Raw genomic sequence first — 55,830 nt, 5'->3', positions numbered from 1 at the left:
TCAGTTGGTTCTTCGTTTGAATGCCCCGTAGATTCTAACGTGAGCGTATAGGCGTTGGACCTCAGAGCATTGACGATATGGTCTAGGATTTCAACTGGTACATCAATGACCGTCGGACCACCGTGCCCAGAGTTGCTGACTAAGCCGATCTTTTTGTTTTGGAAGTAGACCTTGCACGACCAAGCAAGACCGCGACCAGTTTCGGTTTCGGAGTAACCCTTCAGTGTCAGACCAATAGTTTGAATTGCTTTGATGTTTACGTAGTTTTCCATGATCACCTCCTTGGATGTGTGATCAAGTATATCAACCATTTCGTATTGTAGCCATTATACAGAATGATAGGGCCAAAAAAAATTGGCCCTATTCAGTTCATAATACGGAATGAACGCAAAATATTGAGAATGCCGCCATTAAGACTAGGCTGATGATGACTGGGCGCTTAATCGGTAGTTGCCGGTTACTCGCTAAGGTCACTACAACAACCGCTGTACCAATTAGCGGCACTAACCAGCCTACTGGCGCTCTCATCAAGATCGACATCACAATAGAGAATGGACTCTCTTTCTGTGGAGTCAAAGCCCAGAACGGCATATTACCACTGCCAAGAATATATCCAGCGGTGAGGCACAAGGACCCAAATAAAATGAGTCCAACGCAGACCCATCCCCATGCTTGCCATCGCGCAGTATCAGCCACTCTACTCGCGACAAGCTGACTGGTTCGTGCGACTGCGGAAGAGAGTGTGCTCAGAGCTTTCTTGCTTTCCGCATCGACAATGTCGGCAATCAATTCCCTTTGCTTCTCAATTACCACATCGACCTGGCCAGCGATTAACCCTGGATATTTGCTGTATAAGGTGTCGTAGGATTCAAGTGCCATCAAAATCATCCAAATGGCATCGTTGTCTCTGATGTTTAGAGCATTCTTTACACGGTACAGTCGCTCAACCTCTTTCTCAGATGGTTGACGGCCTAGCAATTCTTTAAAACTGCTTTCGATGTCATCCATCAATCACCTCACCGATCATCCGATTTGCATCGCGGCGCCATCTGGACAGTTCCGCACGGTTTCCAATTGGGAGTTCCGTCATAGCTTTTGAGACTGACAAGCGTTTGCTGTAAAGATCGTCACTAACTCTGTCTGCTAAATCGGGTAGCAACAGCGATTTCCCGCCTTCGCTTTCAATCATTTCCCGGGTTTTTGAGGAGTTGTAGAGTTCAAACTTCTGCTCATCGCCAAAATATCCGTTTCTGATGACATGCACCTTCGTTCCTGGCAGTGCGTCGCGGTACTCTTTTAGCAATTCTAAACTGTCTCTCTGACGGTTGATCACCCACAGTGTCGTAAGCTCACGGCCCAGTTCCACCAGCGTGCTGTTAAGAGTTTCACCGTAAGCAACTACACCTTTGTTATTGCGTGCCGCGGTGTTGATCACTACGACGTGTTCTTTGAATTCATCGCAGGCGTTTACCAGATCAATCCACCCATTTGCATCATCAAGGTCAATCAACCTTGTTTCAATCTGATCTTTGTACATCTTCCAGACGTCAGGGTTTGACGTGTCCGATTCAATCACGAGCACCTTCACGCCTGCTTGTTCGAAGAAGTCAACCAGGGCAACCGTTGTGAAGCTTTTTCCTACGCCCCCCTTACCTCCTCCGACGACATAGATATCACCTTTTTTCGCGTCTTTAGATTTCATCAGAATCTTCCTTTGGAGTGAAACTACCAGGTGGAACCGGTGTTACACCGGCTGAATTTTTTGAGCTTGCCGTCGGTTTCGTAGCGACCGACGCAGCAGGCTTTTCGGATGCTTTTTTCTTTACCTCGCGACTGGTGCTGGATGATGGCCGACGCGGTTTGCCGCTCGACCTAGAATTCGACTTCCCCGGCGATCCCTTCACCTTCGTTAGATAGCTTTTTAACGTTGTTGGAGCGATCTCCAATCCACTTTCCCTGAGGATTTCCGCGATTTTCTCGATGCTGTATCCCCGAGACTGCAAGTCTCGGATAGACGAAGCCATCATCCTTATTGCCTCCAGATTTGAAATCTTCCGATCTGGATTTTCAACCTCCGGCATTTCCTCAAGCTTGCCTCTGAGTATCTCAATCTGCGAAACGCTGATCGCCATCCGCCTTTCCTCAAAACGTGTATTTACCCCGATTGTATGGGCATCTCTTGCGCAGTCAAGGTCCGTACGATAGCCTGCATACGAAATGCGGTCTAGAATTTAGGACAGGGTAGGGTTTGTACTCCCGCCATAAATGGCCTCCGTACAACCGGCCTCGCTACAGTCGTTTCACTCCCTTGCGAGGCCTACCTCCCTGCTCAGGGCTACGCCCCGAGACCCCTTGAACAGCGAAGGACCTATTTATGAGCACGAGTGAACAGCGGCGCCGAACCGGCCGCCTGCCACCTATCAGGTGTTTTGAGGACGAGGAAGAAATCGTTAGGCAGAAAGCCTATGACTGCGGCCAAAGCGTGGGTCAGTTCATGCTTGCCACTGCGCTGAATCGGCGCACTCGTAGCAAGGTTGAGGGCCACATCCTCAACGAGTTGCGGCGGCTTGGTGGTCTTCAAAAGCACCTCTACAACGAAGGTGGGGGCAGGCTTTCAAAGGAGTTGGCAGAGATACTTGTTGAGCTGAAGGCAGCCATCATGAGGATAGGATCTTAATGCTTGCCAAAGTCCCACCCCGCAGGGCTGACGGTAAGTCTAGCTTCGCCGATTTGGTCGAGTACGCGACACAACGCGATGATGAAAAAGAGGAAATGACTGATGAGCTCGATCCAGGCTACAGCCGAAGAGACAACGCAATTCTTGAGTCTGCTAGAGCGCATCTCGAAAGAGCAGCAGACAATCTGCGAGCGACTGGACGAATTAGCCTTACAGATGCAGATGCCATCCGAGGGCGTCTTGGAAGTGCTCGAAGGGCTCTTGGTACCGATGGGCGTCGATATGTCACGTCTGAATACGAAGTTTCTGGAGACGTTGACCGAAGTGGGCAACAACAATCCGAAGAGGTAGATTCCGATGAACATGAAAGAAGCATTACCGCTGCTCGAAACTATCTTGCAACAGCAGCAAGTTATCTCAGACAAGCTACAAGAAATCATCCTGACTTTGCGGCACGAGCCCGAGCCCGTCGAGCCTCAATTACGTTTCATGCTTCAGCCGTTGAGCGACGGGATCGAAAACATGAACAAGCAGCTTTAGCCGACCTCGAATCAGGCTCACTGCTAGGTGACTCGATTAACGAGAAATCGACTTCCGGCGTTTCGTGTCAGCACAACTGTTTGAGCCTGGAAACCGCGGCCGCTGAGATGAGAGCCGTTGCTGCTCAGAATGCTAGAGTTAAAGACCCGGTTTACCATGTCATTTTGAGCTGGCCTACTGGTGAGTCCCCAACTGATGAGCAGGCGTTTGCGTCTGGCTTGCATGCCATGGAATCGGTAGGCATGAACGATCATCAATACGTGTTCGCGATCCACCACGATACAGATAACGTTCATCTCCATATGACTGTAAATCGTGTTCATCCTGAATCGTTCAATGCTGTATACCCGGACCGAGATTATTTTCGGTTAGACTACGCAATGCGGGAGCTGGAACTGCTTTATGGCTTTCAGCACGACAATGGGCCTAATGTCGTCGTCCAGGAAAATGGCAGACCCGTTATTCAATGGGCATCCAGTAAGGCAAAACAACAGGGGAAGATACCAACAAAAGCAGCTGATATGGAGCGCCATACAGATCAGCAAAGTCTTTACTCCTACGCTCGTGGTGAACCGCGCAAGCAGATAGCGAAGTTGCTCAAGTCCGATAAGGCAAATTGGCAAACGCTTCATTCCACGTTGGCTAAATTTGGATTGGGTATTCGCCCTAAGGGTCGAGGGCTTGCGATTTATGATTTTAATGATGTCTCAGCGACAGGAATCAAAGCGAGCGACATGCACGAGCAGTTGTCGTTAGGACGGTTAGTAAAATCTCTCGGAGAATATCAAGAGCGCGAACTCCCCAAAGGCTTTACTAGCGCGACCACCTACGATAAGTACGCGAGTCCTAAGCGAGATCCTCTTGAGCGTCAAACGCGCCGTGAAGAGCGCGCACAACTTCGTAAAGCGACACGGGCACGTTATGATGCTTACCGCGTTGCTTTTGTAAATCGTCGAATTGATAAAGAGTGGGTCAAGCGACAATTTATGATTATCCGCGATCAGGCCCGCCAGCAACGAGCGGATATAAAATCTCGGATCAAACATCCTCTTGATAGGAAAGCATTCTACAGTATTCTAGCGTTTGAAACATTAAGGGCTCGTGAGGAACTTAAGACAAAGATTCAAACGCTAAGGCATGAATTGAAAAGTGATCCAGCAAACAAGAAGCTTACATTTCGCGAGTGGGTTGAGCGGGAGGCTGCTAACGGCGATCCTGGTGCAATTAGTCAATTGCGTGGATTTTCCTACGGGGATAGACGCAAAGAGAACGCCCAGGGCAACGCGATCATCTTTGCAGGGGATATTGACCCAACGGCAAGTTCTAATCTTTTTTCTGTCGGCACTGTTCGTCGTGACGGGTCAGTGGTTTTTCGTAGGGCTGAAGGGGATCCGGGATTTGTGGATCACGGTGGAAAGGTTTCATTCCCTGGAGGTCTTCTCGACGATGAGCTGCTCGCCCACGCACTTGATGACACTCGGGCTCGATGGGAGCGCCCCATCGAGATAAAAGGTTCGCCCGATTTCGTTGACGCAGCCCTCAAAGCCCTTATTGAGCGCGGATACACCGGCGAACTGGCCGATCCTACCCAAAGTGGTCGCCTCAAGGCTTTGGCTGAGCAGCTGGCCCGAGCGAAGTCTCGGCCTATAAAACGCGGCCCACGTGCATAACAGTCGTTGTTATGCGCTTTTCCGTATTGTAGTATCTATACGAAATCAACGGAGATAATCCTATGGACCTGAACCGATACCCGTTTGTCGCGTTGCTTGCTGCCCTCGCTCTTACAGGCTGTGCTTCTAAACAGCCTGATGTCAGCGCCCAGGCATTGATCGATCAGCAGATTCTAGAAGCTTCCCAGAAAATTGAGGCCGCCCAGGTGGACCTGTACCAGGCCGGTGCCCTGAATAGCAGGGTTGTCATGCGCAATCCCAACGCTAATTTGGACGACAAACAGTTCGTTACCATCAGTTGGCAGGGTGACGCTGTTGAGCTGCTAACGAAGCTTGCGCAAGACCGCGGTCAGCGTTTTGAGTTTATGGGTTTGCGCATGCCTTTGCCTGTAAACATCGACGTCAAGGGTGTCCAGTACCAAGCGGTGCTATCCATGGTGCGAGCGCAGGTTGGATACCGCGCTGTTATTACTGAGGTTCCAGGCAAACTGGTGCTGCAGTACAACCGGCCCCAAGGCTGAATAGGGGACTTTTATGAATCGGTTTATTTTAGCAGTGCTACCACTGATGGTTTCCTTCGCCACGCACGCTGCCGAGGAGCCGGTGCTCGATCCATCGAATAACGATACGAAGTCCACTGTAGAAACGTCGCCGCCAGATCTGGATGCTTTGCTCAATCCGCAATCCAAGGCGACTACCAAAGTCACCGACATCCGCTCGCAACTGCTATCGGGCGTCGGTCATACGGTGGGCTTTCGTGGTGGCATGGCTGCTCGAGGACATGAGTTGGTCGACGGCCTGAATAGCCGGGAACGAGCGCTGGATGCAATGTACAAATTTGGTCCGATGATTGCGAAAAACGGGACCCTGCCTCCGGTGATTGTTGAGGCTCGCGACTTGTCTGCATTCACCCCCGATCAGATCCGTACCGCTAACCGCGTTTACAAGATTGAGCGCGAAGAGCGATTCGTCAGTGTTCCACCGACATGGAGGGATTACCTCTATGTAGGGCTCCCAGTTCGTCAGTCAGTTGAGCTGCCTGCATTCGAAGCTCGGCCGCAGGATGATGATGAAGAAAAGATCTGGAAAACAGCTGTCCGTGAAGGCTGGGCCGACGGTTACAAGCAAGCCGATGCGATTCTTGAAGCGAATTTCCATCGTCTCACGCGCGACTACACAGGCATGCACCTCTACTCAACCTTGCTGCAGGCGGACATGATCACGACGACTCGGGTAGCTGAATCCCAGCAAACCGTCACCGGCGACAGCAAACAGCTGATGTTGGGCGACAAATTGCGAAGGGTTACAGACAAGGCTCAATTCGTAACTGATCCTGGCAAGTGGCGCCCAAGCGTCAAGAAGGAAGCTGTAAAACCGACCCCGGTAACCGCACCTACCGCACCTACCGCACCGGTGCCGGCGAAATGATTCAGCCGGTATTGGAGCCCTTCAATTTTGAAGGCGATCTCGGTCCACACAGCTTTCGCAGATTCCTTAAATACTGCGCGGACCAGGGCGTATCAGATGTATTGGTACAAGGCGGTGACTATATCTGGGCGGAACTTCACGGAAGGCAGCTGCGGGCCTCCGTGTCTACGGTGAAGCAGGGGCAGCTTTCGGTCTTGATCGCTGCCTTGTGGTCTCCTGAGATTGAAAGCCTGATCAAGCAAGGCGACGAAGGCGTTGATCGCGCTCTTGAGATTACAGGCAGTGATATCGGCCTTGAGCGCGGTATGACCCTGCGCTTCCGTACCAACTTTGTTCAGGCTCGCATTGCGAACCTGGATGAAGCCTATTCGATCACCATGCGCGTGATTCCGGTCGACCTCCCTGATATCCATAAAATGGGAATCGAGCCCGATCTGTTTGAAGAGCTTTTTCCGGAATCTGGATTGGTCATCGTCTGTGGTCCAACCGGTTCAGGAAAAACGACCTTTCAAGCTGGCATATATGGGTACATCGGCGTGGTCATGCCCGATCGTAAGGTCATCACATTCGATGATCCTATTGAGTACGTCCTCGGTGGTCCCCACTGGAAGGGCCCTCAACCGGCGCAATCGCAAATTGGACGGGACATCAAAGATTTTCCCAAAGCGATGCGCAACGCTGTTCGACGGAAGCCAAGCATCATTGGGATCGGCGAAGCTCGCGACCGTGTTTCCATCGAGGCCATGGTTGAGGCCAGCTTATCTGGCCACACGTGTTACGCGACAATGCACACGGAGTCGGTAGCAGAGACGATTAACCGGGCCATCCAAACCTATCCTCCTGAGCAGCAATCCGGGATTGCATCGCGGCTTGCTGGTGCGTTGCGGGTTATCATCGTTCAAAGGCTGCTCAAAACGACCGATGGTAAACGCGCTGCAATCCGAGAGTACCTGGTGTTTGATCGAGAGTTCAGGTCGGAAATGCAGACCCTTCCATACAACGAGTGGGCAATGTTGATACGGACGAAGCTCGAAGAGGCCCAGGCGACTCTTGACGATCGTGCGTGGAAGCTGTTTCAGGACGGCAGAATCCTGCAGGACGAATTTGTTGGTGTTGCAGGCATGAAGGAATTCAGAAGGCGCTCGCTGAGTGCGCAGGAGAACTAGACCAATGCCCTCGATTTGGAGAGCTGCATCTGAACCGCTGACCGCTTTAGGCATTCCGGTTTCGGCGTACTTGCCGTTGTTCGGGTGGATGTACTTCCCTAGCTGGACGACCTTCTATGTGGCTGTTGGTGTGATCATCATGTTTGGGATCTTGGCCAAAATAGGCTGGACCTTGAGCGTTTGCTGGAACAAGTTTCTCGGTTTTTTACGGGGCGGGGTGATCTACGCCAGGCCTTGGTGGTTCCGAAAGCGCTTTCGAGATTAAAAAAAACCGCCTAATCAGGCGGTTTTTTTTGAGGTGCTTGGCGGTTTCACTTACCACTTACCGGCTTCGCGGCCCTCTATCCTTCTGAGATGGAGACCCTAGTCCGGCGGTGGCTGAATCCACCTGGCTTTGACTCGGCGGTTCCAGGGTAATGCGTATACCAGGATTGAGCCGGCAGGAAGCTTCCTTGATCGAATCCCAGTGGGAATGGGGGACGATTCCCACTGTCAGTGGCTTTTCGCTAATTGTTAGTTTAGCCGGGTATGCTATCACTTTGATATGATCCCAGCCCGGGGCTTCGATTAGCGAAGAAACCAGATCCGGTCTTTGCTGCAAAAGTAGATGAGGCTTAGCCAGCTCCAGCTTACTTGGTGTAATCCCTTCATTGGCTAGGCGTTCGTGCAGCACTGCCTGGAGGTTATCCATCATGCTCCTGGACATCCTAGCAAACGATATAAAATCGTGGTTGGGAACATCGTCAGGACGCATCATGTTTGGGTTCTGCTTCTGATCCAATTCAACCAAAAAGTCGACTACCGTGAACTGGAGTCTGTTCTTGTCCGCATAAGCTCGTGCGGCCATAAATCCATCTTGCTTGCTTTGGTAGCCATACAACGCCGGGAATGCCCCCGAAATCGGAGCGTCCGTCGGCACACCACAATCTTTGAGCGCAATTGCCCTGGGGGCAGGCCCGGAATAGAAATAGACGCTCGATAACTCAATAATATGTGAGTCTGGCTTATCAGTCGTGCTCACCTGTGCCACCTTGTTTTGACCAACCCTGAATCAAGACTTTTTCAACGTTCTGTCGATCTCCTACGTTGCTCGCTACATCCTGCATCAAGCGTTTGCATTGCTTAGGAGTCAGCGCAAGTCTCTTGAGCGCCTCGATCCATCGCATCACCGGCCTACCTGGCTTTCCATCATGCAACATTAGACGATAAACCGAGGGTGGTGACCTCCCAATAAGAGTCGCAAACGCGTCTCGATCTTGGGGTGTGTCCTGCAACCCTAAAAACTCATAAAACTCCCTGATGTCCAGCGGCGGCTGAACAGGCGACGACGCTGGGTGTTGACGATAAAGGTGAAGCAGCATTGCGATCACCGGATCACTAATTTGCTCTGCAGACAGATCTGGATTTGTCAGCTCCTCCCATTTGGCCTTCTGAAGGCCAAAGGCATCCGCTGCCGCCACCTTGGTCAGACCATTCTCGATCCGCCACCGTTCTAAATCTGTCCCACAGATCGGGTCAATCTCGTCAGTGTCGATAGACATTTGCTCCCCTCAAATGAAGCTGTAAAGCGCCTGCATCGGCCTCTGTACACGGTTCTTCCAAAACCGTGCTATTTTGAATAATATACACAATACGAAATTAGTGCAGCCACGGTCCAGCCCGAAAGCAGCTGAGGTGAAGCTCGTAACTTCACGGTCAGCCTTGCGGCGTAACGGGCAAAGGACTCCCTACCCACCTCCACAGAGGCAGGAGCGCCCATGAGCGTTGAATCAGAAGCTTTATTGCAAGAGTTTCGCCTAGCTGTTTACGAAAAACACAGCTCGCCGCAGACGGCGGTGGAATCCTCTCCAGATGGCGCCATTCGGCATCGTGCCGAGGCGTATCAGGCTTGGCTTCAAAGCAGCCAAGCTGACGGTGAAAACTCCTCAATTCCCGATACCCTACTAAGGCACTGGGTCGTTGCTGATATCACGTCCTGGCGTTCAGTAGATCCTACTTCCGCAGAAAAATCTGTTGCCGCATTACATCGTAATGTTTTTGCATACGATACATACGCAAAATTGCTAAAGGAACTGCACCAGGACGTCTACGACCAGATTATTTCGCGTTCGGAGGTGGCTGAATCGTTTAATGGCTTCAGTAACGCCGGCGCCCCTGGTGATGAACCGACCGAAACTGATCCCAGTGTGATTCTCAGTGAGCTGCTGAAGGACATCACATACCGGGAGCGATCGGATGGAAGCGTCCTTTACCTCTTGAAGGAAAAGCCGATTTTCGTGGATCACGGGCAACAGATCCTCATGGAGGCCAAAGCCCAAGATGACGAGCTGGCCATTCTCGCGGCGCTACACATGGCGAAACAAAAATTTGGCGGGTCAATTGAGTTGACCGGATCGGACGAGTTCAAGCGTCGCGCCCTTGAGGTGATGATCAAGCACGACGTGCAGGTAGTACTTAAAAACCCAGCACAAGACGCTTTACGTCGCGAAATAATGGGGTTGCCTCCTGTCGGGGACTCTGCTCAAGCGCAGGACAATTCCGCCGCTCCCGATTTACCCACTCAAAATAAATCGTCCCAACCTGGGACACCTGATTCGGCAGCATCAGCTTCTGCGCCAGATGTCAGCGCTCCCGTTGCGCCGGCAGCTGAGCCGGTGAACCACTACAAAGGTGAGGTGCTGGAGTACGGCTCGGCGCCATACCAGTTTGATATCTCAAACAGCCGCAGTTTCTTCGTTACGCTTAAAAACACTGACGGTGAATCCAGGACCACGTGGGGTGTGGATCTGGAGCGAGTAATTGATGAACAGCGCGTAGGCCGCGGCGATCAAGTGGAACTGACGAACCTCGGTCGCAAGGATGTAACCATAGAGGTGCCTGTCCGTGATAAGGCTGGGCAGGTTCTTCGATATGAAGAACGCCAGACCCACCGCAACGAGTGGGGAATTGAAGTGACCGGCAAGGCACCTGCGGATGCCACCCCACCTCCCCCGTTTGAGCCGGGTGAATCCGCTATCAAGGCTCATGACGCCAAATGGCTGGGTGATATGGGTGTGCCTGCTGACGTTTTTGATACTCATCCCAAAATGCTTTCGATGCGTGGTGAGGACCACGCTGTTTTTCTGCTAAATGGCATTGAGACCACTCCTGAGGGCTATGCCACTGTCGAAAGGCTTATGGCTGAGCAAAATTACAGAGCGGCCTTCTCGGCCTCATTCGACGCAGAATTTGGTCGATACAACGGCCACTTCCAACAGCAGTTGGCCGATTCCGAAGGGTACGCAATCGCACGAGAATTGCTCGCTGACGCTGAGACCAAATATGGTCCGATTCCATTAGCTGTGATTGACTCCGAGGCCCACATTCAAGATGCGATGGCCAAGGGGGATCTCGAAGCCGTTATCGATGCAATCGAGGCGTACGATCGACAATACCTGGCTTCACTAGATTCCCATCGACAGTCTGGCAACAGTCCGGACCAAGTGGATGGTCCCATTGGATTCGCCGCAACGGAGGCGGTGCCCGAAACTCGTATAGACGAGCGTCCTGTGGCTGAACAGGATGGGGTAGATCAAGATCTGTCTGCTGACCGCCTTGATTTCGTGCACAACGGGCAGCCGGCATACATCGATCTGGAGCAGTACCAAGTCCGACGACTACAATCGACCGACGCCGCTCCCTCATTGGCACCGGAATTACCAGTCGAGGATCAGACTCCGTCTGGTAAGTCGAACGACCAGCCTTTGGTTGAGCAAACAGATTCGGGCCGACTCACCTTCGTTCACCAGGGTGAACCAGCCTACGTGGATTTAAGCCAGTATGAGCAACAAGCACCCCTCTCCGACGAGGCCCGGGCAGAGGTTACTCAGGACGTTTCCAAAACGTTCGGAACAGACCCAATGGAGGCGTCAGTTCCGGCACTGGATCCCGCTGCTCGATCCGCCTTAGAAGCGGAATGGAACGTGTTGCAACACGAAGGTTTGAAAGATCGCGCTGACAACTTTCAGGTGATCAAAGACGCGTTGATCGCTGCATTAGGCGCGCGGAAAGAGGAGCTCGATTCTGAAGCCAGAACGGCGGAGAAATCTAAGCCATTGGGCGCGAGGCTGATTGGGGCGGTCTTCGGCGATGCAGATTCCCATGGCTTCAATCAACGAATTGCCTCAATCAACCACGCCATCCAGGAGCTCAAGACTGATAAGCCTTTCGAAATTTGGCGCTCCGTTAGTCAGTCTATGGAGGCTGATCTTAAATACGAAGAGAGGTTGATTCGAGCTGGCACACCCATGTCGGCTGCTGCGGGAGAACTGCGGCTCCCGCGTGATGAATGGGTAAAGATTCAGGCGAGCCTGCGTCTCAGCCCAACTGGCCTTGCACCAGCTGCGACTCGTTTCACTCCCTCAAGTGAGGCGTTGGCAGATGCTGCAGCTAAGCGTGACGCGGTGATCACTGACTTCGTGAAGCAAATCGCCGATACATCCTGGAAGATACACAGGCAAAACTTCCTGCCGATGGCCAAAATCGCGATCGAGCATTGCGATTTCGAATCTCGTGTGAGGCCCTACTCAGCACCCCCTCTTCAAGCTGAGCACCAATGCTCCCAACCTTTTGTAGAGTTGAAATCCGACTTGTTACTGCCCGTCCCAAGCGTTCATACCGCTGATGATTTGAATCCAGTGAATGCACGCGAATGGTGGCACGAGCAACGTGTAGCGATTGAATCATGGGGGCGATCGTTAGACGAGATGGAAAAAGATCTTCAATCACTTGGCGCTGAGCCTCAATGCGACCAGTTTTTTTGGTTTGATAAAGCCGGCCAGCAAGTGCCGCCGCCGGCGGATGAAGCCAAATGGATTAAGCGGGGCCAGGCATCGGAAGCACAAAAAGGCGAGCCTGATGGTTTTAGCAGTGGCGCGCTTTCCCAAGACAGCTCGATCGGAGAGCCAAAGCTCATCCTCCGTGGGGTTACCAAAATCGCTGACAACTCAGTTGACACGACAGTCCAGCTTTATCAGGGCAAGGGCGACTACCTGCATGGCTTTATAAAGGTCGATGGTTGCAAGCATCAGGTTCTTGCCTTCATGAACGAAAGGCATCGGGATCCCAAAACAGGTGAGATGAAACCGAATTTCATCACTCTTTCAGAACGCGCCAGCCCTGGCAATGAGGGCGGGCAATGGAACCAGATCGGTCATGGCAATGGCGTAAACCGCCGGGGTGACGGCAAGGAAGTTCATTTCGACGAAGTCCTCTTCAACGTCGGAGGTGCCATTGTCAAGGCGAAGGTTACTGACCAAGTTGACGAAGCTCTTCACACGAAGCTTGGCTTTGTTGAACCACGGAAAGATCGCGATAAGCCTCCCGTGGAAACGCTGAATCTGTCACCAAACACCGCGCCTGTGAACGAAGCAATCGCTCCAGCGCAATCTATCAAAAAAAGAGTACGAGCTTAATGTTTGCTCGCTTCCTGGTTACGAGAGGACCTGCAATGAAACCACTCACTCGCACGCTGTTGGTCGTGCTTCTTTTGTGTTCTTCCTTTGGCGTACAAGCAGCCACTTGCCGCAGCGGGGAAGCAGCCATGCGCGGTGGCGAAGCAGGTCTGTCTCGTGACCAGTCAGCGGCAGACTCAAATGAAACAGCTGAGAAAACATCATCGGATATTTTGGGAAAATGCGTAGGTGGCATCACCGGCATTTTCGGCACCACCAGCTTTCCTGATCTATCGCAGATCTGGCAGATGATCAAAGACAAGGTGTGCTCAATCGCAAGCTCACAAGTGCGTGGGGTCGTTTCTCAGGTCAATGGCCAAATCAACGGTGTCATGACACAGGTGAATGGTGCTGTTACCGACACTATCAACCAGACCGGTGTTAACAACACTGGGGCGGGGACTGTGATCAGCAGCGGTGACACACACATCGGCGGCCCATCTGTACAAAACACCAATGGATCGGGCTCAACGGACTCAGCATTTTGGAATGACATCTGGAAGTAATCACCATGGAGGTGGCCATCATGAAACAGATTGAGGATTTGGCTAGCAAGCAATCGAAAGCGGAGGGACTGGTCTTGTCGGTCCCGCCTAAAGTCATGCTCGACATCGAGCAGTATCGAAACGCACGAAACGAAGCTCTGGCATTCAACGATGACAGCAACCTATCGCTCGTGGAGGAGCTGAGTCAGCGGTGGCAAACCGAAGCAATGACTCTGGCTCGCTGGTTGTCTGCGCAGTTCCCCGATGACGAGCGGACACCGGAGTAGATTTATGAACCCACCTCAGATCATTGCAGAACCGCCGATGCTCAAGCAGACGCAAACAGAGGCCACAAAAAAATACTCATGGCCTGCTGGGGAGACCATGGACGTGGTTTGCCCAAACTGCACAGGAATTGTGGCCACGCAGATTGGTGTTGTTCGTGACGACGATCTGCCGTTAAGGCCCGAAGACTGTGAGCGTTGCAATGCCCAGTTCGAAGTTTACCCGGGCGGCAAAACCGTGCTGGTATCAGCTCCCTTGTCAGGTCCGCCAAGTGAGAGCGGGCTGAAGGCAATCAGATTTTTTGAGTCACTTACTTTCGACCCGAATGGCGCCCGTGATTGGCCATTCACCACCGAGGTTGAGGTTCTGGTGACGGTGGCCTGGCTAGAAGAATTTGAGGACGGCACTCAACAGTTCATCGATGCTGATCAGGAGCCGCCGCACATCTACAGCCCTCGCCTAGCGCCGGAAGCGCTTGAGCGCTTTTGCGAAACGAACATCGAACTATACCGAACCTTCCATGACGCTCACGAAGCTGCACTTGATCGTCGCGAGCCCGTGCCAATGACACCTTTCTGGTAACAGAAAAATCCAAGGTCACCTTCACAACCTGCTCACTCGGCAGCCACAGGAAAATCGCGGTAACGCAAAAGCCCAGCACTGCTGGGCCGAGGCCGTAAGAGTGGCGCGATTCTCGCGCCCGTGAATCTGAGAGGGAATCCCATGCTCATTCATTTGATACCCAATATCCTCGCTGACCGATCCCACGTGCCATGTTCGCTTGTAGACGTCACCTCCCCCGAGTTGGGTTTGAATTTAATTGGCGGGAAGGAGCTGACTGCCCGGCGCCCCTACCCAAACAAACACTATCTGGTGGCGTGTCGAAAGGTTGGACAAAAGGCGGTGAACGGGTTCCTTGTCGAGACACAAGGCCCTGTACGCGAATTCACCGTAGTAACGCGCTGGGCGGTTGCTGCAAGCCACATCGCAACGCACAGCGTGCGTTACATCCTCGCTGATGAGGAATTCGATACAGTCACGGAGGAGATGATGCTGTGGTCTGCAACGCATCCCAGCCAAGGCGAATATAAGTCACGTTATCCCGTCGGTGTCACTTACGGCAGCCCTTTGCAGTCGCAACCGAGAATGGAGGTGTTCAAGCGGATTGAGCGAGTCGGGGAGTTCACCGACCAACTCGACAAGCACGGTGCTTTGATCGAGCGATCGGAGGTGTTCACGCTCCCAACGGTTGAACGTGACCGGTTAAGCACGAGCGTTTTTGGTGACCGCATGCCTGCCATTGAAAACGCCTTTCGGTAACAAGCAACCCGTTCTGTACCACCGGCCCTTGATTGGGCCTTTTGCAGTACCAGGATGCGGTGTCCGCGTCCGTGAAATCGACGAGGTATCCTAATGCTCATTGCTTCCAAAAGCGGCTGTATCTCAACGTCAAAACTGGTCAGCGAAACGGGCAAGGCTTGGACGGTGGAGGTCGAAAATAGTCTGCATCTCGTCAGCAAAACGGACAGCCGACAGCGCGCATTCAACACTATGTCCGACGCCTTGAAATGGGCGGGTGCCGAGCAGGGGTTGATCGATCATTTTGTTGCTCTTGAAGCCGAGAAATCGGACGTGAGCAACCAGGTGCATGGTGAAAGGAAAACGACTCATGCAGACAGTACCTATCACCGAAATTGACGTGTACCGGGCAACGCTTGAAGCCTGCGTGCGGGCCGAAGCCAGCGACCAGTACAATCTTGCCCAGGTGCTGCGCGCATGGGTTGACGGATCGCCGTTTCATGGTTGCCCGACCTGCGACGGTCGCGCACGGTGGCGCAATGAAGCACCTTGCAAAACCTGCAACGGCGACGGCTTTGTGCCGGATTCCAACTGACACGGAAAAAGGTGGCGGACATGTTTTACCAAACCATAAAAAGCGCGTGGCTCGCTGGGAAGTTGGTACTGCGTCCAGGGGAACAAACACTCAGCGCTGCCAGCATTGAGGCGACCGGTTTGCTTGCGTTTAAGGCCATGCTTTTGTCAGGCGTCGAGCGCCGTTTGCTCGCCGAGTTTGCACAATTCGACCCTGCATTCATCGCCAAGCTTCCCAATGATTCAGACAATTGGAATCGGGAGCAGCTCAGGTTGGTTGTGAGCGCAATCCATCGAGCCGGTCTTCCAAGATTCCCGGCGTCGGTAGCGAAGCTCGAAGCAGAATTGCCCCAGCGGCGATACCTCTCTTAAGTTCACGGAAAACGCCTGGTTACGCCCAAGCCCCGCCGTCAAACGCGGGGCCGAGGCCGTAAAAAGATACCGCTTTGGCGTCAATGCAGATGGGGTTTGGGATGAAAGACGCAAATGAAAAACGAGACGCAACGGGTATGCCTGCTAACTGGGAGGTGGCCTTGATCGTCGCGGTTGAAAAAGCTCTGGTACAGCTCCGATGGCTTATCAAGAGCGAGCACCTGAAAACAGACGGAGTGGAAAAGCCGGATGTACACGCCCAGGTCACCCGACTTGCCGCGCTGACAGACCTTGCGTACCCCGGTATCGGTGGGCTCCCGATGAGCGAGGCGACAGCCACCAAACTGCACCAGCACAATGCGACCGCAATGCAGTGGATCAGAGACGGCGGCGCGAACCTATAGGAAAACAACACTGCCTCCCAGAACAAACCCCGCACCAAATGGTTACGGGGTTTTTTCTTTATGCGCGCATCTTCTTGGCTTCTGGTGCAGCGTTGCCCTGCAGCACTGTCGACTTCGGCGTCCACGTCGAGACGTAGTTGTCGTCAGCTTGCATCAGCTTGAGCTCTGTCATCACATCACGTGAGTCATCCCTCAAGTTCTCCAGGCGACTTTGCTGCTGGAACGGTTTCCCTTTCTCGATTTTGGCCTTGGCCAGCTCCTCTCTTTCCCCAATCCGGGAATTTTCAGCGTCACCTCGCCAAGCTTCAAACCGGTCTAGGAAATTATCGATTCGGCTAATGAAGCCTGGCAGGCTGAATTTGTCGTCGGTCCGATAGACCAGGTTATCTGGCTCGTACGAATCGTTGCCTGTAATCGTGAACTGAATCTTGTGCCGGCTGCAGGAGACATCAATCTCAAATCCCCTGTAGGTGCCGACACGGATGATTGCCGCACGTTGAAAGGTGTCTTCTGCTTTGCGTTCGACAGCTACCTTCATGCAACCAAGGATTGCGCCCAGGAGCTGATCTTTGTTGTCCTCGCCGTAGCTCCTCGCTGCAGTTCTGAACATAAAGCTGGAACCTGTCCCCGCATCGCGTTTGGCTATCTCGCCATTCCAACGAGCAACCGATCTGTCCGCTCGTTTGTCTGCTTCTTCAAGCCAGGTAATCCGGCTGTCCAGGGCATGCTGATTTCGTTTGAAATTGGAGAACAGCGCTTCGACCTTCTTTAAGTCCGCAGCAAGTTGCACCTGCAGGAAAATGAGAGGGTTGCCGGTCGCAGCGGCCTTCATCTCCGCAGCGTTTGCAGCTTCGCTGGCCACGTCCTCTATCACACGTTGAAGCCCATCGCCTTTACGGAACTGCTCTATGCCGGCAGCCTTGTACTCGATGGTCTGCCACATCCTGCTGTCATAGGTCTGCTTGGTCGCATAGCGCAGGATTTCGATCTCGAAACCATCTGGATCCTGCTCATAGAACAGATTTCCCTGACGCTCGATCCGGCCATCACGCTGCTCAAGATCGGCTGGACGCCAAGGTGCGTCGACGTGGTGTAGGGCGACCAGTCTGCGTTGGACGTTCGTACCCGCCCCCATCTTAGTGGTTGAGCCAAGCAGCACCCGAGCTTCACCGCGATTCATTTCGTCGAAAAGCTTGGATTTTTGCAGGTCTGTTTTGGCTTCATGGATGAATCTCACTTGGTCCGCCGGCACGCCCTTCTCGATGAGTTTCGAGCGGATCTCCTCGTATACGCTGAACGATACATTCCCAGCCAGGATTTCATCCATAGAGATGACCTCCCCTTCATCCTCATCATCAAGGGAGGCTTCAGGAGCGGCTTCCTGTCGTTTTTTTCCTTTAGGGGTGGAAAGGTCGCAGAATACCAACTGAGTGCCTTGACGAGCATCCCAAGCCTCCCAGATGCGGTAAACGTTCTCCACGCATGCATTCACCTTACTGCCAATGAAGTCCTCAGAATCAGGATCGATCAAACGGAAATCCAGACCAGCCTTCCTGGCATCGTTTGTGATCTTCAGTGGATTGTCGATCCGCGGGTCGCGAGGCAGGTGTTCCATACGGTAGATGATTGAACCCTCGTTCCAGCTCCGGATAGCTCCGCCGTCAGCACGGTGAATCGGCTTGCCGTGATCATCCAGTACCAGTGATTGAACCCCCATGTATTGGGCTTGTGCTTCGGAACGCTCCACGATGATGTTTTGAGGACGACCACCTTTAACCCGAGGGACTGGAAAACGAGTTCCACGTTCAGCGGCCTGTTGTTGCAGATCTGCCCGGGTGATGACGTCCGCAAATGTTCGGTACATCGCGTTCAGCTCTGGCACATTTTGGAATCTGGAGAACCTTGAATTGAGTCGGTAATTCACACCCGTGGCATCCAGCTCCCAGCCGGTGACAACTTGGCCGAAGGTAGACGCCCAGGCATCGAAGTGTACGATCCCGCGTTCTTTCAGTTCGTCGTACTGCATGTACCGTTGAACGGTGTAAAGCTCAGCGATCGTGTTGCTCAAAGGCGTGCCGGTCGCGAGGAATACGCCACGGCCGTCGTACTTCTGCTGCAGGTACCGGCATTTGACGAAGAGGTCGAACGCCTTTTCGGAACCGGTCAGGTTCCCCAGACCGGAAATCCGGCTCAGCGAAGTGGTGATGAACAGGTTTTTAAATTCCTGCGCCTCATCGACAACGAGCGCGTCCACGCCCAGATCTGCGAAAGTCACTGCCTGGTCTTTAGCGCCTGTATCGGCTTTTTTCTCCAGACGTTCCTTCATCCGTTCTTTGGCTTTTTCCATCTCTTTGATGGTCACGCGGTCCCCGCGATCGCTCTTGAGATCGAGGATTGCATTGCTCAGGTCGTTGATTTGCTCCTGGAGCAACTCTTCCAGGGTGTCTTGAGGCATCCCGATTTTTTTGAAAGAGCTATGGGCGACCACGACCGCATCCCAATCCCCCGTGGCTATACGGGCGAATAGGCGCTCGCGATTTTCCTTTTTAAAATCCGACTTTTCAGCTACCAGGACGTTAGCGTCTGGGTAGAGTGAGTAGATGGCGTCTTTCCACTGCAGCAGCAAATGGTTGGGCACAACCAGCATCGGCTTGTTCAGCAGGCCCATCCGTTTACTTTCCATGACGGTGCCAACGCACACTAGCGTCTTGCCGGCGCCGACGACGTGATCGAACAACGCGGTGCCGTCTTGAATGCCTCGCCAGATCCCATCCTTCTGATGAGGACGCAGCGTGATGTCGAGTGACGCACCAGGTAACTGGAGGTGAGATCCGTTGTACCGAGATGGGATATTGGTATTGAACCTGTCATTGTAAAGCCTGGCCAGCTCCACCCGCTGATCTTTGTCCTCCCATATCCAGTCTACGAACGCCTGGCGTAATTCATCCGCTTTCTGGTTCGCGGCCGCGGTTTGTGTTTCGTCCACCTGCATGATGGGCTGGCCGCGGTCATCCCGACCAACCTCGGTTTTGACCTGGATTGATCGGTTAGTCAGCACCGCTTCAATCAGTTTGTTTGCAGGGTACGCTTCAGTGCCCCAGGTGACGCGACACGTCGTGTTGTCACCCTGACCAATATCAGCGATCCATTTCCCTAGCGCTGCCTGGTAACTGATCCGTCTGTGTACGTCACCGAGGATGTGCACCACGAATTTGTCGACGACGGTATCAGGTACCCAAGTTGAACCCAGCTGGACGGAGATATCGACCGGATCGATGTCGGCAGGCTGAACCGGTCGTAGGGCGTCCACGTTGTGCGAAAAACGCGGATCTTGCTCTGCAGCTCTGATGGCACCACGAAGCTTAGCCTTCACGTTACCGGTTAAATATTGGTCCGCTGTCTCCCAGCGGTCCTTACCAGGGTTGAAGTAAATCAGTCCACGAAGGTCAGCGACGATGTCTTCTTCGGCTCGCCCACAGAGCCGCACCATGCGTTCCAGATCCACGCGGCCGACCTGGTTCATGGATACGACTAAAGCATCTTTCGCTGTGCCGACGTGCCGTACTTCCTGGCGCGGTGTCATCACGCGCCGGCTGAAGATGGAAGCTTTGTCAGCTTTTGGAGGCCTTGCGGCTACATCGTGTTTGCGGGCCATGTCCGCAGAAATGCCCCGGTCGTAATTGCTTTCTAGCGCATTCAACAAGGGGTATTCAGGATCTTCGCACATGGCCAAACGGTTAGCCTGGCTGCTGATATGGCCATGCTTGCGAATGAACCGGTCGTACACGGTGTTTAGTCGGGCCCGGTGCAGATCAAGACCGGCATCAAGACCTTCAGATTGCTCTGCCGCCATGAGAGCTCGCAGAACATCCCTGACCTCAATCATGCCTTTGATTCGGTCGCCGGCGCGTTCGGTTTTGGGTGTGATCAGTTGGTAATCAGTCTGGGCCAGCTGATCGGGAAGGCGTCGAGCGATTTGGCCAGCTTCCGTGACGAAGTACGAGCCCACCTTCAGGTTTTCAGGGAGGACCAGCGCAGGCAGTTCGTCCGCAGCGTCACTGGCGGCCGCTGTGGAACCAGCTCTGTAAATACCACGAGGTAATACTTCCAATCGTGTGGATATTTCGGAGGCAAGATCCCGACCGGGCTCTGCGATCAAGTCCGCGGTATCGCGGTGCATGTTCCGAGTAATGGCCATGCGACCGGCCATTTGCTGCGGGTTGTCGATGAAATACTGGTTGATCGTGATTGTGGCGCCGGTTTCACGGTCTCGTATATCGCCGACATTTACCCAGTGCTTGTCAGTTTCCTCACCTGGTTGCGCTTTCTGGAAAAACACAATGTCGGTGGTGACTTCGGTCAGCGCATTTTCTTTAAAGGCATTGTTTGGCAATCGAACCGCACCAAGGAAATGCGATTGTCCAGCTATGTGCTCCCGAGCTTTGCCATTGGCTGCATCGAGGAAATAGCGGCTGACGACGACCCCCATCACGCCACCTGGCTTGAGCTTGTCGAGGGATTTGGCGAGAAAGTAGTTGTGGATCGAGTACCCGCTCAGCTCGCGGTGATGAGGATCGTAGAGGGACTGGGAGCCGAAAGGAGGGTTGGCCACGCAAGCGTCAAAATACCCGCTGGGTACAACAACATCCTGCAGGCCCCGGTTGATATAGGTAGCGGTGGGGTAAAGATGCTTGCCTATCACCGCAGTCAGAGGATCGAGCTCCACTGCAGTAAACTGGCTTTCTTTCCGAAGGGCTTCGGGCATCAAGCCAATAAAGTTGCCAGTGCCGGCAGCTGGCTCGAAGATCTTCCCGCCCGGGAATCCGAGCCGCTGCAGGCCCTCATAAATCCCACCAATGACAGCCGCAGAGGTGTAATGGGCATCTTGAGTCGAGCGCCGAGCTTTCTCAAATTCATCTTGGCTGAGAAGCGCGCCCAGTTCCTGGTACTCGCGCTGCCAAGCCTGATTACGATGGTCGAACGCCTGAGGCAACCCTCCCCACCCAACATATTTGACCAGTATTGCCTGTTCTGCTGGTGCCGCTGCCCGGTTCTGATCACGCAGATGCTGCATGAGCTGAATCGCGTCGACGTTGTTCCGAAACTTGGTCTTTGCTCCACCTGACCCCAACGAGTCCGCTGCGGTGATTGCGTAATCAGTTGGCGTTACAGTTCTGTGTTCACTTCCTGCAGCACCAGCACTTCGTGCTCCGTCAGACCGGCTTTGTGCTCCGCTGGGAGGCTGTGCATTGCCTCCAGCTCCAAGCGTTGCTGTTCCAACACTTTCCCCAACAGAACCAGCTCCCCCTCTCTTTCCAGCTGCTTCAACTCCATGGGGCTGTTGAAGGCCCAACGATCCAGAATTTTCCAAGATTGCGGGCCGAACGACGGAGACTGACGAATTGCCTTGATCGTCTCCGCGCTCAATTCCCGACTGGCGATTTCCAACGGTTGGGTTTGGCTTGTGATCATGGTGTTCTCCTTGGTCGTCATCGATTTCAAGACCTAATTCGAGGGTCTCGATTGTGTCTACGGTTTCTTGAAAGGCGAAATCAAAACCCAACTGGCTTTGATCCGGGGACGGCCTTTTCCTACGCATCGTATAGCACTCCGTCTAGTTCGTATCATAGTCATTATACGAAATGCGTAACAGAGTACAATTTTTCCGAGCATTTGAGGGCAGCCGTCCGTAAATTCTTAGCGTGTAGGCATAGGCCGCGCTATCGCGGTTTGATTTGGGATATGGGGGTTGAGTGAGTAGCAGGTGCGAGGGTGCGGTTGTATTCGGCCCGAAGTGATGCCAGCTCAGCCAGATCCCCCTCGCCTGCATGACGGCGGACCATCTTCGCTTTCACGAAATCAAGCGTCAGCTCGAATGATGAACGCTCGGCCTGCGTCCAGGCTCTCGAGCGCTCAGCGTCCACATGCTCTCGACCCTGCACCGGCGTTTGCTGCCAGTCGCCCGCAATCCGATAGTTGTCATAAATGTCTTCACCGCTTCGGTTTGTAACGTGCATTCTGTCGACCAGGTTGCCGGTTTCCAGTCGATCAACAGTGAGGGGCAGTCCTGTAAAAGCCAGGTCGTGGTTGATGCGGTTGGACCAACGCCCAAAACCATTAGCCTCGTGCTGCAGCTCGTACCGATGGTGAATGCTCAGACGGCTAACCAGATCATTAACGGCCAACACACGTGCGTCGATTCGGTACCCTGCTGATTGCAGCTTGCTGCAGAGCATTGCCAAGCTTTCTGGATCGCGCATCGTTCCGTCGATGACCAGGTTCCTGTGTTCTTTAATGCCCAGGTTTGTAAGCTTCACGGCCCAGCCTGCTGCATCGCGGTGGGTTAGATCCGCTGCGTCACGGTCGTTTTCACGCATTAGTTTCAGAAAGTGAGGGTGATATTTGCGCAGCTCGTCAGCGTCAATTTTGATTGAATTGCCACCCAGTTCAGTCGTGGCATAACTGCTAAGCGCAGCTTTTCCAGCACCCGGTTGCCCCCCGAGGATTATTGCAACGGGGTTCTCTACCGGCTTACTCAACATCATCGCGTGCCGTGCAATGTCTTCAAAAATAAGCTGATGCTCGACGGTCTCTAGCCGGAACTGCGATTGATCGTCTTTAGGGAAGGTTTGCTGCTGCCTTTCGCCAGTTTTAATGCCTTTAGCGACGGCCAGTGCCTCGACGCGCAGCTCGTGAATGGTTAGAGACTTTTCGTCTACCAGCCCCGTGGCCTTGAGTACTTGCTGGAACGCTGCGCGGGTTCGGTCCCAGGCCTTCCCCAGAAACGTCCGCTCTTCCTCGGCCACGAACGCGAAGACTTCTTCGGCGCGGTGCAGCTCGCTTTTGTCATGGTAGTTTTTATCAACATCGGCCCAAATATGGCTTAGCGACGGTTCATTGCGCGTTTCAAGAACTCGATCCAGGAGCGCCTTTTTTTCCTCGGGATTGAAGGTGTTGAGCCCATAATGCCCGAGGAGCTCGTGGCGCAAGGTTCTGAGGACGGCCCCTTCGTCACCCATATTGGAAGCGACAATGGTGAAGAATGCGTTTTTTGGATGGTAGGCTCCGTCGATTCGGACTCCGATTTTTTCCCGGGATAATTCTGGTCCATAAATGTCCTCCTGCTTCGCAACGACAATAGCTCTGACTTGGATATGTCCATTGTAGTTGTCCAAAAAGCGGTCAACCACGTGTTGCACCAATTCAACGCTCAACCCTCTGTTCTGATCGTCCATGGTCAGTCCTTAAATGTGAGCCCGTACCTGGGCTCCATAGTTCGCAATGACTCGACGCACGGTGTCGACGTCATCAAGGGATATTTTGCTTCGCTCAACTACAAGGTCGGCCTGCTCCTGACGCAATTTTGAGAGAAGCTTCGCGTCAGGCTCAGGCTTGGATCTTTCTTCGTGGATCGCCTGTGAACGAGCCGCGATGGCGTTTCCGATGGTCTCCATCGCGCATTCGTATTCTGCAATCTGCTGGCTAGACAATGGACCTGGCATCTGGGAGCCCTCTTGCTGACGTTTCAATGTGTGGTGAAGCAGAGCAATACCTGCTGCAATAAACAGGGCTGCGTGAACCAGCTCGCCGGGGACGTCGAACCCGTGGCGAACTGAAAGCACTGCGTAGGAAAGCCCAATGAGCGAGCTGCCAATGGCCACAGTGGTACGCCAAAGACGCTGCCTATTCATCAGAATCGCTCCGCTGATCCTTGACCAAGGTAAGGGTGTAGGCTTGATTCATCACCCCCATCAAATTTTCCGCTGTTTCAGGACTCTGGCACCGAAACAGTACGAGAGCGCCGAAAATCTTCATGGCTCGGTCGATATGAGCCGGTACAACGATGTCGAGTGGCTCGACGTTGTAAATATTGGCAAAGGCCACCCCTTCCGTTCCTGTGATGCTTAGCGTTCTGTCTATGGACGCTGACACCGCAGGGGGCAAGGCCGCTTTGTTCTTATCATCGACCATCATCAACGATACGATGAAGGGCACACTTTGGCCTTTGCCATTCGCCGCGTAATAAGCAGGCACAAACTTCATGTCTTCTTCATTGAACATTACTTCTTCTCCCAGCGATTCACATCGAGCGCAAGGAATGGATCTTTCATGCCGCTCTGCTCATCGAGCGAGCCGAACGCTGCAATGTTTTTTGCGCGCTCTTTGAGCCAGCTATCGAAAACCGATTGAGCTTGTGAATCAGTAACTTTTACGAGCTTTCCGTTCTGAGAGAAGAAAACCGGCATCCTGAATGTTTTGCTGTTGTCGACCGAAATGGCAACCTCAAACCAGGTGTTATTGGCATCAGCAACCTTGAAAAACTCGGCGTGCATCCCTTGGATCAGCTGTCGCTGCACGCCTTCCTGCTCAGGCTGTTTTTCGGCCTGATCGCACCCAGCAACCAGAATTCCAATCAACAGCGGCAACATACGAATAAACATGTATTGATCCTTTCCATATGCAATGAAGTTCACGGCCCTAAGCACGGTCAGTCGCTTTCTTTTCAAACTCAAACTCTACCTTCCAGGCTTCACGGTTGAGTTTGAGTCTTGCAGAAAAGGCACTGTTATTTTTTGGGCTGATAAAACCACTGAGCTTCTCGGTGATTCCATCGTTGAGCAGGGCCTTGAGTTCGGCATCATTCAACGCTCTGCCAAGCAATTCTGAAAATAATTTGAACTGGCACGATGTGCACTCGAGTGTCTTTCCTGATGGTTGGAGAATGGCCGAGCATCGAGGGCAGTTTAGCGGTGAAAGCGTTATTTGTTCCTTATGCCTTATGGCAGCGTTGGCTGTAGCAGATCCAGGCTGATCAAACAGAGGCTTGGTCTTGCCAGTTGCACGATCTAGGGACAGGCGCGCGGAGAATTTCGTTTTCTTCTCACGTCCTACCAAGTTCTGGAGCAGTCTTGTTTCCCCCCTCTTCAGCAAGGCCTCAATATCTTTTGCACCCAGTAGCTTCCCGAACGCTTCGTGCCAAAGGACAAATTGGCATTGGCTACAAGCAGTCCGCTTCCCTCTATTCTGCAGTTCGCCTGAGCAATTGGGACAAGGGATCTGCTCACCTGGCGAAGCTGGAAGAGCTGCCATTTCAGCGACCTTGGCAACTTCTACCATTTCACGAACGAAGCGTTCGGTGTACTCCATAAATTCTGCGTGGGTGAGTTCGCCACTGGCGACCTGATCAAGAGATTGCTTGAAATGCCCTGCCTGAGAAGGGTCTTTCACCTTCATCGGCAGAGCGTCGATGAGGTTTCGGGCCTGCGCACTCGTCATGAGTTTTTTCTTACCCTTCGGCGCAGGCACAAAAAGCTCACGTTTTTTCATGTCCAGGATGATTCCTGCGCGAGTCGAGGGAGTTCCGATGCCCTCACCTTCTTTCAGCAGTTTACGAAGCTCCGGATCGGCTACGTACCTGTGCAGGTTCTTCATCGCGTCAAGCAGCATGTTGTCGTCAAATCGGGGTGGCGGCGTAGTCATTTGCTCGACCAGGCTGCAAGACAAGCAGGAAATGCTGTCGCCCTCGTTCAGCCTTGGCAGCGTCAGTGATGGAAGGTTGTCCTCAGTCTGTTCCACACCGTCTAATGGTGGTGGTTCCTGATAGATGGCCTTCCAACCCAACTGCACAGGGGTAGTACCGCTCGCCGCGAAAGCCTCCCCATCAATGTCGACCTGCAGTGTCGTAGCCTCGTACCGATAGTCGCTAGCAAATTGAGCTAGGTACGCCCTTACGACCAAGTCGTAAACGTTACGCTCACAGGCGGTCCACTCGGCCGGGCTCACCATTTTTTCCGGAATCGCAGGCACTATCCCGTGGTGTGGGGTTGGCTCACCGGTCGGCGTGCGAACTTTCGCATCATCGAACGCTGCTGATTTTCGAGATCGGTCGATGTGGTCAGCCAGCTGGGTAAGGTCAGGACGAATTTGCAGCACAGCCGCAATCACTGCACCAGCCTCATCATGGTGGGCTTCTGACAGGTATCGGACACTCGTTCTCGGATATGTCATGACCTTGTATGTGTCATACAGTTTCTGAGCCGCTTCCATGACTTCCTGTGCGGAATAGTCATACCGACTGAAACCCTCCATCTGCAGCTCGTTCATTGAGAGAGGCAGTGGAGGTTTCTTACTTTTTTCGGTGATAGCAGATTGGGTAACTGAGCCTGGACGACCCCTGACCCGATCTGCGATCGATGAGGCGACTTGAGCATCGATCACACGCCCATCTTCATCCATGCCGTGTTGTTCGGGCCGCGGGTTCCACCGAGCTTGAAACTCCGGTCCTTCACTTGGTTGTAGTTGGACGGTGACGACTTGATAGGCATGGGGCTGAAACTCCTCGATCAGCCTATCGCGCTCCCTCGCTATGTAGAGAAGAGGCGTTTGCACGCTACCAACCGGTAGCAACCCCTGCTGCCCTACTTCACGGCCGCGCAAGGTCATCGCTCGAGTGCCATTCATGCCCAGCAACCAATCATAGCGACTGCGCGCCAGACCCCACCGCCGCCAGCCAGTAAACTGCGGCTCCGTGTTATCGCGGATATTGGCAAGCGATTCTCTGATTTTGGTCGGGTTGTAGTCGTTGATCAGCACGCGCCGTACGGGCTTTTTGAATTGAAAGTACTCGAGCGCTTCATCCACAAGACACTGACCCTCCTCGTCAGAATCACCGAGGTGGTGAACTACGTCACACCACTGCAACAACTCTTTAAGCTTTGCGATACGAGCCTTCTTGCGTGGATCTGGCAAAAGCTTCCAAGCCCTGGCTCCCGGGATAATAGGAAGATCAGACATCCGCCAGACCTTTTTTTTGCCGGCTGTCAAAGGCACATCGTCAGGAAGGTAGTGATCAGGTGGGGCTTGTTGAAAAGCGTGGCCATCCAGCCAAATAAACCACTGCTCGCCTCGGCGTGCCCAGCCTGGCCCCTCATTTTCAGTGCTGCCCGGAATGGCCGAATAAATACCCTGAGAAAGCTGGGATTCCTTCTCGGCGATCCACAAAACCTTTTCCATCAAAAACTCCTTCCTGAATGAGGCTGAAATCGGCGTTTTTGCGGAATCGCAGAACGCTGATTCAACTTGCCTTGATTCCGTAGAATGGCTACCATACGGAAAATTATAGCCCATTGCTAGGGATCGAGAAAGGACGAAACGATGATTCCATTACCGGTGGCTGAGCCGCCTGTGCCGGTCTGTATGGTTGAAGCGGCGCGAGATTACAGTTTGCCCTTGAGGGTAATGATCGCGCTTTGGATGACTGAAGGCGGAAGCACAGGGACTCTGAGCCCGAACACAAATGGCACGGTCGACCATGGTCCTTTCCAGATCAACACCGTATGGGCCCAGAGATTACAGCGCGAATTTGGGGTTTCACCTCAGATGATCACGCAGAACTTCTGCTGGTCCGCGCGTGCCGCTGCATACATTTTGCGCTACGAGATCAACCAGGCGAATGGCAGCTTTTGGGATGGTGTCGGGCACTACCACTCTAGGACACCGAAGTACAAATACCCATACATCCAGCGTGTCTATAACAATTCGCTCAAGTTCTAGGAGGTTTCATGGCTAGACATGGACAAAATCAATCTGAAGGTATGGGCGTTGTGTGGCTTGTTTTGATTGCCCTACCAATTGCGTTCGGATGGATGTTTTGGCACCGGTGGCACGGGACTATCAGCTATTGGGCTTTGAAATGGGTTTGGTATCAGCTCGCCGTTTTCGATTGGCCATTTATGCCTGACGTTATCCGAGAGTGGCGTGCCCAGGCTGCTGCCATGGCCATGTACCCTTCAAGGGTCAGTTTCACCGCGCTTTTAAGCATGCTTAACAAAGCTGGATATTTCTACATCCTGATCCCGCTTGTGATCATCGCCCGAGGCTTCGCTGCCGCTCACCGTCATCCGATGAACAAAACTCGCCGGAAGGTAACGGTAGAAACCCTGCCGTGGATTATGTCGAAGCACTCTCCTGCCATCATTCCCTCGCTGTATTACGGCAACCCTCAGACGCTGCTGCTGAACGATGATCCGGTCGAGCATCGCAGTGCTGCCCATCCAGAAGAATGGACGCTCGAGCAAGGATTGATCGTAAATCATAAGTTAGATCGTGAGCGCTGCGGCCAACTCATGATTGAGTTTCTAGGCAAGCCGATCGCTTCACTTAACGAATTGAGTCCGACGGAACGAGCCATGTTTGCTGTGTTCGGCGCTCGCCTCTTCTCGGAAGGGAAAGACATCCGTGTAGCCCAACAACTTCTGGACGACCTCAATCGCTCTTGTCACACAGGGACGTTTGAAGGGAAAAAAGGCTACCCAAATCTAGGGTTGACTGACGCAGCGTTCAAAAAGTACTCAGCGCACCCTGATGCCCAAGCGTGGCTCCTCAGACACCCTTACCCCCGAACGATGCTGTTCGCCATGCACAAGCTTGCCTCTAAAAGCGGCAAGTTGCCCTCTTCCCAGTTTCGATGGCTGAAGGGGATGGACCGCAACCTTTTCTATGCGTTGAACATAGGCCTGCGCAAAGCGCCCTTTCTTGAACAATGTGCGGTTTTCACACAGATGCAGTGGGAAGAGTTCGCGGAAAACGTGGGCTATCGCCTGACTGAGCCATGCATTGATGACGCGATTGATGGCGTCGAACATTACCTCGCCAAATTAGGTTTAGTCGCCCGCCAAGGAGAAACACAATGAAAAATCGCGACAGAATTCGCCAGTACGATACGTCTCTTCATGTCCACTTTGGATCTACCGGCGAACGCCGTGCTGTTACTGCGCTTTCGTTGAATGACAGTCTTCAGGTACGCCTGGATGGAAAGCGTCTGCTCTGGTCTCGCTCTGCAGAAGGGGCAAATCATGAGTGTTTGCTTGAAGAGTTCGGATCCGATGCCCTGGCCGGCAACGCCTTTGAAGCAATGCAACATGCGCTCGACCGTTTTTCACGGCGCCGCGTGATAATCGGTCGTGTGAAAGGTGTCGTTAAGTGGGGCTTGCTGCCAGCGTTCGGTCTGATCCTTGCCCTGGGTCTAAACATGTACGCGGCCCGAATGACCGGCATCACCCCGCAAGCGACACCTGGAACCATGGCGCAGCTGAACCAACAGCCGGCGTTCAACCCAGCTACAGCGCAGCCTGGCTTTGCACCATCACAACAGCCTCAGAATCTGCAGCTGGGCAACATCCCCGGGCTCCCACCAGCCGCTGACCCTGCAATCGTTAAGCAAGCCATCAATGCTGGCACCAAAGCTGGTAAGTACGCTGTACAGCTTTCTCAGGGGAGCAAGGGGACTGTCTACGTTTTCTCGGACCCGTCATGCCCACATTGCCGCGATTTTGAACCCGAACTTGAAAAGCTTGCTGCCGACTACACCATCCAGCTTTTTCCGGTATCGGTCATTGGCGGGCCTGACTCCAGCACTTCGGTTGCGCAGATGCTTTGTGCCAAGCCTGAAGAACGCGCCAACTACTGGAAGAAAATCGTCAAGGGCGATCGCCTCGACGCACCCACCTGCCCCGAAGGCGAAGCCGCAGTGGCCGCCAATGACCAAATATTCCGCAAGCTGAATTTCTTGGGCACTCCCACAGTGGTGAACGCGAACGGCGAACAAACCCCGCTGACCCTCCCAAATACCTCCCGAGCCATTTCGCAGTGGCTGGATCAAACAAAGGCGCAGTGAGGCAATTCATGGGCAAGTACATCCGGTACACCGATGAATTCCTTGCCCGTGTGCGTGAGGACGCAGACCTGGTGGGGATCATAGGACGAGACATCACCCTTAAAAAAGCAGGCAAGGCGTTCAAAGCGTGCTGCCCTTTTCATGGGGAGAAAACACCCTCTTTTGAAGTGTCGCCTGAGCGGAACACATACAAGTGCTATGCGTGCCCTGCGCAAGGCGATTCGATCAAGTGGATGATGGAATTTCACAAACTCCCTTTTCAAGAAGCCGTTGCCGCGGTCGCGGCTGACTCAGGCATCTCGGCCCCTGAATCTCAGGCTGATGAGTCGGCCGAATCACAGGCGCGCCGAAGTCGCTTGACGTCCTTCAACAGGGCATTGCAAGACGCGGCCAGTTTGTACTCAGGGGGGATCGAACGTAGTCCGACTGGTCGCCAATACCTCACAAACACCCGCGGGCTTTCGGCCGAAACGATTACTTCCTACCAGCTGGGTACTGTCGCCACCGGCGTCGTTGAGCTGTTGGTCAAGCGTCACACCCCAGAAACCCTCATTGAGTGCGGACTGGCGATCCGTGCGGAAGACGGTCGTCTTTTCGACCGATTTCGGAATCGGATCATGATTCCGATCCACAACGATAGTGGTGCTTTGATTGGTTTTGCAGGGCGCTCCATGATCGAAAAGCCTGACAAGACACCGAAGTATCTGAACTCTCCTGAAACTGAGCTTTTCCATAAAGGCAACGAGCTGTACGCATTGAACGTGGCCAAGACGGCAATCCGCAGTGCCCGTCACGCTATCGTCGTTGAGGGCTACTTCGATGTGCTCACCGCTCACCAAGCCGGCGACCGGAGGGTTGTAGCCCCCATGGGGACCGCCCTGACGAACACACAGGCAAGGAAACTATTCAGCCATGCCGATACGGTGACATTTGCCTTCGATGGGGATAAGCCTGGCCGGTCTGCAGCCTTACGTGCCTCTGCAGTAGTTTTAGAGGAAATTCGCGACGGTAAAACAGTCCAGTTCCTGTTTCTACCCGAGGGCAGTGACCCCGATCAACTGATCGGGACACATGGGCTTGGAGCATGGAACGATGCCTTGTTACGCGCGTATCCGCTGAGCCGATTTTTGGCCGATTTCGTCAAACATGGCCTTGACCTGGACGTACCTGAATCGCAGGTACGCGCCGCTGAAAAGGCTCGCAAAATTCTCGCCCGCGTACGTGAGGCAACCCTCTACAAACAGGCTCTTACTGCTCAGTTCGAAAGAACGATCGGTATGGCGTTGCCCGCCTAGGAGATCAACAGATGTCTCTCGACTCACAACATGAGATTAAACCTGGCCGCATATCAAGGGACGTGCGCAGCTCTTGGACCAGGTTCAATATTGCGCTGTTTCGCCCGAACAACTTCAAGCTTGCACTGCTAGTGATAGCTGGACTGATGGTCTACCAGCCAGTTTTGTGGCCGGTCTGGATCCTGTTCTTGTCCATGATGATCATGGCCTTCAAGGACCAGAAATTCCGTATGCCGATTCGGATGCCCAAAGACATCGGCGGATTGGATCGAACGGATTACTACGAAGAGTTGGTAGAGGAAAATTACCTTTGGGGCCTGTTCACAAAGTCGAGGCTTTTTCGGAAGCTCTTAGCGGCAGGCGGCATCATGTACCTCGGTTTTCTCCGTACCCCAAATACGGACGGCATTGCAGCTAGCGCTGACGAAGGCCGCGAGCTGTGGCTCAACAACTCAGACTGCCGAACTCACCTTTTTTTGCCCGGCACCACAGGTTCGGGCAAAAGTGAAACGCTGATGGGCATGTATTACAACGCAATCTGCTGGGGGACTGGAGCATCGTATGGGGACGGGAAAGCTGACTCCAATCTTGCCTTCTGCCTTTGGTCACTAGCGCGCCGGCATGGTCGAGAGGACGATTTCCTCATCCTCAACTACCTGACAGGTGGAATGGACCCCTTTGAACACATGGTTGCCAGGGAGTCTGGTCTTCATGCGGCGAATCAACCGCAATCGAACTCCATGAATCCCTTCGGTGACGCTGCAGCTGACTTCCTTCTGCAGTTGATGGCCTCCTTGCTACCGGTGGCCAGCGGTGACGGTGCTCAATGGCAGCAAAAAGCTCTCAACATGATCGATGCACTACTGCGTACGCTCTGCTACAAGCGCGCCAAAGGTGAACTCGAAATCTCCATCGGGGTGATCCGCCACTACCTCGCACTCCAAAACCTTGTTCAATTCTACATCGAGGGTCAGCAAGGGCTGATCCCTGAGCTGGCCTACCTGCCGATCAAAGCTTACTTTGAAACAGGTCTACCTGGATTCAATCCGCAGCTCGCAGGTGATCCATCCAAATGGGATGCAGAGGTGTTCAACCAGCACGGTTATTTGACCGGCCAGTTCGCTCGTACTCTGTCGATGATGATGGATACCTACGGTCATATTTTTGCGGATAAATTCCCCGAAATTGACATGCTCGATGTGCTCCTCAATGACCGTCTGATCGCGGTCATGATCCCGACGCTCGAAAAGTCAGCGTCCGAGGCTGCGTCGCTGGGGAAGCTTTACATCTCCTCAATCCGTTTGATGATGGCCCAGAACCTTGGCTACCGCTTAGAGGGGACTCGTGCAGACGTCCTCGATACCAAAGCTACCAATGCCCCTAATCCGTATCTGATCATCAGTGATGAGCTGGCCTACTACTTCGCCGCAGGCATCGCCGTAATGTTCGCTCAAGCGCGAAGCCTGGGCTTCATGATGGTCGCCGCCGTCCAGGATATTCAAGGCCTTAAACGAGGCGAGGCGGCGGACGAAGCCCCTTCCATGCTGGCCAACACCAAAGTGAAATGGGTGCTGGCATTGGAGGATCCGGAGGATACCTACGATTACATTCGCAAGGCTGGTGGGGAGGCCTATTACAGCGTTCTCACTGGATACGACCAAAACACTGGTGGTGCCTACCAAGCGCAGGGTGCAGCTAACATCGAGCGTCGGAACAAGATCGAGCTTGGTGAGCTGAAAAAGCTGCAGGCCGGAGAGGGAATGCTGATCTTCAAAGAAGCAGTGATCCCAGCATCAAGTTTTTACATCCCTGATGATCACAAGAAAACCAGCAAGCTTGCTGCGCGCATCAATAGATTCCTGCAGGTCGAGCGGCCGGACTACAGCCGGTTGCCACACAGTGCTGAGCGGATCAGCAAGCAGGATACCCACTCTGTCGATTACATCGCGGCACAGCTTCGTCGGGTCGAGAAACCCTACTATCCAGCCCTCGAGGATCCGATCCTCGAACAGGTTGTAGCAACCGCGCGGCATCTGGACAGCATTCAGCGTTTCGACGTGCCGGCTGAGCAGCGTGGCATCGCATTATTCCAGGCTGCAAGAAAAGCGCTTCATGCAGCTGAAGCTCAAGGCCTCTCTGGATATTTTCATCAACCCAAACCTGATCTGGAACCTGAGGAGATGCTTGGCGACGACGGGGAAGATTTTGAGATCCCGGAAGATGCATATGATTAATAAGGAGGCACGATGACAGCGATCAAGCTGGGCAACGACTTTTGGAAGTTCACCAAGGACCAGGTGGAGTTGCCTATTTATTGGCGTCCTGATGCAGTGTCGAACCATCACGTTGGCGTCGCAGGAACATCCGGTGCAGGCAAGACGCACTGGATTAGGGAATTCGTCACCAACATGGATGAGCAGGTAGAAATCGACATCTTCGACTATCACGGGGACATCGAGATTCCGGGGGCCGAAACAGTCCTTTTCAGCGAAGCAACACGCTATGGGTTCAACCCGCTGGTGTTGAACACAGACCCCCATTACGGGGGCGTGCGCAGGGCTGTCAATGATGTGATTGAAGCTATGAACAGCACCTCCAGAAAGCTTGGCGGCAACCAGGAAGGTGTTCTGCGCCACTTGCTCACGGATGCTTACGCAGCCCGCGGTATTTACGTGGATAAGCCACACACTTGGCAGCGCCGGGAAGCCTCGGATGACGAAATCAAAGACATCATCAAACACAAGCGCTGGGCAGATCTGAAAGCCGTTTACCCTACGCTCTCTGATGTTGTGCGGCTCGCCAAACGCAAGCTGCGCGCCTTGTGGATGGGGATAGACGACCAGGATGACGGCAAACAGGCCTTGAGCTGCTTTGAGGACTACTGCAGAGCAATGGCTGCAATGAATAAACGTCGGGCGGATGTCGCCAAGTCCCAAGGCCGGAACGGCGACGATGATATAGAGGCCCTGGAGAAGCGTCTCGACACGGCGAAGGTTAAGGCGACTGAGGCACACCAGACCTTCCTCAACAACCTGCAAACGGGTCGAGAGTTCGATGATGCGATGAAGTACCACAGTAAGGACGTAATGCTGAGCGTCATTACTCGACTCGAGAACCTGATTGCTACGGGGATTTTCAATCCCAATCCCCCACCTTTCGGGAATGCGAGGATTCGCCGGCACAATATCAAACCCCTTGCCCAGTCCGAGGATGAGTTGAAAATGTTCGTCCGGTTTCGGATGCGGGCGATTATTCGAGAGATGATGCAGCGAGGGGAATCCCACGGAAAACTTCGCCGGTTGATCGTCTTGGACGAGTCCAAGAAATTCAATGATGAAGACGCCTCCAATCCAATCAATGTGGTCGTCACAGAGATGCGTAAGTTCGGCCTTGCAATACTTCTGGCCGGCCAGTCGCCTGCTCACTTCAGCTCCGACTTTATCAAGAATGCGGGCACGCTTTTGTTGCTCAACCTGGCTACTGCAGACTGGGACGAGGCTGCGCGCAAGCTGAAGATCGATATCAAAGACTTGAAGTACCTCCGGCCCCAAACAAGCGGTGCGGTACGCATGCTTGAAAAAGGTCAGATCGCCAATTTCCGCCAGATCCACTTCTAAGATAGCGAAGCCACCATGTCCCCAGTTTTGTTGAAATTGATCCGCATTATCCGCCGCCTCAGCATGGCTGTTGCCTATGTTGTTATCTTCGGGCTCATTTTGTACGGCATGGCGTTGCAATTCAGCGGCAGGGAGCTTGAGCGCGACCTGATGGAGTCCAGCCTCCATTGCGCCTTTGTAGCGTTGGGAATCAGGTTGCTGATCGATATCTTTTTTGGTGACAAGCTGAAGGTTAAAGTCTAAATTACGCATGTCCGTACGTACTTACGTACGTATAAATCGGTTTTGACGGGGCGGCTACCCCGGATCTGCGTTGTCTAGGAGCGTCATATGACTTTGAAAATACCCTGCGGCAATATTTCACAAGCTCTCGCAGAGCTCCTTCCAGGGGAGTCCTTGCTGATCCCATGCAACGGGAAAACCATACAAGTCACACAATCCAGCATCACGTCGATGCTGAAAAAGCGAAAACTGGTCATGGCTGAGTTCTCCCAGAAAAAAACGCTTCTTATCCGGGACGAAAATTCATTGCCCGACCCGCTGATACTAGTTTCCAGGCGCAGCGCGTGCGAGGCGCCGTCAGCAGCCTGACGAACCTTGACCCTCGTTAGCGGGGCCCCTCCCCGGGCCTCCGCTGACACGTAGCGTGTAACGCTCAATAATCCAAAGGATTGAAGATGAAGTTGACTATAGCGATGGTGCTCTTTATGGGTATCGCAATTGGCTTGCTTGAGACAGGCCTGCAGACGGGTTTTCATTGGGTGAGTCAACTGGGGGTTGGTTTCCTGACCATTGCGACTGTGTTGCTGCTAACGGATATGTTTGTCTCTGTAGTTGCATCGTTCAAAACGGATGAATCACATGGCGCGTGATGAGAGCCAAAAACTCCTGGTGATCGGAGGTCCATTTGATGGCCAGCAAATGGCTCGTGCCGGCGACAGGTTTTCGGAAACCGTGGGTACCAAAAATAGTCGTTTCCACGGACGCTATTGCTACAAGCTGAGCTGGCACCCCATGCTAAAAAGATTGGTCTGGGCATTACCCGAAAACAAAAGCGTGAAAAGTCCTCCCACCGATTTTTGAGGGAAAACGCGAATCACCTTGCATCACCTTGTGTTCCCTTGCATTGCGACCGCAATTGCGGAATAATCCACTTAACAACTAACCCTCATGACCGGCGTGGCTTGACCATCTGGTTCGAGGGGGAAAAAGCCGGCGCTAGCCGGTTTTTTCGTTTTTGGAGTACGAGAAATGCAGGGAACGCCTGAGCTAGAGCCTCTGCGCACTCGAATCTACATCGACGGATATAACTTCTACTACGGCTGCCTGCGTGGCACTCCCCACAAGTGGTTGGATCTGCTGCCCCTCTTCGAAAGACACATCCTGCCATCCGCGCTAGTCAAGGATTGTGAAGGCCGTATCCGGCAATCGACCCTTCTTACCGCCCCCTCGATCAAGTTCTTCACTGCGAAAATCATCGAATCTGTTGCCCGAGCTCCTGACTCTGTATCGTCTCAGGCGCGTTATCACACCGCGCTGCGCAAGCTGCATGATGGTCGAATCGAGCTGATCGAAGGTTACTACGCTGTCAACAAAATGAAGGTGAAGATCGTCGACGCCGAGCATCCCGACAGGGCTCCACGCGACTGCCAAGAAATCCAAGCCTGGAAGGTCGAGGAGAAACAGAGTGACGTGAACCTGGCCCTGCAGGCCTACCACGACGCGATCACCGGGCAGATCGACCACGCTGTCATTGTTACTAACGACACAGACATTGCACCCGCACTAGAAATGATCAGAGTCCATACCAATGTGCTGATCGGCGTGGTTGTGCCAACCACTGATCAGACACGCCCGCCGAACACTGATCTTGTGAAGCTCGCGCATTGGAAGCGGGAGTATGTCAATGCAAGCGAACTTGCAGCTTGCCAGTTGCCCCGCGTCATCCAGAGTAGGAAGCCGACCACCAAACCGGAATCTTGGTACGGACAACCTGAGCTGCTGCAAGAGATTCTGGATTTAGCTATTCCGGTGCGGGGGAGTAAAGCTGCAGCATTCAAATGGATGGAGCAGCCCAATCCTTACCTGGATGGCAAGCGACCGATTGAGCTCGCTGAGTCTGTTGAGGGTGCAAATTGCGTACTGGAGTACATTCGGAATTACATTGCGCAACATGCAGGGGCATCAGATGAGCAGAATGGAAGCTGATCATGATCGCTGTGCTTGTTCAGGCTTCGCCGAACGGCTCTCGTAACAGAGTGAAATGCTCCTCCCAACCTACTGCTTAGCGTACGATTTTCTCCGTGTTCTCTATCGTCGCCTGCAGGTGCTTTAGGAAGAGAGAAATGCGACAGGCCCCAATATTGAGTAGTGTCGATTGAAGCGTAAGCGTTCGGCGAATACACGTTCAGAGTTCAGCAAATAAGGACGCGGGTGTATACTTATTAAGTGGACACCATCACCTTTGGAGTCTCTAAACTAGAGAAAAATGATTTTTAGGCGCTGTAAGGAGTGACAGGAATGGCTGATGAACCAAAATTCCCTATTAGTGACGAAGAGCGTCAACGTCGCAAAGAGGCTGCCGATTATGCGCGGGCTTCGGTTGGGCTGTCGGGTTTCGTTCTCAGCGCTGAGAATGAGGCCCATGCAGAGCGTTTCATTAATGGTGAAATCGACCTAGCCGAGTTCGTACGGCCCCGTGCTGAGCATACGCGCGGATGACCGCCAACACAGCCTGATTTCGCGGGCTTCTGTACAATTTTCAAGCTGCGCGAGCGTCTGTTGCTTAGCAGCCCATATCCTCGCGAACCATCGGAGAGACTCCATGTCTGTTGATATCAACCTGAATGCCCGGCAGGCAGCAGTCGCTAACGCTCTCGCAAATCAACACCTGGAAGGCCTTGAACCCGATACGAAGGTCGTTCTCGATCTCCAGCGCTTTGCACGCGGGGAATGTGACATCGATGTTGTGTTGAGCAACTTCAAAGCAAGGATTTCTATCGGCGAAGTATTCGGGAAACGGTAAAAATCCTTATGCCTATCCAGGAAAATCATGAGCCACGATCAAGTCATTAAGCAGATCAAAGAAGATCTTTCACAGCTGCGCAATGAGGTCCGCAACGGCCCTCGCCACGAAACCCGGAACATGCTGGTGTCTGCCAGTCTGGGCGCAGTATTCGCGCTCGGCGTATTCTGGCTTGCCTTTAAGCTTCTGTCATGAAACGAATTCAACAGTACGACCCGCCTTCGACGGGTGATCTGGCGCATCTAAAGGATGAGCTCAATTTCACCAGTACGCAGATGGCAGACCTCGCAGGACTCGCCCAAGGCACTCAATGGCGCAAGTACACAGGCGGAGTCGCGGCCCGCGAATTGAGCCTGCACATGCACTTTTACATGGCTGCGTTGCTCACGCTTTCGGATGAGGAGTTAAGCCGAATAGTTGACTGCATGCGCGCGCACGGCGCAGAAGTGGAGCTGGGGCCTCTTCCGTCCGGTCCTACGCCCAAGCCGACTGATTGAAACCTCCCGGCATAGCAAGGAGTGGGGCCCTTAGGAGCGCTTTTTGGCCAAGTATTTGTGTGCCGTTAAGCTTCAAACGACCCGGAATCCTTCCCCTTTTGCTGCACTGGCCATCGCGGACGATCAGCCTAACGCGGTAGCACTGAACATCGTCCAGGTACGTGCCGGTCGGCATCGAGCCGACCCGAAATCTTTCCCCCTTTGCCGCGCTGGCCATCATTGAAGCTCTGTATGCGGTACACCAGCTAGCGCGCCAATGGGCTAATGGGCTTACGGGCTGCAGCCATCAAGGGCGACAAGTCACCCTATCTTGCCCCAGCTTCATGGATGCTCCGCACGCACAAGAGACCTACGGGTATGGCTTCGCTCCAGGATGGGATCGGCGTGCATTCTGGAATTAAAGCGCCGGCAGACTGTATGCTGGCAGTGATCAAATCGAGGCTAAATCTATGACCAAAGAGGAATTGCGACAGCAGCTGCAGGATCAGTTTGATCGGCATCTGCAGGTCAACCCTGATGCGGTGAAACTTTACGCTGCAGAGCCCGAACCTGAAAAAAGGCCGTGGAAAAAGAAACCGAGTCTGCTCGATCAGGCCTTCGCGCAAACCCTGGCGGACATTGAGACGCGGTAAAGCAATGATTGACTGGACGAGAATCGGTTTAGCCAAGTGGTACGACTGCAAACTGGGAACGATGACCGACAGAAAGCTTGCCGGGTTGGTTGGCACCTCGGTAGCGGTAATTCGGCGCCGGCGTGAGCTGTTCTGCATCGAGGTCTGGTCGATCAATCAGTTGATTCGACCCTATCGCCATATGTTTGAGGACAACTCGGATCTGACCATCGCCCGGGTGTGCGGGGCATCGGTGAAAAGCGTCACAACGTATCGCCGTAGCGAGGGTTTATCCGAGTATGTACGGCCGGCTCCCTTGCAGCGTCTTCAAAGATTGCCCTTAGGCCACCCTGTGAGGCCCTTCAAGATGATTTTGGGACGCGTAGCTGATGAGGAGGTGGCAAGGCTCTCACGCGTCGACGTGGAGAGCATCGCGTCGATCAGGGAGTCATTTGGGTTGCCACGTTTTTTGTCTGCGGCTCCTCAACCGATTCACCCGAGCGCTTGGCCAGATTTCCACGGACCTTGGCTTGGGTTTGAATCATTGCTTGGGTCAATGTCGGATCGCAAGGTCAGCCGCACTGTTAATGTGCCAATTTCCGTAGTCGAGCAACGCCGGATTTTTTTAGGGATTCAGCCCTACCGAAGAGTTTCCAAATTGGAGCCGTATCGGTACCTCCTCGGTTTGGTACCGAACAATTTGATTGCAAAGCTCGCAGGCGTCTCGCACACCCGGGTTACCGATTATTTGAAGCTGGTATCCGCCGAGCATAAAAAAACCGCCTAGGGCGGTTTTGGAGTTTGGTAGCCAGTAGATCAGATAGCGAGCCTCGAAAAAAGTGTACTCAAACCAAGTGCCAACTGAATCTGTATGGATCCATGAACGGTATGTCGTCATCAAAGCTGTCAAAATCCGGAGCCGGTTGCGGCGAGGCCTGTTGTGGCGCTGGACGCGAATCACGCTCGGACTGCGGGCCTGGCTGAGGTCGGGGTTGTTGAGGACGAGGTGCTGAGTTGGGCGCAGCGCCTTGGCCTTGTTGGTCGCCCTGCGGCCGGCCGCCCAGGAGCTGCATGGTGCCCTGCATGTCGACCACGATTTCCGTGGTGTAACGCTTGATACCGTCTTTTTCCCACTCCCGCGTCTGCAGCTTGCCTTCGATGTACACCTGCGAGCCTTTGCGCAGGTACTCGCCGGCGATCTCGGCAACCTTGCCGAACATCGACACCCGGTGCCATTCGGTTTTCTCGACCTTCTGGCCGGTCTGCTTATCTGTCCACTGCTCGCTGGTCGCCAGACTCAGGTTGGTCACGGCGTTGCCATTAGGCATGTAGCGAACTTCAGGATCTTGGCCACACGTACCGACCAGAATGACTTTATTTACACCTCTCGCCATGATGAGAGCTCCTTGTAATGTTCATTTTTGAAGTGCGACTTGCATCGATCGGATACGTGCTCGGTTACGCCGGCCGGGGTGCTTTAGGAATTGCAGGCGGTGCGTCTTTGGAGTGGATACCGTATTCAGCTTGCCTTTCACGGATCAGTTGAGAGTGGCGTTTGACCCCAACCGTCTGATCGATGCTTGCACCTGCCTCGGCGAACGAATGGAACTGCCCATGCGCCGTACGCTCTCCGTCTACGGGCTTCCCGGGTATCCCAGTGCTGTAAGGGATGTGAGTAGAGGTTTTGACTTGGAAAACGTCGAACCTATCTCCAGGGCCGTCAGTGTTATGCATGACATCGAGGCGATGTCCATGCACCAGGCGCCCCATCTCACCTCGTTCATTGAGCTGCGCGGCTTCAGAGGTATGTTTGAATTCACGGGATGCGAATACCCGCTCGCCGGCAATGACCCGTTCGCGGAGACGCTCATCGCCTTCTGCAGGCGCTGCCGGCAACGACTCAACTTGGAATGCTTTGTTGTGCCCGGGATCTCGAAAAGGGGCAGGAGCTTCAGGCCCTTGGTGTTGTGCCAGCTGCGCAATGAGTTTTCTTGTCTGTACCAGGTTCACCACATCCTTTGGCTGGGCATCGATCAAGCCAACCAGCTCCTTGTATTCACTACCGGTCAGTCTGTGACGTTTTTGCTCGGCGATTTCCTTCAGGACTGCTTGCCAGTCTTGAACGCTCAATGCACTCATTGGTGCCTCCTTTCAAATAGCTCAATCGGTCGTACTAGTGACGCCTTCACGATTTGGATTTGTTCGGCAGCCTTTGCGATGGCGGATTTCTTCATCGCTAGGCCTCTGCGTATTGTCGAACTTGAAAGAACCGTCGTCGTATTGCTCCAGGTAGCCCCAGCTGCAGTCCGTTTCGCTTTGCCCAGGCTTTGGAGGGAGCTCCCACCAGGGTTCGCGGTTCACTAATTGATTCATATGCACCCCCAAGTTGAGTGGTGGCCATCACAAATTGACAGTCGTGAGCACTTTAGAAGACTGACGATCGCGCAGCTCGATGACGCCGTGCACAACCTCGCCAGTGGCAGTCATACCGGACGAATTCGGAACGTACAGATACAGCGTGCCCAACAGATCGAGGTTACCTTGCGCCCTCGCCTGCTCGATCTCCCGGGCTTTAGTCTGGTCTGCGACCGCAATGCTGCAGGGGACCTCAGATGGTTTGATCTGCAGGTTCATCCCCGCTGTATTGCGCACCGGGTTCGCCCAGCAGTACTGGCCGTAGCTGGTGATCGGGAATGAAGAGCTCGAAAAGTCATAGGGACCCACCATGACATTTTGCACACCCATCCCCTGCACTACCGATGATCCTTTAATCGGCAGGGTGTAGTAGTCGTTCTTCGCATAATCATCCAGCTGTGCACTTACCGATGGCCATTCGGCTTTTTCGATATCTTGCCTTTTGAAAGCATCCGAGGTGGCTTGGTAGCCTGGAGATAGCCATTCCATTTTTTGCTCAGTTGTTGTGCTGCTGGGGGCCTTGGCCAGCACCAAGAACGTAAGAGCCTGCCCGCCAGGAAGCGAGTTGAGGTCGACGTATTCGTTCAAGGGCACGGAGGCGTCAGCGGAGCTCGACACCTGTGTGGTCGCTGGACGATTCAGCTGGGATGAACTGGCGACCTTTGGACTGTTGAGCAGTGAGGGTTGCCCGGCGGCCGCATCGGGGGCTTTCTGGGCCGGGGAAGGCTTGTCGCACCCGGCGATGAGACAGCACGCTGCGAGGGAGATCGCAGTCATTTTAAACTTCATGGAAAGCTCCATTCCTTTGAGTAAAACTGTCGCACGGTTCACCCGAACAACGTATGCATATCGGACTTCCACGCACCTGGACGATCGATCCGCACTCCGATCTCCCTCAGGTTGGGAAGGCGTGTAACCAGTTTGAGTAGCGGATGAGGACTTTTCTCAGGGCTTAACTCCCAACTGTCGATTTGGTCAAAACCCACCATTACTGGCCCAGTTGTGATGTCGACGTACAGGACTTTCCTTTCCTCTGGGTCGAAGCCCACGTACCGGTTGAAAGCCACTGAAAAAGCCTCATAACGAGGTCTGAATCCATCGCGTCTGTAGGCATCAATTTTTCGCTCCAAGCGCCGTTGCAGCATGCGAGGGACGATAGCGAACATGAAGTACCCGAGCGCTATGTAGAGCAGCCCTGCAACGATCAACATGCCTGCCACATTTGGATCTCGCCGGTAATCGAAGCAGGCGATCAGCGCCACCGGTATCACCGGTACGAGGCCGATCAGATAAAATGGTCGAAGAACCCACCATGCAATATTCATAATGATCTCCATAATCCGTATCATGCCTACGATACGAAATCTATGTTTATTCTAGCACGACCTATTGACAGGTCAAACCGCCATTGATAACGGGGCCATATGGCCCCGTTATTTTGACTTTTAGGATTTTATACCGTCACCGCCTGTAGGCCCTTTGTTTCGGCCACCGGAGGGACCCGGACGTGGAGCGAGATGTTCCAGCTTGTTGCCGAACACGTTCATCGCATTTTTCATCTTCTCGTTGTCATCACGGCCCATGGTTGCTGATGCGTGGCCACCGACCCAATTGATCACTTGGTCAGGCACGATCATGATCAGGTTGAAGCAGCTGTGCACGAGGTTCAAGCACATCGAGCAGTAGATCATCAAAAAGAAAATGATCGAAAACAGGCCCGTAATCGAGTCGAATTGTGCGTTGGCCAATGCGACTCCAAACAACTGATTTAGCAGCGTGCCGCCAGCAATCAACGCCGCTCCGCCAAGAAAGAACCCCAGCACCATCAAGATCGGTCGGACCATCACATTGAGCAGAAAGATGTACCCGTGAGTGGTCTTTTGCCCCATACCATCGCCCTCACCGTTCAGGTGAGTAATAGCCCAAAGAGGTGCAGCGATCACGGCTTCGCCGACAACGACGAGCCAGTTAACTGCGGCGCCAAACCAGATAATGAAGGGCACCATCGGGAGGTAAGTGGATAAGGTCCCGCCCAGGATAAACAGGGTGATGATCAGCATGATTATGAAAGGGCCGACGGCATCCAGCACGCCCGATAAAGCATCCCCCAACGAGGTAACAGCGTTCGCAACCTTCGAGAAAGCTCCGGCTATGCTCCAGCCTTCCTTGACCTTTTCCAGGGTTTTAGCGGCTACGTATCCACCCATGGCAGTTTCAGCCGCCACCATCGTGTAATCGCCCAGATTTTTCATCTTGATCAGCGGGTTGACTTGGCCCAGGCCCTCCCCGCCAGCATTTACATCTACCAGATAATTGACGATTCGCTGACCAGGTGCGGAGAAAATACTGCCAATGATGCTGCCCGCATCTGAACCTCCGGCGCCCTTCGAATAATCGCCGCTGGTTTGGGTGCCCAGAGTGCTCGTGAAGGTTGATGACTGTTGCTGCGCTTGGTAAGCCTCCATTGCCGCGGCGTACACGTTCACGATCGCAGGATCGCCGCTGGAGGACATGCCGAACACCGACGCTTTTGCAGCCATTGCATCAGACAGCTTTGTGTTTGCTTGAGCGAACGTTTGGTACCAGGCGCCCAAAGTCCACCACCCAGCCTCTTTGATGCTGGAGGTCATTTTTTTGGACAACTCCCCAATATTCCCTTGCTTGGTAGCTGCCGCGCGGTTTACTGAGTTCTCATATGCTTGGGCCGCAGACTGAATTGCCATCTCCACGTCAGGCAGGGCAGTGGTTTTCCCTAATTGCCGTTGGATCACTGCATTTACAAAGTTTTGAGCAGAGGTGCTTAGGCTGGCCTGCATGGCCGTCAGAGCAGCCAGGTGGGCTTTGCGTATGTCCGACACGTCAATGGTGCCGCCGAAGAGATTTGTGGACACGGCCTGAGGCTCAAGGTCGCCCTGGACGTCGGCACCGCCACAGACAAAGCTCGCGTTTTTTAGGATAAACCCGGTCTGAGTTGCTGACTGCTGAACGTAGCCATTCTGAGTAACTAAGGCGCCGCTCGCCTGTGCCTGCGCAATACCCGCGTTGATCCCGTGGAGGCACAGATTGGCCTCAAAGACGCTGTGCCCGAGACTAACTGTCGAAGGCATGACAGGCTGGACGACCATCGAAGTACCGTCACTGAAGGCTGTTATCGCGCTGTCGACGCCGAGGTTCGCGATACCAATACCCATGACCGAGGCTCCCCACAGCATAAGCAGCTGTGACAGCGACCAGCCACTTGCGGTGGGTACCAGCGACACAAGGCCCCACACGAGGCGTACAGGCCCCCAAATCGTCGTCTGTTGTTTGTCGAATACAGAACCGTCGTGCGCGGTGCGTGTGAGCTTGCGGAATACGATGTAGCAAGCCCAAATCGCCCCGACTACTAGCAAGGCACCGTTGAAGACCTGAAATATGCTCGCAAGAATGGTGTCCCCGCTGGTGTCGCCGCCGGCGAGTGGGTTATTCACGACATTGCCGTATATCGCCACCAGAGCTTCGCGGGATTTATCGCCCGTTCTTTTTGCTGCAGCAGATATCTCACTGATCGTCGTTCCATCCGCAGCCCAGCTGGGGAGGGAAACCATCCAGGCGACCAAGAACCAGAAGCTTTTACTCGCAATCCCTTTCATAGCTCTGCTCCATGGTGTTTGCCGTACAGAGGGTTCAGCGTTTTGATCAACCAATCTGGGTTTTCATTCTGAAAATCAGCAAACCCTCCTTTTTCATCCTCTGAAAGGCGTCGGGTCTCCAACTGCCAGAGTCGAAACTGCGCGCTCAGTGCAAGAGCGAAAAACAGCGGTGTAGCTGCAGCGATCGACAATAGGCTTTGGATCACCGTCCTCATCGAACCGTCAAAGTACCCAGTTACAACGCCGATTAACCCAAACATCCAAAAAATGGCTCCGGCAAGCAGCGCTGCACGCTTCCTACGCAAGAAATAGAGATGCAGTTGCTCGACAGACATTGCACCTGGCTTGCGGTTGGCCATCGCCTGCTCGAACGTCAAAGCTTCGCTTCCGGCTTCGGAGCCGCCGTCGCTCTGAAACAACGCCTGCTTTGCTTCTGCAGACAGATCTTTGATGGCTTCCCAATTTTCTTTGGTTTTGGCAGCTTCTTGCTTGGCCAGTCGCACGGTCTGCTTCATCGACCAGAATGGGAGAATTATGCGCAAGGCGATGGACGCAGCCTGTTTAGATCGCGATGGCGAGTGATCTGTCATTATTTGCTGCCTCCCATACGCCCGGAAATAGCGCGCATTTTTTGGGTCAGGATGGGCTCAAACTCCGAGCGTGCATTGCTTGCGAGATTGAGGCCGTCGATGATGTTTCCTCGCTGAACGTCGTTGCGCAGCTCAAGCAGCAACCAATTTGTTTGTGACTGCACGCGAATCTGTTCACGAACCAAGTTGTCACCCTCCATGTTTTGCAGATCCGCTTGGTACTCGGTGTTTGCATACCGGCGCCCGACTTCAAAGGCCTCAAACTCCCTAGCCGACATAGTTCCAGTCGCCTTGGCCTTGGCGGACGCCGTTTTGTTGTAATACGCCTGGGCGGAGGATGACTTGAGCGTATCAACCAGCAGGTCTTTTGTTGCGGGATTAGGCTGGCTGTCCGCAACCAGCTGGTCCTGCGGATCAGTTGCGGCATTGAGAATCGCGCCGTACTGAAGAAACAGGCCAATGTATTGCGCCCCTGCCTCGCTTTCAGCCTCGCCTTTGCGAAGCTGGCTGCCGATCGATCGGCGGGCTGAGTTCTGCGTGTACATCTGCGCAGCGTCTGTCTGTTCTTGGGAGAAGGTTAGATCGGCACTCTTTCCATTGGGACCGGCGCCGATCAATATGGAGTCAAGTCGTTTGTCGGCACCTGGCATCGTCTGGGAGACGCTCGGGCATGCACTCGCCCCGCCGTAAGCAGCGTAGTCATCCGTATCGCAGTAATCAGCGTGAATGCTCGCCGCGCGCATTGAGTCGATCTCACTGGCAGGTGCCGGCGACGTAAGCGCCTGGGCAATCTTGCGGTTCGCGGTTTGGCTACCGCCACCAGACCTCATGGATGTCTTAATGGCGGCTACGCCTGCCTTCACGTCCACCGAGCCGCCTGAGGCGGACTCGCTGCAGATTGAATTCGCGACGTAGTACCGTTGCCGCGCATCTTCGTATCGGCGGTTCTTTTCTTGGGTCGCTGCAAATTCCCGTTCAACCCGGGCTGCTGTCTCAACGGTGCTGGCAACTTTGTTGCTGCCCTGCGTTACGGCTGTCCCCACTTGATACAGCATTGTGTTCACCGAGCCTGCCATGGCGCCTACGGCCGCAGTTGTGGCATTAACCGCGAGTGTGATGCTGAGATTTGCGGTTTCTACAGCACCAACTACGCAGCCGTCACAGATCGCGTAGGCAGGCTTAGAAGCGAACATGCCTAACGTAAGCACTGCTATTGCAAGAGGTGAAGATTTGAGTGCGTTCATTAGACATGTGCTCCTGCTTTGCGACGGTTCCGGTACTCAGTAGTCATCTCATCGGCGAGCTTCAGAACAACCGATTTGGCTTGCTCTGCACCCGCCCGCAGCTCCAGCTGCTCGATGTAGGTCTTCGCGGTACCGAGGGGGAACCTGGCAGCAAGCACCTTTCTCGCCGCCATGGATCCGAGCCGGCTATACAGCGCCGTGCGTAGGGAAACGTCCTGCTGTGTGGTAGAAAAGGCCCACAGTTCCAGTGCACCGGTAGTGTTGGTGAGGATCTGCGTAATGGTGCCCTGATTGGTTTTGAAAATGGCGAGCATGTTCGCGCCTTCTTCAGTTGGGCCAACACATTTACGGTGAAGCTCGCTGATGGTTTGGTCGGAAACCTGAAAAGAATCACGAAGAACCTTTTCATCACTGCGGTTCCCGCCACGTAGCACATACACCGAAGTCGATGCATCCAGTAGTGGTTGCGGAAAGTCGTTCATGAACTGAGAGATCGCGATAATTCGGATACCCCATTTACGACCTTCGCGGCCATCTTTGATGACGGTTTGAACCGGCGCTTCAAGGCCACTGGTGTTGTGCCACTCATCGTACGCAATAATTTTCTGCTGCGACGCAACATCGTCTGCACGCTTGATGTGGTAATCAGCATATAACTCAGGAACGACTTTCACTAATTCCTCCTTACGGAGAAAATAGTTCTTTGCTGCGAGCTGTCTAGCAAAGAGGTACATGCAGGACGTCTTGATAGCTCCCTCAGCGGTTTTAGAGCCAATGACGTCGTTGAGGTCGATTGAGATAACGCGCGTTGTTGCATCGAGGTCGAATCTGGTCCGGCCGGAGAACAAAGCGAAGCTTGTAGTTGCCACTACGAAACAGCGTGACATGTAGTTGAGCAGCGGCTCTCCACTTTTGGTTTGGATCGTCCCAAACATCTGTCGGATGCTTTCGTTGTTCAACATTGCGTTAAAGTCAGCCAGCACTGGCGATGCTTGCCGCTGAGCAATCGTCGCTTCCTGAATGTAGCCTGCGGCGAACAGCATATCGGTTACTTCATACCAGGTAGCAGTAGACCACCATTTCTCATCATGCTCAGCAAGGATCCCGGTCTCGAGCAGGATCTTGTCTACTAATGGAACAACTTCGGGCTCGTACTGATTTGCCCCGTTTCCGGCTCTGTCGTCATAAACCAAGGTCAATAAGCGCTCATTGACACGAGATACTTCTGCAGGCGCGCGGCCGATATCGGTATCGGTACAAAGCAGGTTCATGAAATCGACGAGAAACTCACGCTCCCGTGTGGTGGGTTGGCGGGCTCCGAGTTGCGTATCGTAAGGGTTAACTGCGTACTCGACACTGTTCTGGAGCTTGAGGTAAACAGCTTCATTTTTTCGATGGTCAGGCAGCGAGTCGCGAATCACCTGGATCAGTCCGGATGAGGACGGTCCGACATCCACGATTGTCATCAGCGGCAGCTGAACCGCACCAGGCCGATGGATCGCAGCGTTGTTCATCGTGTTTACAGTTACCGATTTACCCGAGCCAGGTATCCCCGAGAACAGCTCAATCCAGGTGTCTTGGATACTACTACCCAGACCCACAGGATAGATTTTGCCCTCAGGCGTCCTGAGGATCCATGAGCCGGTATCTGCCCAAGGTGTCGCCGGCCGTTGTAAAGGGAGCATAGCCAAAGCGTCTGGAAGCGGAGGCAACAGACGATTCGCTGTATTTTTTGTGGTGAATGCAGGGATGGTGGATGCAAGGCCAGCCATAGGATCGCCATGGTTCTGGCTAACCTGACATGTACCCCACGACTGCAATGATTTCTCCAAAGAAGACATGCGCTGCTTAACCGTGTCTTTGTCCTCAGCCCAGGTAGAAGCCGAAACTTTCATTGAAAGAATCGCTTCTTCCTTTTGAAGCTTTTCCAGGTCCGCGAAAGATTCACGAATGGAGCGGTTGCTTGGCAGAAGCCCTACAAAGCCTGCAACCATTCGCCGCATCCGGACCTCGTTCAGACCGCTCGGGTTTAGGTCAAACCGAATTCGCCAAGGGACAACCTGATCAACTGCAGAAAACAGTTCTTTGAAGGGAAGTGGATCCTGCGGACCTAGTTCCATACCAAACGAGCCATGCCAGAGTCTATCCGTGCGAATGTAATTGCCATCTGGCTCTACGTTGTTGCTGCAAATCTGGTAGCTCAAACGAGGGGCAATAAGGTCCGAATAGTCGTCAGATCGTTCTGGGCCGCTCGGCATGTGGCGGTCGCCAGGTAGAGACGGCCGGAACTTTTGCGAGGTACCTTCGCGGTTGATCATAATTCTGACGCGCTTTACGGCTTCGTGCGCAGTCAGAGGTTTCATCATGATCCCCTTTTGACCATCAACGCCGCAGTTTGCGAAATCATCCTGCAAACGCTTGACCATCGTGTCATGGCGATACTTTAATGCGGAAAGAGCAAACGCAGGATTCTGGCCATATTGCGTCCGAGGGACGTTATGCTTCGCCAAACTTGCCGTAAGGGCATTCATCTCGCGTTTTTGTTCTTCGGAACTCATAGCGCTCAGATGGGTGTATACAACAAGAATATTTTGCTCCCATGAGCACAGAGGGTAATTACGCATTACCCGGTCCAAAATGATGTCCTCGGTTTCGAGCCCAATCCTTCGAGCCGTATTGAGCAAAGGTTCAGCGAGTCGCATTAACTCGTCTTTGGCCCGGTCAGGATCGCGCTCGAACGAAAAGGTCAGTGAATGTCCGTAACGCTTCATATAACCCGTCATTCGAACTCGTAACGATTCAATCATCGCGGCAAATTCGTGCTCAGAAAGCATCTGAAAGGTGCCTTGGAGGTCAAAAACAGTCAGTAACGAATATCCTGTGTTGACCAACGTGTACGGGTCCTTCAGATCTGGAGAACGCCGAATGTCTTCATCGGTCACACCTACTGCGGTCATCAGCTCGCAGTAGCTTGTCATGTCTTTATTGATGAGATGTCGGGCAAGGTACTCAATTGCACCCTCAACAGCATCTACGCACTTCTCCAGAACTCCCATACCCTTCCCCTTCAGCTCGGCGCATTCATTATGTCGTGATACACATTTGGCCAAGATGCTGTAGGTGTCGATTTATAAGCATCATGAGCCCATTGGTTTGCGCTTGCGCTGTAGGCACCTGGATTAAAGATTACCGCAAGGTCTCTAAACACTACACCGTGCACATCGGTCCCGACTCCTTCCATCTTCACAAGCGCATTAGCAAATACGCCAGGTTCAAAGGTGCCCCACGCCGCTTCGGTGTACTGTCTGTGTGAAGCCAGCCAATTTAACAACTTCTTCGCATCAGCTTTAGTCGATTCATCACCTGTTTCCAAGGCCACCAAAATACACCTTTGGAGGTTATTAACGTCCTGAGCAACTAACCCTGGAAGGTATCCGATGAATGCGTTCCCTTCCCCCAGCTCCCCAAGATGCTGCCACCCGTGACACAAAGAATCTACGGCGCGTAAGTTGTCTTTGCGCACATCTTGGTGGTTCTGATTTAAATTGTGAATTTCCAGGCTTTGCGAGGGGAAACCACAAAAGTAACAACGATGTTTGCTGTCGCGTAATACCTCGCTCCGCAACTCTGCGTTCAACAGTTTCTTACCGGGTTCAATAGAACCTGGCTCTTTGTCTCCCCAGATCTGCGCTTTGGTAGATAATGTCAAACCCGGCAATGCTGGACGTTCGAAGTTACGACCCAGCGTAGCGTCGGGGACTACCATGTCTGACTGAATATCTTCGCTGCTCATCAAACCTCCAAGGCAGCCGTTGAGACTGCCTGTTCTGCTAGTGGTTAAGGGACAACGCCTTGTTGGCCGGCATCGATACCCACAGTTTCACCTGCAGTTGTCATCATGAAGCCGGTCGCGCCGAGTGCTGCACCGCCCAACAGCGGCCCCCAGATCTGAGTGCCAGTAACTCGGCTGTTCTCGCCCTGCTGAGTTTTTTTCCACATGTTCATGCCGCCCCAACCAGCACCGCCAAAACCCAGCACTGCAAAAAGCTTTCCGAAGCTTTCTTTCAACGAGTCGCCCTGCTCCGCTGCTTTGCTCCCCATGTCAGCAAAACCTTCAGCATGTGCCTGGGCAACAAACATGGTTGTCATCGTAATACCGGCGCTTGCCAACATGATTCGACGCTGTACCGGGTGTTGGCTGTATTCGTCGGTCTTGGTGATCAACTGCACGTGAGCTTTACGTACGACATCGCCGATTGCTTCGAAAGGATTCAATTTCATAATACCGCTCCGTTATGTGCTACCAGTAAAGTTTGAATGTTTGTTGAAACGCATCAATCATTTTGTCTACATGAACCAGCCCAGCGCCCGCAATAAGGTGCGTTAAAGCACGCCAGATAAGATCCTCCGCTCCGTTTGAAGACTCTCCATCGATGCTCGCTTTCTTCAATAGCATCAATCCTTTGAAGCAGAAAAACCCGCCAGCCAGACTTGCCAAGGTCAATACCGCATTTACAGCATCTTTGAATTTGCCGAATTGCTCTGCGCCGCTCCATGAGATCGCACCATAGTTCGACTGACCCTCTGAGAAAGTGGTCCAGACCGTGCCTATAGTCCCCGATAAGTTGAACAGCATTGCTCCAATGATGAGAATCATCACCGTGCTGCCAGCAGATATCGGACGGCGACCGGGTTGGACACTGGCGAGCTGCATCCTGCGAAGTACCATGCCTGCGTACATCAAGCCGATGAGCGCACCTAGGCTCCATAGCAGTAGCCATATCACTTTGGTCAGCGAAGACGCTGCCCCAATGATCATGCTCGCGAGATCCATACCTTGCTCCTTAGCGGATCACGCCGAGGTTTGTAACAACCTGGCGGGATACGGGATCTATACGGAGCACACGAATTCCATCAAACACATCACCGACCTGGACAACGAATGTTCGCTGATCGTGTCCCAGCCAGGCTTGATCCGTGTAAACGGTATTGATGCTGTATCCAGTGAGTACCTTGGACGTGGCGCTAGCTGGAGCGGCTGGCTGGTTACGTACAGCTTGGAGCCTCTCCTTGGCTTTTGGCGGCGTATCAAGGCGCCGGGACTCCAGCATCGCGATCTTCGCCTGAAGTTCTCTGACCTGCCCCTGCAGCTCAGCAGTGACCTTCGCGAAAGTCTCCAATTGGCTTTTTACTTGGATCATTTCTACTTGGTCGGCAACTGGTTGTGGAGGGCTCAGTGGCTCTTCTACAGCTCGGGCCGGGATTGGGCGCTCATTCGGCACATATGTAGGCTGGGTCGCTTGAGTGCTGAATTGTTGCCCCTGCGAAGTTGATGCATTGGAGCGGAGAATCTTCGGCACGAAGATCCAGATAGCCGCGATCACCGCAAGCACTGCGATGAAATGCCATGGCTTAACTTTCTCTACAAACGAGTTCCTATTTCTGTTTGGCACAGAATCCTGAGTTGATCGGGGATCAGCTTCCGGTTGAACCACGCTTGCTTTCGGGGCCGGAGATGCAAATACATCCATGTCGCCCGCTGTCTGTGTTGTCATCTTGGCGTCCTTTCAGCGCTGACTCAGTAGCGAGTCGAGTTCATAATGTTGGGTTGACCGAGACCAGGGGTGTAGCCTGGATACCCGTTGCCCATACCCTCTTGGTCACCGCTGCCCGTTGCACTAGGAGGTAAGCGATATTGAGGTTTTGGCTGGCCAGCAGGTTGGCTAAGCGTATTCAATTCATCCTTCTGGTTGGCTTGAATAGCATTTTTGTCGAGTGCGTCGCTTGCCATAACCGGGCCAATAAATTGAATCCCGATTGTTGACCCTAGAGGTCGAATTACCTGCTTTTGAGGCATGTTCGCGCCGTCATTTGCGAGAACCTTGCCCGCTTGCTGCCCAATTCCGCCAGCAAAAGTACCAGCTACTGCCGCACCATTAGGCGTCTCGGGATAAGTCGAGATTACTGCGCCCTGACTTGTGATGATGTTTTGAGCGCTACCCTGCTCATAAAGCTGACCCGTTTTGCCAATGGCAATTGCGAGTGCAGGAAGAATGATTCGCTCGAAATAGCGATTGTTTACTTCGCCTGAAAGCGCAGTCCTCATGCTGTCTGGATCTACCGCTTTAGCAGCAATTTTGTAAGAACGCCCTTTCCACTCCATATAACTGAATGTCATGTCCACAGTTTCGTTAATACGCTTGTAGCCCATCGCGAAACAGATAGCCCCGGCGAAAGGCCCGGTAGCAATCTCGGCACGCACCATTGAGTTCTCGTCAGTATCAATCTCTGTTTTGAGGATTGACGGTGCTAAGGTAAAGCCAGGAACCACCACACTATCGGGTTCCTTTCCACCACCTGCATTATTAACGCCTCGTTGAGTACCGGCGCCTGCGCTGCCGGTAGAGGCCATAGATGCCGGCATGACTGATTGCGCGTAGGCCGATGGGGTAATCTCGGCGTCAGCACTCAACGTGCCTGAACCGTGTGGCGTTTCAACCCATGCAGACATTATGCCTGTAACCTGTTGTGCAATTAGCTTGTCGTACTCTTTGTTGCGAGTAACAACTTGTTGCGGCTGTTGCTGCGGCTGTTGGTAGTAGTAGTTAATCTGCGGTGGTTGCTGCGTCTGATTTGTCCCAGTTGTTTCAGGTCTAACGGACTGAGCTGACATGACCGACATGTACGAACCGCCGTTAGCCTCCGCTTGTTGGGCGTTCGACTGATTGTATCGGTTCAGTACCTGACGATATTGTTCGCTTTCTTCCGTTTTTGTACCCTTCGCATTAGTGGTGATTCCGCGAACAGATGAACTAGTCGCGTTATGATTTTGGAGCCACGTATAGCCAAGGTAGCCGCCGCCAACGACAACTATCGCTGCCAGGGCGACAATTACTTTTGTTTGGCGACCGATATCAGCTTGAGTACTCATATGGACCTCAGTTGATGTCAAGTTGAAGGGTAACTGACTGGCCCATCTGAGACAGTGTTACAAACGGTGTTGCAGGGAGGCGATACACCTTAGTCCCATCACCTGAAGATAAACTCTGATCAAACGCAGTTTGAATGTCTTGCTGAGTGCGGACGAAGATGTCGCCGTTGTATTGCCAAACCTTTGTATGTGTAGGTACATCGCCATGCGCAGTCACGGATCGAGCATCCTTAGGCGGGATACCGTCAAGAAAGGCTTGAAGAGTGTCGTCATAGAGAGCAATTTTGCCCGGGCCGATTAATGGGGCTTTGGCGTTTGGGCCTCGGCCTGGAACGCGCACATCCAGCCGTGCATCTACAACCCGCGATTTCTCACCTTCTCCATCAGGCTCACCCGTAACGAGTTTTACGACCACAGGTGTTGCAGACCCTTGTAGAAAAAGGGCGATGTTTCCGGATTCATATGGGGATGTGGTTGAAACCACCACTACGTGCGAACCTTGTAGCCATTCAGCCGTAAAGATGTTGGGTCTGGAAATTCTCGGTGTGATTGCCAGAGGCCATGGTGCGCCGGTGGAATCAAGGATGACCAGGTTAGAAATTTCACCAGGCATCACCCGCAACACCGGCAGTGAAGCACCCGGGCTGAGGTCGACAGAGACACTCGTAATTCTCGGGATAGCTCTGACAGGCTGATACGCCTTCGCTTTTCTTGTTTCTTCAAGATTTCCGCGCATCTCCTTAATTTGGGCAGGCGGGAATGGAGCAGCCACTCTCATGACTTCCTCAAAATCTGGTGAACCCTCTGGAGCCTGCAGGGGGGGCATCGGAGCGATACCATTTTGCTGTGGCTGATTTACTGCGGTCCCCTGAGCTTGGGCTTGCGGCTGGCCCTGTGGTTGGCCACCCACGACATAGTTCGCCGCGCCGTAGTTCGTCTGCGGGAAAGCATTTTGCATCTGAGGATTTACATTCGCATTAGCTTGGCCTGGCGCCGCTGGGAAATTTGCAGGCGTGCCTGGTCCTTGCACCTGAACCCACTGTCCAGGAGGTGGTGCCGGTTGCTGTTGCATCGTTTGCTGCACGGGTTGCTGTTGCGCCGGTTGCTGCACTGCCCCGGGGCCCATGGAAGCGCTTTGCGGCGCCTGTCCGTCTTGTGCAAACGCAGTGTTGATTGCCAAGACAAGCATCGGCACTACAAGCTGAAATCGTTTCATATGGTTCCTCCCTTACCGGGGCTTGATGACGATGTTGTCGAGGGCTACGCCCACAAGGGAATCGAGTGTGGGAATACGAGTAACCGTCACGAGAGCGACGAAGTTCTGAGCGGGTTGTTCAGTGACCTGCCCAGTCAGCTTTATCTCGATTGGAAGCTCCACCTTGCGAACCCAGACGTTGTCGACCAGCCGATCGCTAACAATCACTCCTGTGCCCGCAGTGACGGTCATGTTCATGCGCTTGGTCTTGATCGAGTCCAGGTATCCCCCAGCTTCGAGCTGTTGCAGAAATTGCTTGAATCCTTCACGAGTCCAATCTTCACGTGCCTCTTCCAGCTGGCCGCGGTACTGCTGAAAATTGATCGTCAGCGAACGGTTGATCGCGTCTCGGGCGAACTGGATAACGTCCGCTGGCTTCAGATAAGGCTCTGAAAGTGGGACCAGTCGAACCACCCGCGTGCCGTCGGCTGCAAAGTATTGGCGATCAGGGTGAACAGCGAACCAACCAAGCATCCCGTTGAGCGCCACTGAGGCGACAAGACCCCATGTCAGAACTATGTTCGACTTCGCGAGGGAGCTCGAAAGACCGCTAAGACGCTTGCGATCCTTTTGTTCCTGGAGCACCGGGTCTACGGCATCGACGTTCTGGTTTAACGTCTTCACAAGTGCGAGCAATTCCTGCTCATATTCC

General features: G+C 53.5%; 60 protein-coding genes (1 of these 60 only partly in view). 32 read left to right on the top strand and 28 right to left on the bottom strand.

Annotation, left to right across the window (positions count from 1 at the left end):
* The 4 genes from SLW75_RS26710 to SLW75_RS26695 all read right to left on the bottom strand — a co-directional run.
* Window positions 1-272: the 5' portion of a hypothetical protein gene (locus SLW75_RS26710; protein ID WP_410935898.1), read on the bottom strand. 229 nt of this gene lie to the left of the window's left edge; the window shows 272 of its 501 coding nt (coding positions 1-272); it begins with the start codon at window positions 270-272; its stop codon lies beyond the left edge, outside the window.
* 97 nt (window positions 273-369) lie between these two features.
* Entirely contained in the window at window positions 370-1,008 is a 639-nt protein-coding gene (locus SLW75_RS26705; RefSeq protein WP_410935897.1) for a hypothetical protein, read from the bottom strand.
* Complete coding sequence (locus tag SLW75_RS26700) at window positions 1,001-1,702, bottom strand: P-loop NTPase (protein ID WP_410935896.1); 702 nt, start codon at window positions 1,700-1,702, stop codon at window positions 1,001-1,003. Before SLW75_RS26700 ends, SLW75_RS26705 begins: the two co-directional genes overlap by 8 nt.
* Window positions 1,692-2,132: a hypothetical protein gene (locus SLW75_RS26695; RefSeq protein ID WP_410935895.1), complete on the bottom strand. Its 441-nt coding sequence runs from the start codon at window positions 2,130-2,132 to the stop codon at window positions 1,692-1,694. Before SLW75_RS26695 ends, SLW75_RS26700 begins: the two co-directional genes overlap by 11 nt.
* Before the next feature lie 242 nt (window positions 2,133-2,374).
* On the opposite strand from SLW75_RS26695, the gene mobA reads away from it, so the two are divergent.
* The 6 genes from mobA to icmT all read left to right on the top strand — a co-directional run bounded on the left by mobA (window position 2,375) and on the right by icmT (window position 7,746).
* Window positions 2,375-2,677 carry a plasmid mobilization protein MobA gene (mobA, locus tag SLW75_RS26690; RefSeq protein ID WP_280319806.1) on the top strand — a complete coding sequence of 101 codons (303 nt, stop codon included), beginning with the start codon at window positions 2,375-2,377 and terminating at the stop codon, window positions 2,675-2,677.
* On the top strand, window positions 2,677-4,887 hold the full coding sequence (gene traI / locus SLW75_RS26685; protein WP_410935894.1) for a TraI/MobA(P) family conjugative relaxase: 2,211 nt from the start codon (window positions 2,677-2,679) through the stop codon (window positions 4,885-4,887). Before mobA ends, traI begins: the two co-directional genes overlap by 1 nt.
* Before the next feature lie 62 nt (window positions 4,888-4,949).
* The gene (locus SLW75_RS26680) at window positions 4,950-5,408 is read left to right on the top strand and encodes a DotD/TraH family lipoprotein (RefSeq protein ID WP_410935893.1); all 459 of its coding nucleotides are present in this window, start codon (window positions 4,950-4,952) and stop codon (window positions 5,406-5,408) included.
* 13 nt (window positions 5,409-5,421) lie between these two features.
* Window positions 5,422-6,315: a type IV secretory system conjugative DNA transfer family protein gene (locus SLW75_RS26675; RefSeq protein WP_410935892.1), complete on the top strand. Its 894-nt coding sequence runs from the start codon at window positions 5,422-5,424 to the stop codon at window positions 6,313-6,315.
* Window positions 6,312-7,481 (top strand): plasmid transfer ATPase TraJ, encoded by a 1,170-nt coding sequence (gene traJ, locus SLW75_RS26670; protein WP_410935891.1) that lies wholly within the window; start codon window positions 6,312-6,314, stop codon window positions 7,479-7,481. The genes SLW75_RS26675 and traJ overlap by 4 nt, the downstream gene beginning before the upstream one ends.
* Window positions 7,482-7,485: 4 nt before the next feature.
* On the top strand, window positions 7,486-7,746 hold the full coding sequence (icmT, locus tag SLW75_RS26665) for an IcmT/TraK family protein (RefSeq protein WP_280319823.1): 261 nt from the start codon (window positions 7,486-7,488) through the stop codon (window positions 7,744-7,746).
* Between the two features lie 57 nt (window positions 7,747-7,803).
* Here icmT and SLW75_RS26660 read toward each other — a convergent pair whose 3' ends face one another.
* Together SLW75_RS26660 and SLW75_RS26655 are read right to left on the bottom strand one after the other, a co-directional pair.
* A complete protein-coding gene (locus SLW75_RS26660) occupies window positions 7,804-8,502 on the bottom strand; it encodes a hypothetical protein (protein WP_410935890.1) in 699 nt (232 codons plus the stop codon).
* Window positions 8,489-9,022 carry a hypothetical protein gene (locus SLW75_RS26655; protein WP_280319829.1) on the bottom strand — a complete coding sequence of 178 codons (534 nt, stop codon included), beginning with the start codon at window positions 9,020-9,022 and terminating at the stop codon, window positions 8,489-8,491. Before SLW75_RS26655 ends, SLW75_RS26660 begins: the two co-directional genes overlap by 14 nt.
* Before the next feature lie 216 nt (window positions 9,023-9,238).
* Here SLW75_RS26655 and SLW75_RS26650 point away from each other — a divergent pair, with 216 nt between their 5' ends.
* The 9 genes from SLW75_RS26650 (at window position 9,239) to SLW75_RS26610 (ending at window position 16,391) form a co-directional block, all read left to right on the top strand.
* Complete coding sequence (locus tag SLW75_RS26650; RefSeq protein ID WP_410935889.1) at window positions 9,239-12,934, top strand: LPD7 domain-containing protein; 3,696 nt, start codon at window positions 9,239-9,241, stop codon at window positions 12,932-12,934.
* Between the two features lie 35 nt (window positions 12,935-12,969).
* Window positions 12,970-13,479 (top strand): hypothetical protein, encoded by a 510-nt coding sequence (locus SLW75_RS26645; protein WP_410935888.1) that lies wholly within the window; start codon window positions 12,970-12,972, stop codon window positions 13,477-13,479.
* A 20-nt stretch (window positions 13,480-13,499) separates the two neighbouring features.
* Complete coding sequence (locus SLW75_RS26640) at window positions 13,500-13,745, top strand: hypothetical protein (RefSeq protein ID WP_410935887.1); 246 nt, start codon at window positions 13,500-13,502, stop codon at window positions 13,743-13,745.
* A 4-nt stretch (window positions 13,746-13,749) separates the two neighbouring features.
* Window positions 13,750-14,325 (top strand): hypothetical protein, encoded by a 576-nt coding sequence (locus tag SLW75_RS26635; RefSeq protein ID WP_410935886.1) that lies wholly within the window; start codon window positions 13,750-13,752, stop codon window positions 14,323-14,325.
* Between the two features lie 141 nt (window positions 14,326-14,466).
* Complete coding sequence (locus SLW75_RS26630) at window positions 14,467-15,063, top strand: DUF6012 family protein (RefSeq protein WP_410935885.1); 597 nt, start codon at window positions 14,467-14,469, stop codon at window positions 15,061-15,063.
* 93 nt (window positions 15,064-15,156) lie between these two features.
* Entirely contained in the window at window positions 15,157-15,441 is a 285-nt protein-coding gene (locus SLW75_RS26625) for a hypothetical protein (protein ID WP_410935884.1), read from the top strand.
* Window positions 15,413-15,637 carry a hypothetical protein gene (locus SLW75_RS26620; protein WP_410935883.1) on the top strand — a complete coding sequence of 75 codons (225 nt, stop codon included), beginning with the start codon at window positions 15,413-15,415 and terminating at the stop codon, window positions 15,635-15,637. Before SLW75_RS26625 ends, SLW75_RS26620 begins: the two co-directional genes overlap by 29 nt.
* Window positions 15,638-15,657: 20 nt before the next feature.
* Complete coding sequence (locus SLW75_RS26615) at window positions 15,658-15,987, top strand: hypothetical protein (RefSeq protein WP_410935882.1); 330 nt, start codon at window positions 15,658-15,660, stop codon at window positions 15,985-15,987.
* A 101-nt stretch (window positions 15,988-16,088) separates the two neighbouring features.
* Entirely contained in the window at window positions 16,089-16,391 is a 303-nt protein-coding gene (locus tag SLW75_RS26610; protein WP_410935881.1) for a hypothetical protein, read from the top strand.
* 58 nt (window positions 16,392-16,449) lie between these two features.
* On the opposite strand, the gene SLW75_RS26605 is transcribed toward SLW75_RS26610, so the two are convergent.
* From SLW75_RS26605 to SLW75_RS26575, 7 genes are all read right to left on the bottom strand, one after another.
* Entirely contained in the window at window positions 16,450-21,465 is a 5,016-nt protein-coding gene (locus SLW75_RS26605; RefSeq protein WP_410935880.1) for an Eco57I restriction-modification methylase domain-containing protein, read from the bottom strand.
* Window positions 21,466-21,557: 92 nt separating this feature from the next.
* Entirely contained in the window at window positions 21,558-21,863 is a 306-nt protein-coding gene (locus SLW75_RS26600) for a hypothetical protein (RefSeq protein WP_410935879.1), read from the bottom strand.
* Between the two features lie 248 nt (window positions 21,864-22,111).
* Window positions 22,112-23,626 (bottom strand): zeta toxin family protein, encoded by a 1,515-nt coding sequence (locus tag SLW75_RS26595; protein WP_410935878.1) that lies wholly within the window; start codon window positions 23,624-23,626, stop codon window positions 22,112-22,114.
* Window positions 23,627-23,635: 9 nt separating this feature from the next.
* A complete protein-coding gene (locus SLW75_RS26590) occupies window positions 23,636-24,082 on the bottom strand; it encodes a hypothetical protein (RefSeq protein ID WP_410935877.1) in 447 nt (148 codons plus the stop codon).
* Window positions 24,075-24,452, bottom strand: coding sequence for a hypothetical protein (locus SLW75_RS26585; RefSeq protein WP_410935876.1), 378 nt, complete (start codon window positions 24,450-24,452; stop codon window positions 24,075-24,077). The genes SLW75_RS26590 and SLW75_RS26585 overlap by 8 nt, the downstream gene beginning before the upstream one ends.
* Complete coding sequence (locus tag SLW75_RS26580; RefSeq protein WP_410935875.1) at window positions 24,452-24,832, bottom strand: hypothetical protein; 381 nt, start codon at window positions 24,830-24,832, stop codon at window positions 24,452-24,454. Before SLW75_RS26580 ends, SLW75_RS26585 begins: the two co-directional genes overlap by 1 nt.
* A gap of 37 nt (window positions 24,833-24,869) precedes the next feature.
* On the bottom strand, window positions 24,870-27,404 hold the full coding sequence (locus tag SLW75_RS26575) for a DNA topoisomerase (protein ID WP_410935874.1): 2,535 nt from the start codon (window positions 27,402-27,404) through the stop codon (window positions 24,870-24,872).
* 141 nt (window positions 27,405-27,545) lie between these two features.
* On the opposite strand from SLW75_RS26575, the gene SLW75_RS26570 reads away from it, so the two are divergent.
* The 17 genes from SLW75_RS26570 (at window position 27,546) to SLW75_RS26490 (ending at window position 39,898) form a co-directional block, all read left to right on the top strand.
* Window positions 27,546-27,944 (top strand): lytic transglycosylase domain-containing protein, encoded by a 399-nt coding sequence (locus tag SLW75_RS26570; RefSeq protein WP_280319879.1) that lies wholly within the window; start codon window positions 27,546-27,548, stop codon window positions 27,942-27,944.
* A gap of 8 nt (window positions 27,945-27,952) precedes the next feature.
* Complete coding sequence (locus SLW75_RS26565) at window positions 27,953-29,083, top strand: conjugal transfer protein TrbA (protein WP_280319882.1); 1,131 nt, start codon at window positions 27,953-27,955, stop codon at window positions 29,081-29,083.
* Window positions 29,080-30,066, top strand: coding sequence for a DsbC family protein (locus SLW75_RS26560; protein WP_410935873.1), 987 nt, complete (start codon window positions 29,080-29,082; stop codon window positions 30,064-30,066). The genes SLW75_RS26565 and SLW75_RS26560 overlap by 4 nt, the downstream gene beginning before the upstream one ends.
* An 8-nt stretch (window positions 30,067-30,074) precedes the next feature.
* Complete coding sequence (dnaG, locus tag SLW75_RS26555) at window positions 30,075-31,361, top strand: DNA primase (protein WP_410935872.1); 1,287 nt, start codon at window positions 30,075-30,077, stop codon at window positions 31,359-31,361.
* A gap of 11 nt (window positions 31,362-31,372) precedes the next feature.
* A complete protein-coding gene (locus SLW75_RS26550; RefSeq protein WP_410935871.1) occupies window positions 31,373-33,595 on the top strand; it encodes a TraM recognition domain-containing protein in 2,223 nt (740 codons plus the stop codon).
* 12 nt (window positions 33,596-33,607) lie between these two features.
* The gene (locus SLW75_RS26545; protein WP_410935870.1) at window positions 33,608-34,978 is read left to right on the top strand and encodes a hypothetical protein; all 1,371 of its coding nucleotides are present in this window, start codon (window positions 33,608-33,610) and stop codon (window positions 34,976-34,978) included.
* Window positions 34,979-34,993: 15 nt separating this feature from the next.
* Window positions 34,994-35,221 carry a hypothetical protein gene (locus SLW75_RS26540; protein ID WP_410935869.1) on the top strand — a complete coding sequence of 76 codons (228 nt, stop codon included), beginning with the start codon at window positions 34,994-34,996 and terminating at the stop codon, window positions 35,219-35,221.
* Between the two features lie 87 nt (window positions 35,222-35,308).
* Complete coding sequence (locus tag SLW75_RS26535; RefSeq protein ID WP_410935868.1) at window positions 35,309-35,569, top strand: hypothetical protein; 261 nt, start codon at window positions 35,309-35,311, stop codon at window positions 35,567-35,569.
* Between the two features lie 86 nt (window positions 35,570-35,655).
* A complete protein-coding gene (locus SLW75_RS26530) occupies window positions 35,656-35,850 on the top strand; it encodes a hypothetical protein (protein ID WP_410935867.1) in 195 nt (64 codons plus the stop codon).
* The gene (locus tag SLW75_RS26525) at window positions 35,840-36,061 is read left to right on the top strand and encodes a hypothetical protein (protein ID WP_410935866.1); all 222 of its coding nucleotides are present in this window, start codon (window positions 35,840-35,842) and stop codon (window positions 36,059-36,061) included. Before SLW75_RS26530 ends, SLW75_RS26525 begins: the two co-directional genes overlap by 11 nt.
* Window positions 36,062-36,229: 168 nt before the next feature.
* Window positions 36,230-37,186 (top strand): 6-hydroxy-3-succinoylpyridine 3-monooxygenase, encoded by a 957-nt coding sequence (nicB, locus tag SLW75_RS26520; RefSeq protein ID WP_410935865.1) that lies wholly within the window; start codon window positions 36,230-36,232, stop codon window positions 37,184-37,186.
* Window positions 37,187-37,498: 312 nt separating this feature from the next.
* On the top strand, window positions 37,499-37,699 hold the full coding sequence (locus SLW75_RS26515) for an antitoxin VbhA family protein (RefSeq protein WP_410935864.1): 201 nt from the start codon (window positions 37,499-37,501) through the stop codon (window positions 37,697-37,699).
* A gap of 103 nt (window positions 37,700-37,802) precedes the next feature.
* A complete protein-coding gene (locus SLW75_RS26510; protein WP_410935863.1) occupies window positions 37,803-38,003 on the top strand; it encodes an antitoxin VbhA family protein in 201 nt (66 codons plus the stop codon).
* Window positions 38,004-38,030: 27 nt separating this feature from the next.
* Entirely contained in the window at window positions 38,031-38,198 is a 168-nt protein-coding gene (locus tag SLW75_RS26505) for a hypothetical protein (RefSeq protein WP_410935862.1), read from the top strand.
* Window positions 38,195-38,500, top strand: a complete 306-nt coding sequence (locus tag SLW75_RS26500) for an XRE family transcriptional regulator (RefSeq protein WP_410935861.1) — start codon at window positions 38,195-38,197, stop codon at window positions 38,498-38,500. The genes SLW75_RS26505 and SLW75_RS26500 overlap by 4 nt, the downstream gene beginning before the upstream one ends.
* A 449-nt stretch (window positions 38,501-38,949) precedes the next feature.
* Entirely contained in the window at window positions 38,950-39,132 is a 183-nt protein-coding gene (locus SLW75_RS26495) for a hypothetical protein (protein WP_410935860.1), read from the top strand.
* Window positions 39,133-39,136: 4 nt separating this feature from the next.
* Entirely contained in the window at window positions 39,137-39,898 is a 762-nt protein-coding gene (locus tag SLW75_RS26490) for a hypothetical protein (RefSeq protein WP_410935859.1), read from the top strand.
* A gap of 58 nt (window positions 39,899-39,956) precedes the next feature.
* Here SLW75_RS26490 and SLW75_RS26485 read toward each other — a convergent pair whose 3' ends face one another.
* The 15 genes from SLW75_RS26485 to SLW75_RS26415 all read right to left on the bottom strand — a co-directional run.
* Window positions 39,957-40,505, bottom strand: coding sequence for a single-stranded DNA-binding protein (locus SLW75_RS26485; protein ID WP_410935858.1), 549 nt, complete (start codon window positions 40,503-40,505; stop codon window positions 39,957-39,959).
* A 64-nt stretch (window positions 40,506-40,569) separates the two neighbouring features.
* On the bottom strand, window positions 40,570-41,250 hold the full coding sequence (locus SLW75_RS26480; protein ID WP_410935857.1) for a hypothetical protein: 681 nt from the start codon (window positions 41,248-41,250) through the stop codon (window positions 40,570-40,572).
* 261 nt (window positions 41,251-41,511) lie between these two features.
* On the bottom strand, window positions 41,512-42,315 hold the full coding sequence (locus tag SLW75_RS26475; RefSeq protein WP_410935856.1) for a hypothetical protein: 804 nt from the start codon (window positions 42,313-42,315) through the stop codon (window positions 41,512-41,514).
* 38 nt (window positions 42,316-42,353) lie between these two features.
* On the bottom strand, window positions 42,354-42,851 hold the full coding sequence (locus SLW75_RS26470) for a hypothetical protein (RefSeq protein WP_410935855.1): 498 nt from the start codon (window positions 42,849-42,851) through the stop codon (window positions 42,354-42,356).
* Between the two features lie 120 nt (window positions 42,852-42,971).
* Window positions 42,972-45,158, bottom strand: a complete 2,187-nt coding sequence (locus SLW75_RS26465) for a DotA/TraY family protein (RefSeq protein WP_410935854.1) — start codon at window positions 45,156-45,158, stop codon at window positions 42,972-42,974.
* Window positions 45,155-45,748, bottom strand: coding sequence for a hypothetical protein (locus tag SLW75_RS26460; protein WP_410935853.1), 594 nt, complete (start codon window positions 45,746-45,748; stop codon window positions 45,155-45,157). Before SLW75_RS26460 ends, SLW75_RS26465 begins: the two co-directional genes overlap by 4 nt.
* Window positions 45,748-46,992 (bottom strand): conjugal transfer protein TraW, encoded by a 1,245-nt coding sequence (traW, locus tag SLW75_RS26455; protein WP_280319595.1) that lies wholly within the window; start codon window positions 46,990-46,992, stop codon window positions 45,748-45,750. Before traW ends, SLW75_RS26460 begins: the two co-directional genes overlap by 1 nt.
* Complete coding sequence (locus tag SLW75_RS26450; RefSeq protein ID WP_410935852.1) at window positions 46,992-50,048, bottom strand: hypothetical protein; 3,057 nt, start codon at window positions 50,046-50,048, stop codon at window positions 46,992-46,994. The genes traW and SLW75_RS26450 overlap by 1 nt, the downstream gene beginning before the upstream one ends.
* Window positions 50,049-50,059: 11 nt before the next feature.
* Window positions 50,060-50,785 (bottom strand): HNH endonuclease, encoded by a 726-nt coding sequence (locus SLW75_RS26445; RefSeq protein ID WP_410935851.1) that lies wholly within the window; start codon window positions 50,783-50,785, stop codon window positions 50,060-50,062.
* A 44-nt stretch (window positions 50,786-50,829) separates the two neighbouring features.
* Window positions 50,830-51,273: a hypothetical protein gene (locus tag SLW75_RS26440; RefSeq protein WP_410935850.1), complete on the bottom strand. Its 444-nt coding sequence runs from the start codon at window positions 51,271-51,273 to the stop codon at window positions 50,830-50,832.
* A gap of 19 nt (window positions 51,274-51,292) precedes the next feature.
* A complete protein-coding gene (traQ, locus tag SLW75_RS26435) occupies window positions 51,293-51,826 on the bottom strand; it encodes a conjugal transfer protein TraQ (RefSeq protein WP_410935849.1) in 534 nt (177 codons plus the stop codon).
* A gap of 10 nt (window positions 51,827-51,836) precedes the next feature.
* Window positions 51,837-52,547 (bottom strand): hypothetical protein, encoded by a 711-nt coding sequence (locus SLW75_RS26430; protein WP_410935848.1) that lies wholly within the window; start codon window positions 52,545-52,547, stop codon window positions 51,837-51,839.
* 23 nt (window positions 52,548-52,570) lie between these two features.
* Window positions 52,571-53,923 (bottom strand): conjugal transfer protein TraO, encoded by a 1,353-nt coding sequence (gene traO / locus SLW75_RS26425; protein WP_410935847.1) that lies wholly within the window; start codon window positions 53,921-53,923, stop codon window positions 52,571-52,573.
* Between the two features lie 7 nt (window positions 53,924-53,930).
* A complete protein-coding gene (locus tag SLW75_RS26420; protein WP_410935846.1) occupies window positions 53,931-55,139 on the bottom strand; it encodes a DotH/IcmK family type IV secretion protein in 1,209 nt (402 codons plus the stop codon).
* A 12-nt stretch (window positions 55,140-55,151) separates the two neighbouring features.
* Window positions 55,152-55,830, bottom strand: a 679-nt coding sequence (locus SLW75_RS26415) for a DotI/IcmL family type IV secretion protein (protein WP_410935845.1), incomplete at its 5' end; no start/stop codon positions are given.

This window comes from Pseudomonas sp. W5-01, assembly GCF_046540435.1.
GTDB lineage: Bacteria > Pseudomonadota > Gammaproteobacteria > Pseudomonadales > Pseudomonadaceae > Aquipseudomonas > Aquipseudomonas graminis_B.
This window is presented reverse-complemented; position numbering and strand designations above follow the sequence as displayed.

Excerpts from the sequence above, each read along its gene's own strand:
- SLW75_RS26530 (WP_410935867.1), top strand. The coding sequence starts at position 35,656 with ATGAAGTTGACTATAGCGATGGTGCTCTTTATGGGTATCGCAATTGGC.
- SLW75_RS26510 (WP_410935863.1), top strand. The coding sequence starts at position 37,803 with ATGTCTGTTGATATCAACCTGAATGCCCGGCAGGCAGCAGTCGCTAAC.
- SLW75_RS26585 (WP_410935876.1), bottom strand. The coding sequence starts at position 24,452 with ATGTTCAATGAAGAAGACATGAAGTTTGTGCCTGCTTATTACGCGGCG.
- traW (WP_280319595.1), bottom strand. The coding sequence starts at position 46,992 with ATGAACGCACTCAAATCTTCACCTCTTGCAATAGCAGTGCTTACGTTA.
- SLW75_RS26450 (WP_410935852.1), bottom strand. The coding sequence starts at position 50,048 with ATGGGAGTTCTGGAGAAGTGCGTAGATGCTGTTGAGGGTGCAATTGAG.
- SLW75_RS26580 (WP_410935875.1), bottom strand. The coding sequence starts at position 24,832 with ATGTTTATTCGTATGTTGCCGCTGTTGATTGGAATTCTGGTTGCTGGG.
- SLW75_RS26680 (WP_410935893.1), top strand. The coding sequence starts at position 4,950 with ATGGACCTGAACCGATACCCGTTTGTCGCGTTGCTTGCTGCCCTCGCT.
- SLW75_RS26565 (WP_280319882.1), top strand. The coding sequence starts at position 27,953 with ATGGCTAGACATGGACAAAATCAATCTGAAGGTATGGGCGTTGTGTGG.
- SLW75_RS26575 (WP_410935874.1), bottom strand. The coding sequence starts at position 27,404 with ATGGAAAAGGTTTTGTGGATCGCCGAGAAGGAATCCCAGCTTTCTCAG.
- icmT (WP_280319823.1), top strand. The coding sequence starts at position 7,486 with ATGCCCTCGATTTGGAGAGCTGCATCTGAACCGCTGACCGCTTTAGGC.
- SLW75_RS26600 (WP_410935879.1), bottom strand. The coding sequence starts at position 21,863 with ATGATCACAAGCCAAACCCAACCGTTGGAAATCGCCAGTCGGGAATTG.
- traI (WP_410935894.1), top strand. The coding sequence starts at position 2,677 with ATGCTTGCCAAAGTCCCACCCCGCAGGGCTGACGGTAAGTCTAGCTTC.
- SLW75_RS26550 (WP_410935871.1), top strand. The coding sequence starts at position 31,373 with ATGTCTCTCGACTCACAACATGAGATTAAACCTGGCCGCATATCAAGG.
- SLW75_RS26540 (WP_410935869.1), top strand. The coding sequence starts at position 34,994 with ATGTCCCCAGTTTTGTTGAAATTGATCCGCATTATCCGCCGCCTCAGC.
- SLW75_RS26500 (WP_410935861.1), top strand. The coding sequence starts at position 38,195 with ATGAAACGAATTCAACAGTACGACCCGCCTTCGACGGGTGATCTGGCG.
- traO (WP_410935847.1), bottom strand. The coding sequence starts at position 53,923 with ATGAGTACTCAAGCTGATATCGGTCGCCAAACAAAAGTAATTGTCGCC.
- SLW75_RS26490 (WP_410935859.1), top strand. The coding sequence starts at position 39,137 with ATGATTGACTGGACGAGAATCGGTTTAGCCAAGTGGTACGACTGCAAA.
- SLW75_RS26640 (WP_410935887.1), top strand. The coding sequence starts at position 13,500 with ATGAAACAGATTGAGGATTTGGCTAGCAAGCAATCGAAAGCGGAGGGA.
- SLW75_RS26505 (WP_410935862.1), top strand. The coding sequence starts at position 38,031 with ATGAGCCACGATCAAGTCATTAAGCAGATCAAAGAAGATCTTTCACAG.
- SLW75_RS26440 (WP_410935850.1), bottom strand. The coding sequence starts at position 51,273 with ATGAAATTGAATCCTTTCGAAGCAATCGGCGATGTCGTACGTAAAGCT.
- SLW75_RS26560 (WP_410935873.1), top strand. The coding sequence starts at position 29,080 with ATGAAAAATCGCGACAGAATTCGCCAGTACGATACGTCTCTTCATGTC.
- SLW75_RS26645 (WP_410935888.1), top strand. The coding sequence starts at position 12,970 with ATGAAACCACTCACTCGCACGCTGTTGGTCGTGCTTCTTTTGTGTTCT.
- SLW75_RS26460 (WP_410935853.1), bottom strand. The coding sequence starts at position 45,748 with ATGACAGATCACTCGCCATCGCGATCTAAACAGGCTGCGTCCATCGCC.
- SLW75_RS26480 (WP_410935857.1), bottom strand. The coding sequence starts at position 41,250 with ATGAGTGCATTGAGCGTTCAAGACTGGCAAGCAGTCCTGAAGGAAATC.
- nicB (WP_410935865.1), top strand. The coding sequence starts at position 36,230 with ATGCAGGGAACGCCTGAGCTAGAGCCTCTGCGCACTCGAATCTACATC.
- SLW75_RS26630 (WP_410935885.1), top strand. The coding sequence starts at position 14,467 with ATGCTCATTCATTTGATACCCAATATCCTCGCTGACCGATCCCACGTG.
- SLW75_RS26545 (WP_410935870.1), top strand. The coding sequence starts at position 33,608 with ATGACAGCGATCAAGCTGGGCAACGACTTTTGGAAGTTCACCAAGGAC.
- SLW75_RS26515 (WP_410935864.1), top strand. The coding sequence starts at position 37,499 with ATGGCTGATGAACCAAAATTCCCTATTAGTGACGAAGAGCGTCAACGT.
- SLW75_RS26675 (WP_410935892.1), top strand. The coding sequence starts at position 5,422 with ATGAATCGGTTTATTTTAGCAGTGCTACCACTGATGGTTTCCTTCGCC.
- traJ (WP_410935891.1), top strand. The coding sequence starts at position 6,312 with ATGATTCAGCCGGTATTGGAGCCCTTCAATTTTGAAGGCGATCTCGGT.
- SLW75_RS26465 (WP_410935854.1), bottom strand. The coding sequence starts at position 45,158 with ATGAAAGGGATTGCGAGTAAAAGCTTCTGGTTCTTGGTCGCCTGGATG.
- SLW75_RS26615 (WP_410935882.1), top strand. The coding sequence starts at position 15,658 with ATGTTTTACCAAACCATAAAAAGCGCGTGGCTCGCTGGGAAGTTGGTA.
- SLW75_RS26650 (WP_410935889.1), top strand. The coding sequence starts at position 9,239 with ATGAGCGTTGAATCAGAAGCTTTATTGCAAGAGTTTCGCCTAGCTGTT.
- SLW75_RS26635 (WP_410935886.1), top strand. The coding sequence starts at position 13,750 with ATGAACCCACCTCAGATCATTGCAGAACCGCCGATGCTCAAGCAGACG.
- SLW75_RS26430 (WP_410935848.1), bottom strand. The coding sequence starts at position 52,547 with ATGACAACACAGACAGCGGGCGACATGGATGTATTTGCATCTCCGGCC.
- SLW75_RS26655 (WP_280319829.1), bottom strand. The coding sequence starts at position 9,022 with ATGTCTATCGACACTGACGAGATTGACCCGATCTGTGGGACAGATTTA.
- SLW75_RS26705 (WP_410935897.1), bottom strand. The coding sequence starts at position 1,008 with ATGGATGACATCGAAAGCAGTTTTAAAGAATTGCTAGGCCGTCAACCA.
- SLW75_RS26485 (WP_410935858.1), bottom strand. The coding sequence starts at position 40,505 with ATGGCGAGAGGTGTAAATAAAGTCATTCTGGTCGGTACGTGTGGCCAA.
- SLW75_RS26495 (WP_410935860.1), top strand. The coding sequence starts at position 38,950 with ATGACCAAAGAGGAATTGCGACAGCAGCTGCAGGATCAGTTTGATCGG.
- traQ (WP_410935849.1), bottom strand. The coding sequence starts at position 51,826 with ATGGATCTCGCGAGCATGATCATTGGGGCAGCGTCTTCGCTGACCAAA.
- SLW75_RS26535 (WP_410935868.1), top strand. The coding sequence starts at position 35,309 with ATGACTTTGAAAATACCCTGCGGCAATATTTCACAAGCTCTCGCAGAG.
- mobA (WP_280319806.1), top strand. The coding sequence starts at position 2,375 with ATGAGCACGAGTGAACAGCGGCGCCGAACCGGCCGCCTGCCACCTATC.
- SLW75_RS26595 (WP_410935878.1), bottom strand. The coding sequence starts at position 23,626 with ATGGACGATCAGAACAGAGGGTTGAGCGTTGAATTGGTGCAACACGTG.
- SLW75_RS26445 (WP_410935851.1), bottom strand. The coding sequence starts at position 50,785 with ATGAGCAGCGAAGATATTCAGTCAGACATGGTAGTCCCCGACGCTACG.
- SLW75_RS26625 (WP_410935884.1), top strand. The coding sequence starts at position 15,157 with ATGCTCATTGCTTCCAAAAGCGGCTGTATCTCAACGTCAAAACTGGTC.
- dnaG (WP_410935872.1), top strand. The coding sequence starts at position 30,075 with ATGGGCAAGTACATCCGGTACACCGATGAATTCCTTGCCCGTGTGCGT.
- SLW75_RS26570 (WP_280319879.1), top strand. The coding sequence starts at position 27,546 with ATGATTCCATTACCGGTGGCTGAGCCGCCTGTGCCGGTCTGTATGGTT.
- SLW75_RS26470 (WP_410935855.1), bottom strand. The coding sequence starts at position 42,851 with ATGAATATTGCATGGTGGGTTCTTCGACCATTTTATCTGATCGGCCTC.
- SLW75_RS26620 (WP_410935883.1), top strand. The coding sequence starts at position 15,413 with ATGCAGACAGTACCTATCACCGAAATTGACGTGTACCGGGCAACGCTT.
- SLW75_RS26610 (WP_410935881.1), top strand. The coding sequence starts at position 16,089 with ATGAAAGACGCAAATGAAAAACGAGACGCAACGGGTATGCCTGCTAAC.
- SLW75_RS26475 (WP_410935856.1), bottom strand. The coding sequence starts at position 42,315 with ATGAAGTTTAAAATGACTGCGATCTCCCTCGCAGCGTGCTGTCTCATC.
- SLW75_RS26525 (WP_410935866.1), top strand. The coding sequence starts at position 35,840 with ATGGCGCGTGATGAGAGCCAAAAACTCCTGGTGATCGGAGGTCCATTT.
- SLW75_RS26700 (WP_410935896.1), bottom strand. The coding sequence starts at position 1,702 with ATGAAATCTAAAGACGCGAAAAAAGGTGATATCTATGTCGTCGGAGGA.
- SLW75_RS26420 (WP_410935846.1), bottom strand. The coding sequence starts at position 55,139 with ATGAAACGATTTCAGCTTGTAGTGCCGATGCTTGTCTTGGCAATCAAC.
- SLW75_RS26695 (WP_410935895.1), bottom strand. The coding sequence starts at position 2,132 with ATGGCGATCAGCGTTTCGCAGATTGAGATACTCAGAGGCAAGCTTGAG.
- SLW75_RS26605 (WP_410935880.1), bottom strand. The coding sequence starts at position 21,465 with ATGCAGCATCTGCGTGATCAGAACCGGGCAGCGGCACCAGCAGAACAG.
- SLW75_RS26590 (WP_410935877.1), bottom strand. The coding sequence starts at position 24,082 with ATGAATAGGCAGCGTCTTTGGCGTACCACTGTGGCCATTGGCAGCTCG.